The 57671-nt window shown below is 36.3% G+C and carries 53 protein-coding genes and 1 tRNA gene (1 of these 54 cut by a window edge); 25 read left to right on the top strand and 29 right to left on the bottom strand.

Going from position 1 to position 57671, the window contains the following annotated elements:
• The first annotated feature begins 51 nt into the window (after positions 1-51).
• On the top strand, positions 52-1401 hold the full coding sequence (locus M4I44_RS02950; RefSeq protein WP_249966470.1) for a sigma-54 dependent transcriptional regulator: 1350 nt from the start codon (positions 52-54) through the stop codon (positions 1399-1401).
• On the opposite strand, the gene M4I44_RS02945 is transcribed toward M4I44_RS02950, so the two are convergent.
• Both M4I44_RS02945 and M4I44_RS02940 read right to left on the bottom strand, forming a co-directional pair.
• Positions 1398-3839, bottom strand: coding sequence for an ATP-binding protein (locus tag M4I44_RS02945; protein WP_249966469.1), 2442 nt, complete (start codon positions 3837-3839; stop codon positions 1398-1400). The two genes, M4I44_RS02950 and M4I44_RS02945, sit on opposite strands and share 4 nt — an antisense overlap.
• A gap of 178 nt (positions 3840-4017) precedes the next feature.
• Positions 4018-5919 (bottom strand): S9 family peptidase, encoded by a 1902-nt coding sequence (locus M4I44_RS02940; protein WP_249966468.1) that lies wholly within the window; start codon positions 5917-5919, stop codon positions 4018-4020.
• A 278-nt stretch (positions 5920-6197) separates the two neighbouring features.
• Here M4I44_RS02940 and M4I44_RS02935 point away from each other — a divergent pair, with 278 nt between their 5' ends.
• From M4I44_RS02935 to M4I44_RS02925, 3 genes are read left to right on the top strand one after another with little or no spacing between them, the layout of a single operon-like run.
• A complete protein-coding gene (locus M4I44_RS02935; protein WP_249967404.1) occupies positions 6198-7310 on the top strand; it encodes an FAD-binding oxidoreductase in 1113 nt (370 codons plus the stop codon).
• Positions 7310-8080, top strand: coding sequence for a monofunctional biosynthetic peptidoglycan transglycosylase (mtgA, locus tag M4I44_RS02930; RefSeq protein ID WP_017496265.1), 771 nt, complete (start codon positions 7310-7312; stop codon positions 8078-8080). Before M4I44_RS02935 ends, mtgA begins: the two co-directional genes overlap by 1 nt.
• Positions 8070-9026 (top strand): lipid A deacylase LpxR family protein, encoded by a 957-nt coding sequence (locus M4I44_RS02925; protein ID WP_249966467.1) that lies wholly within the window; start codon positions 8070-8072, stop codon positions 9024-9026. Before mtgA ends, M4I44_RS02925 begins: the two co-directional genes overlap by 11 nt.
• Positions 9027-9141: 115 nt before the next feature.
• Here M4I44_RS02925 and M4I44_RS02920 read toward each other — a convergent pair whose 3' ends face one another.
• A complete protein-coding gene (locus M4I44_RS02920; RefSeq protein ID WP_249966466.1) occupies positions 9142-9522 on the bottom strand; it encodes a hypothetical protein in 381 nt (126 codons plus the stop codon).
• 276 nt (positions 9523-9798) lie between these two features.
• On the opposite strand from M4I44_RS02920, the gene M4I44_RS02915 reads away from it, so the two are divergent.
• On the top strand, positions 9799-9975 hold the full coding sequence (locus M4I44_RS02915) for a hypothetical protein (protein WP_249966465.1): 177 nt from the start codon (positions 9799-9801) through the stop codon (positions 9973-9975).
• 108 nt (positions 9976-10083) lie between these two features.
• Here M4I44_RS02915 and M4I44_RS02910 read toward each other — a convergent pair whose 3' ends face one another.
• Complete coding sequence (locus M4I44_RS02910) at positions 10084-10332, bottom strand: GIY-YIG nuclease family protein (RefSeq protein ID WP_017496261.1); 249 nt, start codon at positions 10330-10332, stop codon at positions 10084-10086.
• Positions 10333-10391: 59 nt separating this feature from the next.
• A tRNA-Ala gene (locus M4I44_RS02905) sits at positions 10392-10465 on the bottom strand.
• A gap of 195 nt (positions 10466-10660) precedes the next feature.
• On the opposite strand from M4I44_RS02905, the gene M4I44_RS02900 reads away from it, so the two are divergent.
• The 4 genes from M4I44_RS02900 to M4I44_RS02885 all read left to right on the top strand — a co-directional run bounded on the left by M4I44_RS02900 (position 10661) and on the right by M4I44_RS02885 (position 13076).
• Entirely contained in the window at positions 10661-11425 is a 765-nt protein-coding gene (locus tag M4I44_RS02900; RefSeq protein WP_249966464.1) for an enoyl-CoA hydratase/isomerase family protein, read from the top strand.
• A 127-nt stretch (positions 11426-11552) separates the two neighbouring features.
• A complete protein-coding gene (locus M4I44_RS02895) occupies positions 11553-11729 on the top strand; it encodes a hypothetical protein (protein WP_249966463.1) in 177 nt (58 codons plus the stop codon).
• 31 nt (positions 11730-11760) lie between these two features.
• Positions 11761-12210: a 6-carboxytetrahydropterin synthase gene (locus M4I44_RS02890; RefSeq protein WP_017496258.1), complete on the top strand. Its 450-nt coding sequence runs from the start codon at positions 11761-11763 to the stop codon at positions 12208-12210.
• 122 nt (positions 12211-12332) lie between these two features.
• On the top strand, positions 12333-13076 hold the full coding sequence (locus M4I44_RS02885; RefSeq protein WP_249966462.1) for a UDP-2,3-diacylglucosamine diphosphatase: 744 nt from the start codon (positions 12333-12335) through the stop codon (positions 13074-13076).
• A gap of 41 nt (positions 13077-13117) precedes the next feature.
• Here the strand turns inward: M4I44_RS02885 and M4I44_RS02880 are convergent, their stop codons facing one another.
• From M4I44_RS02880 to M4I44_RS02855, 6 genes are all read right to left on the bottom strand, one after another.
• Positions 13118-13474: a hypothetical protein gene (locus M4I44_RS02880; protein WP_017496256.1), complete on the bottom strand. Its 357-nt coding sequence runs from the start codon at positions 13472-13474 to the stop codon at positions 13118-13120.
• A gap of 203 nt (positions 13475-13677) precedes the next feature.
• Complete coding sequence (locus M4I44_RS02875; protein ID WP_017496255.1) at positions 13678-14961, bottom strand: MFS transporter; 1284 nt, start codon at positions 14959-14961, stop codon at positions 13678-13680.
• Positions 14948-16651: a single-stranded-DNA-specific exonuclease RecJ gene (gene recJ, locus M4I44_RS02870; protein WP_017496254.1), complete on the bottom strand. Its 1704-nt coding sequence runs from the start codon at positions 16649-16651 to the stop codon at positions 14948-14950. Before recJ ends, M4I44_RS02875 begins: the two co-directional genes overlap by 14 nt.
• A gap of 81 nt (positions 16652-16732) precedes the next feature.
• Entirely contained in the window at positions 16733-17077 is a 345-nt protein-coding gene (locus tag M4I44_RS02865; RefSeq protein WP_249966461.1) for a HopJ type III effector protein, read from the bottom strand.
• A 145-nt stretch (positions 17078-17222) separates the two neighbouring features.
• The gene (gene rsmI / locus M4I44_RS02860) at positions 17223-17942 is read right to left on the bottom strand and encodes a 16S rRNA (cytidine(1402)-2'-O)-methyltransferase (protein WP_249966460.1); all 720 of its coding nucleotides are present in this window, start codon (positions 17940-17942) and stop codon (positions 17223-17225) included.
• 126 nt (positions 17943-18068) lie between these two features.
• The gene (locus M4I44_RS02855; protein ID WP_249966459.1) at positions 18069-19211 is read right to left on the bottom strand and encodes a hypothetical protein; all 1143 of its coding nucleotides are present in this window, start codon (positions 19209-19211) and stop codon (positions 18069-18071) included.
• 236 nt (positions 19212-19447) lie between these two features.
• Between M4I44_RS02855 and M4I44_RS02850 the strand changes: the two genes are divergently transcribed.
• Together M4I44_RS02850 and M4I44_RS02845 are read left to right on the top strand one after the other, a co-directional pair.
• Positions 19448-20038 carry a thymidine kinase gene (locus tag M4I44_RS02850; protein WP_017496250.1) on the top strand — a complete coding sequence of 197 codons (591 nt, stop codon included), beginning with the start codon at positions 19448-19450 and terminating at the stop codon, positions 20036-20038.
• A gap of 31 nt (positions 20039-20069) precedes the next feature.
• Positions 20070-20498 (top strand): hypothetical protein, encoded by a 429-nt coding sequence (locus tag M4I44_RS02845; RefSeq protein WP_249966458.1) that lies wholly within the window; start codon positions 20070-20072, stop codon positions 20496-20498.
• Between the two features lie 152 nt (positions 20499-20650).
• Here M4I44_RS02845 and rpoN read toward each other — a convergent pair whose 3' ends face one another.
• The 3 genes from rpoN to M4I44_RS02830 all read right to left on the bottom strand — a co-directional run bounded on the left by rpoN (position 20651) and on the right by M4I44_RS02830 (position 26445).
• Positions 20651-22111: an RNA polymerase factor sigma-54 gene (gene rpoN, locus M4I44_RS02840; protein WP_017496248.1), complete on the bottom strand. Its 1461-nt coding sequence runs from the start codon at positions 22109-22111 to the stop codon at positions 20651-20653.
• A 184-nt stretch (positions 22112-22295) separates the two neighbouring features.
• Positions 22296-23744, bottom strand: coding sequence for an asparagine--tRNA ligase (gene asnS, locus M4I44_RS02835; RefSeq protein WP_249966457.1), 1449 nt, complete (start codon positions 23742-23744; stop codon positions 22296-22298).
• A 334-nt stretch (positions 23745-24078) separates the two neighbouring features.
• A complete protein-coding gene (locus tag M4I44_RS02830; RefSeq protein ID WP_089077220.1) occupies positions 24079-26445 on the bottom strand; it encodes an RND family transporter in 2367 nt (788 codons plus the stop codon).
• Between the two features lie 178 nt (positions 26446-26623).
• On the opposite strand from M4I44_RS02830, the gene M4I44_RS02825 reads away from it, so the two are divergent.
• The 4 genes from M4I44_RS02825 (at position 26624) to M4I44_RS02810 (ending at position 31165) form a co-directional block, all read left to right on the top strand.
• A complete protein-coding gene (locus M4I44_RS02825; RefSeq protein WP_017496243.1) occupies positions 26624-26953 on the top strand; it encodes a multidrug efflux SMR transporter in 330 nt (109 codons plus the stop codon).
• A 158-nt stretch (positions 26954-27111) separates the two neighbouring features.
• Positions 27112-27873: a sensor histidine kinase gene (locus M4I44_RS02820; RefSeq protein WP_017496242.1), complete on the top strand. Its 762-nt coding sequence runs from the start codon at positions 27112-27114 to the stop codon at positions 27871-27873.
• Positions 27836-28555, top strand: coding sequence for a LytTR family DNA-binding domain-containing protein (locus M4I44_RS02815; RefSeq protein ID WP_249966456.1), 720 nt, complete (start codon positions 27836-27838; stop codon positions 28553-28555). The genes M4I44_RS02820 and M4I44_RS02815 overlap by 38 nt, the downstream gene beginning before the upstream one ends.
• Positions 28556-28894: 339 nt before the next feature.
• Positions 28895-31165, top strand: coding sequence for a cation:proton antiporter (locus M4I44_RS02810; RefSeq protein WP_017496240.1), 2271 nt, complete (start codon positions 28895-28897; stop codon positions 31163-31165).
• A 214-nt stretch (positions 31166-31379) separates the two neighbouring features.
• Here the strand turns inward: M4I44_RS02810 and M4I44_RS02805 are convergent, their stop codons facing one another.
• The 3 genes from M4I44_RS02805 to pyrH all read right to left on the bottom strand — a co-directional run bounded on the left by M4I44_RS02805 (position 31380) and on the right by pyrH (position 35504).
• Positions 31380-33875, bottom strand: coding sequence for a DUF5686 family protein (locus M4I44_RS02805; protein ID WP_249966455.1), 2496 nt, complete (start codon positions 33873-33875; stop codon positions 31380-31382).
• A 118-nt stretch (positions 33876-33993) separates the two neighbouring features.
• On the bottom strand, positions 33994-34557 hold the full coding sequence (gene frr / locus M4I44_RS02800) for a ribosome recycling factor (protein WP_249966454.1): 564 nt from the start codon (positions 34555-34557) through the stop codon (positions 33994-33996).
• A gap of 239 nt (positions 34558-34796) precedes the next feature.
• Positions 34797-35504, bottom strand: coding sequence for a UMP kinase (gene pyrH / locus M4I44_RS02795; RefSeq protein ID WP_017496236.1), 708 nt, complete (start codon positions 35502-35504; stop codon positions 34797-34799).
• Between the two features lie 187 nt (positions 35505-35691).
• Here pyrH and M4I44_RS02790 point away from each other — a divergent pair, with 187 nt between their 5' ends.
• Both M4I44_RS02790 and M4I44_RS02785 read left to right on the top strand, forming a co-directional pair.
• Positions 35692-36306: a thioredoxin family protein gene (locus tag M4I44_RS02790; protein ID WP_249966453.1), complete on the top strand. Its 615-nt coding sequence runs from the start codon at positions 35692-35694 to the stop codon at positions 36304-36306.
• A gap of 1 nt (position 36307) precedes the next feature.
• Positions 36308-37045, top strand: coding sequence for a phytanoyl-CoA dioxygenase family protein (locus M4I44_RS02785; RefSeq protein ID WP_249966452.1), 738 nt, complete (start codon positions 36308-36310; stop codon positions 37043-37045).
• 654 nt (positions 37046-37699) lie between these two features.
• Here the strand turns inward: M4I44_RS02785 and M4I44_RS02780 are convergent.
• The 8 genes from M4I44_RS02780 to M4I44_RS02745 form a co-directional block, all read right to left on the bottom strand.
• Positions 37700-38998 (bottom strand): Ig-like domain-containing protein, encoded by a 1299-nt coding sequence (locus M4I44_RS02780; RefSeq protein ID WP_249966451.1) that lies wholly within the window; start codon positions 38996-38998, stop codon positions 37700-37702.
• Between the two features lie 87 nt (positions 38999-39085).
• Positions 39086-39781: a tRNA pseudouridine(55) synthase TruB gene (gene truB, locus M4I44_RS02775; RefSeq protein ID WP_017496232.1), complete on the bottom strand. Its 696-nt coding sequence runs from the start codon at positions 39779-39781 to the stop codon at positions 39086-39088.
• The gene (locus M4I44_RS02770; RefSeq protein ID WP_249966450.1) at positions 39781-40578 is read right to left on the bottom strand and encodes an undecaprenyl-diphosphate phosphatase; all 798 of its coding nucleotides are present in this window, start codon (positions 40576-40578) and stop codon (positions 39781-39783) included. Before M4I44_RS02770 ends, truB begins: the two co-directional genes overlap by 1 nt.
• A 104-nt stretch (positions 40579-40682) precedes the next feature.
• Entirely contained in the window at positions 40683-40934 is a 252-nt protein-coding gene (locus M4I44_RS02765) for a DUF3098 domain-containing protein (RefSeq protein ID WP_017496230.1), read from the bottom strand.
• Between the two features lie 80 nt (positions 40935-41014).
• A complete protein-coding gene (locus M4I44_RS02760) occupies positions 41015-41890 on the bottom strand; it encodes an ABC transporter permease (protein WP_249966449.1) in 876 nt (291 codons plus the stop codon).
• Positions 41891-42062: 172 nt separating this feature from the next.
• Positions 42063-42653 (bottom strand): molybdopterin-dependent oxidoreductase, encoded by a 591-nt coding sequence (locus M4I44_RS02755; protein ID WP_249966448.1) that lies wholly within the window; start codon positions 42651-42653, stop codon positions 42063-42065.
• 27 nt (positions 42654-42680) lie between these two features.
• Complete coding sequence (locus M4I44_RS02750) at positions 42681-44669, bottom strand: TonB-dependent siderophore receptor (protein WP_249966447.1); 1989 nt, start codon at positions 44667-44669, stop codon at positions 42681-42683.
• Positions 44670-44976: 307 nt separating this feature from the next.
• Positions 44977-45324 carry a winged helix-turn-helix domain-containing protein gene (locus M4I44_RS02745; RefSeq protein WP_157495802.1) on the bottom strand — a complete coding sequence of 116 codons (348 nt, stop codon included), beginning with the start codon at positions 45322-45324 and terminating at the stop codon, positions 44977-44979.
• A gap of 272 nt (positions 45325-45596) precedes the next feature.
• Here M4I44_RS02745 and leuS point away from each other — a divergent pair, with 272 nt between their 5' ends.
• From leuS to M4I44_RS02720, 5 genes are all read left to right on the top strand, one after another.
• Entirely contained in the window at positions 45597-48512 is a 2916-nt protein-coding gene (gene leuS / locus M4I44_RS02740; RefSeq protein ID WP_249966446.1) for a leucine--tRNA ligase, read from the top strand.
• A 630-nt stretch (positions 48513-49142) separates the two neighbouring features.
• Positions 49143-49988, top strand: a complete 846-nt coding sequence (locus M4I44_RS02735) for an alpha/beta fold hydrolase (RefSeq protein ID WP_249966445.1) — start codon at positions 49143-49145, stop codon at positions 49986-49988.
• Between the two features lie 5 nt (positions 49989-49993).
• Positions 49994-50467, top strand: a complete 474-nt coding sequence (locus M4I44_RS02730) for an RNA polymerase sigma factor (protein ID WP_249966444.1) — start codon at positions 49994-49996, stop codon at positions 50465-50467.
• Entirely contained in the window at positions 50454-51050 is a 597-nt protein-coding gene (locus M4I44_RS02725) for a hypothetical protein (protein WP_249966443.1), read from the top strand. The genes M4I44_RS02730 and M4I44_RS02725 overlap by 14 nt, the downstream gene beginning before the upstream one ends.
• 134 nt (positions 51051-51184) lie before the next feature.
• Positions 51185-51871: a zinc metallopeptidase gene (locus tag M4I44_RS02720; protein ID WP_017496221.1), complete on the top strand. Its 687-nt coding sequence runs from the start codon at positions 51185-51187 to the stop codon at positions 51869-51871.
• A 164-nt stretch (positions 51872-52035) separates the two neighbouring features.
• Here M4I44_RS02720 and M4I44_RS02715 read toward each other — a convergent pair whose 3' ends face one another.
• From M4I44_RS02715 to M4I44_RS02705, 3 genes are all read right to left on the bottom strand, one after another.
• Entirely contained in the window at positions 52036-52506 is a 471-nt protein-coding gene (locus M4I44_RS02715) for an Lrp/AsnC family transcriptional regulator (RefSeq protein WP_017496220.1), read from the bottom strand.
• 261 nt (positions 52507-52767) lie between these two features.
• Positions 52768-53517 (bottom strand): uroporphyrinogen-III synthase, encoded by a 750-nt coding sequence (locus tag M4I44_RS02710; RefSeq protein ID WP_026109960.1) that lies wholly within the window; start codon positions 53515-53517, stop codon positions 52768-52770.
• A gap of 14 nt (positions 53518-53531) precedes the next feature.
• Complete coding sequence (locus tag M4I44_RS02705; RefSeq protein ID WP_017496218.1) at positions 53532-54200, bottom strand: DUF4271 domain-containing protein; 669 nt, start codon at positions 54198-54200, stop codon at positions 53532-53534.
• Between the two features lie 105 nt (positions 54201-54305).
• Here M4I44_RS02705 and M4I44_RS02700 point away from each other — a divergent pair, with 105 nt between their 5' ends.
• The 3 genes from M4I44_RS02700 to M4I44_RS02690 are packed head-to-tail and all read left to right on the top strand — an operon-like array spanning position 54306 to position 56853.
• Positions 54306-55031 carry a polyprenol monophosphomannose synthase gene (locus M4I44_RS02700; RefSeq protein ID WP_017496217.1) on the top strand — a complete coding sequence of 242 codons (726 nt, stop codon included), beginning with the start codon at positions 54306-54308 and terminating at the stop codon, positions 55029-55031.
• 10 nt (positions 55032-55041) lie between these two features.
• Positions 55042-56382 (top strand): dihydroorotase, encoded by a 1341-nt coding sequence (locus M4I44_RS02695; protein ID WP_026109959.1) that lies wholly within the window; start codon positions 55042-55044, stop codon positions 56380-56382.
• 9 nt (positions 56383-56391) lie between these two features.
• The gene (locus M4I44_RS02690; RefSeq protein ID WP_017496215.1) at positions 56392-56853 is read left to right on the top strand and encodes a DUF4296 domain-containing protein; all 462 of its coding nucleotides are present in this window, start codon (positions 56392-56394) and stop codon (positions 56851-56853) included.
• On the opposite strand, the gene M4I44_RS02685 is transcribed toward M4I44_RS02690, so the two are convergent.
• On the bottom strand, positions 56854-57671 hold the 3' portion of the coding sequence (locus M4I44_RS02685) for an NAD-dependent epimerase/dehydratase family protein (RefSeq protein ID WP_249966442.1). 187 nt of this gene lie beyond the right edge of the window; the window shows 818 of its 1005 coding nt (coding positions 188-1005); its start codon lies off the right edge, out of view — the gene reads right to left on this strand; it ends in the stop codon at positions 56854-56856. It lies immediately after the preceding gene.

The following is a 57671-nucleotide window of genomic DNA, read 5'->3' as shown; positions in this document are numbered from 1 at the left end:
GAAAAGACAATTTTATTAGTATTATTTTAGCAAAAAAGTCCTCAGAAACAAATGCCAAAGATATTACTGATAGAAGATGATATTTCGTTCTGCAAATTATTAGAGAAATTTCTAATCAAAAAAACATACGAAGTAGCCATTGCTTTCTCAGCTGCCGAAGCCAGAGTTGCAATCAAAAAAGAATCTTTCGATTTGATTTTAACAGATCTCCGTTTACCTGATTCTGATGGTATCGGACTTATGGCTGAAATTAAAACGGCATATCCGCAAGTTCCGGTAATTTTGATGACAGGCTACTCTGATGTTAATACCGCAGTTAAAGCCATCAAAAATGGAGCAGCCGATTACATTTCAAAACCGTTCAATCCTGATGAAGTTTTACTGGTCATCACAAATGCGTTAAAAGCTTCAGAAGAGGAGACAGATGAAGTAGTGGTGAAAGAGAAAAAAACCGCAAAAAAACAAACTGCTACCGAAAACGAATTTGTAAAAGGGATTTCTATAGCGTCTAAAAAACTTCTGGATCATATTCAATTGGTAAGCCCGACAGATATGTCGGTTTTAATTATCGGAGAGAGTGGAACCGGAAAAGAAATTATTGCCAAAAGTATTCATCAGCAAAGTTTAAGGAAAAACAATAATTTTATTGCGGTCGATTGCGGAGCTATTCCAAAAGAATTGGCAGCAAGTGAATTCTTCGGACATTTAAAAGGATCTTTCACTGGTGCTATCAGCGACAAAATGGGTTATTTTGAAGCAGCTAATGGCGGAACGCTTTTTCTGGATGAAATAGGGAATCTTTCTTATGAGAATCAAATTCAACTGTTAAGAGCACTTCAGGAACGAAAAATTAAACCTGTTGGAAGTAATAAAGAAATAAACGTCGATATACGCATTATTACCGCTACGAACGAAGATTTGCGTGAGGCAGTAAAAAACGGCGATTTTAGAGAGGATTTATACCATAGAATTAACGAGTTTTCTATATTATCGCCTTCTTTAAAAGAGAGAGAGGAAGATTTGATGGTTTTTGCAGATTATTTTCTGGAAAAAGCGAACCAGCAGCTGAACAAAGAGGTGATTGGATTTTCACCCGAAGTAGTTGCAATTTTTCAAAATTATAATTGGCCGGGAAATTTACGTGAATTGCAAAATTGTGTCAAACGTTCGACATTGTTGTCCAAAGGTGAATTTATCGAAAGTGACGTTCTGCCAGCAGAGTTTTTTCAGATACAAAAGCCAACAAGTTCCAACGATAATTTTTCCTTATCCGAAAATGAAAAAGAAGCCATTATTCAGGCGTTATCGAGAGCACAGAATAACAAATCAGAAGCAGCCAAATTACTTAAAATTACCAGAAAAACACTTTACAACAAATTAAAGCATTACAATATAGATTAAGTCATTTCTTGCTGTAAGGCATCAAAGAGTATAGTTGTTTTAGATCTTAAATTGCGTAAAATATCCTCTGCTTCAGAAATATCAAGATTTGTACTTTCTAAAGTTTTTAAAATTTCACTTATTTCCTGTGTCTGAATTTGTTTAAACATAGGAGCCATTCGATGTGCGATTAAGTTAATTTCGGTTATGTTTTTTGACTGGAGGGCATTTTCTAAAGCGTTAAGATTTTCAGAGCTGTTTTCAATAAACGATTTCAAAATTTCTTTTAGTTCATCATTATCGTCACCTAGAAACTCTTTTAGGGTGTCCAGAGAGTATAATGTTGAGTTTATGGTTTCCTCATCTTGGTGAATGTCAATATTGGGCAATGTATCGTTTTCCAGAATCAGGTGAATCGTCTCCAGCAGTACTTTTGGGGAATAGGGTTTTTGAATTACCGTAGTAAAACCGGCTTTTGTATAAACCGAAGCATCCAGATCAGTCCTTCCGGTTAAAGCAATTACAGGCTGGTTTTTAAAAGTGGAGTAACCGCTGTTTTTGAGTTTTTCCAAGAACATAAAACCATCCATTTCGGGCATTTGTATATCAGTGATAATAAAATCGAAAGGAGTGTTTCCAATAGCTTCAAGAGCTTTTTCGGCACTGTTAAAAGAAAATATCTCGTGCTTTTCCTGTCTCAAAACACCACTCGTTAAATTCAGAAGATTAATATCATCGTCAAGAACGATAAAGGTTTGTTTTGGAGTATTCAGTGTAATGGATTCTTTTTCTTCAACTGCTAAATTCTGACTGTTATCGAACAATAGAGGAAGTTGAATTTGAAAAGTACTTCCTTTTCCAAAAGCACTTTCAAGATTTAAACTTCCGCCTAAAATCGAAATTATTTTTTGACAAATGGATAATCCCAAGCCGGTTCCACCGTATTTTTTTTCAATTCCCTCATTCGCCTGAGCAAACTCTTCGAAAACTAATTTCTGATTCCCTTTTTCGATTCCAATTCCTGAATCCTGAATGGAAACAACAAAAAAATCGTCATTTTCTGTGGTGTAAGCGCTTATTTTTATGAAGCCTTCTTCGGTAAATTTATAGGCATTCCCAATAATGTTACTCAGAATTTGTTTTAGTCTAAAAGGATCTCCAACAATTCGGGCATTCAATTTTTCATCGACGTTAATAATCAGGTCGATGTTCTTTTGTTGGTAAACGGTTTGAATACTCTTGGCGACTCCGTCGATTACTTCCGGCAATAAAAATGGGACCTTTTCAATGGTGATTTTTCCAGCTTCGATTTGAGAAAAGTCCAACAAGTCCTGAACCAGCTGCGTAATATATTCAGAAGAATTTTTAATGTTTTTGATGAAATAAGACTGCTTGGAATTCACCTCAGAATTACCCAGCAATTCTGAATATCCTACAATTGTACTTAAAGGGGTTTTTAAATCGTGACTCACTGTAGAAATGAGTTGTTCGCGGCTTTTCAGTAAGTTTTTGGTTTTAAAATTCGCAATTTCCAGCTTCTTTTTATAAACCTGCGATTTAGAGTAATCACTCACAATTAGTATCGAGAAAAATAAAGTCAGCACCAAACCAATAATAGCCGAAGCTGTAACAATATCATTCACTTTTTTAAGTGATTTTTCTTTTAAAGAATTGTTTTTTATCGAGTTGATGATGATTTCTCTTTCGATAATTCGAAGTACTTTTCGTAGTTGTTCTGAAATTGCGATTTCATTTTTTAATAATTTGTTTTCTTCGAAGTTTAGGGATTCTTTTTTCTTTTCAGCTTTCAGTTTTACATTGCTTAAAAGTTTCTTCGAATTGGCCAAAATTGAATCCGAGGCTTGTTTGCTCAAAGTGTTCGTACTATCATCAGGGATATTCTGATTGAGATAATCCACATATTTTTGAAGTACATTGCGTTGATAACTCCCTAATTGATTCGGATTCTTGTTGAAATCCTGAAGTTCTAATTTACGGAGTTTAAACTCCATTTTGGTAATTTCATCAATTGCCGTATTTACCGAAACTTCATCGTCGGCTTTATTTTTTATGGTTTTTAACTGTTTGATGTTTTTTGTCTTTTCCGACAACAGATACGTAACACTGTCCAGCAGGGTCTTTTGATATTGTGTGGTAACAATTTGTTTTAAAGTATCAATTCTGCACTTCAAAGAATCGGTTTCGATAAGATAGCTTTTGAAATCAGCCTCAGAATTGGTTTGAATGGTTTTTCTGGCTAAACTTTCGGTCTTGTAAACGTTAGAGAATAGCTTGCTTACTTTTAAGATTTTAGTTTTCTCAAAAGCAATTTTACTTTCGAGTTTGTTGTAAACCACATTTTCTGAATATAAAAACCAACCCACGGTAACCACTAATCCCAGTAGAGCAATATAACTGAAGAGTACTTTTATCGGCATGTAACTTTTTTTACTCTCCATGGGGTAATATTATAGGTTTTTGGATGTTTATATTGGAAATCAGTGCAATTTATTTAAAATTTCGGTTTTTGAAATACAAAATAATGCTAATGTTTTACATAATTAAGAGGACCCGGAAAATAAAATAGCCGCAGATTTTCAAAATCTGCGGCTATTTTTTAATTTAATATATTTCGGTTTAAAGTGTCTCGTTCAGCCATTTGAAGAATTCACCTTGCCAAACCTGAGCGTTTTGCGGGTGTAAAACCCAGTGATTTTCATCAGGGAAATACACAAATCTGCTTTTAAGTCCTCTTAATTGTGCCGCCTGAAAAGCTTCTTGTCCTTGTCCGATTGGTACGCGGAAATCTTTTCCTCCCTGGAAAATTAAGATGGGTCTGTTCCAGTTTTGTACCATTGTTGCTGGGTTAAAAACAGTATACGATTTTTGAGCCGCTGCATTGTCTTTCTCCCAGTATGGACCTCCAAAATCCCAGTTGTTAAAGAAAACCTCTTCAGTAGTTCCTAACATACTCACGGTATTGAAAACACCGTCGTGAGCGATAAAAGTTTTGAAACGGTTTTTGTGAATACCTGCTAAATAAAACACAGAATATCCTCCGTAGCTTGCGCCTACACATCCCAAACGAGATTTGTCTACATAGTTTTCTTTAGAAACATCGTCGATTGCTGATAGGTAGTCATCCATAACCTGTCCGCCCCAATCTTTACTAATCTGCTCGTTCCATTCTACACCATGACCCGGCATTCCGCGACGGTTTGGTGCAACCACCACATAACCTTTTGCAGCCATTAAGGAGAAATTCCAACGGAAAGAATACGATTGTGTTAAAGCACTTTGTGGTCCACCTTGACAGAATAATAAAGTTGGATATTTTTTAGAAGCATCAAAATTTGGAGGTAAAATTACCCAAACCAACATTTTTTTACCGTCTGTAGTAGTTACATAACGCTTTTCTGTTTTGCTAAGCGCTAATGTTTTGTAGGTTTCTGTATTTACATTTGAGATTTGTTTCCAGGTGTTTTTCTTCAAATTAAAAGAATAAATTTCCGGAGCGTGATTCATATCATTTCTGGTAACAATAATATCATCACCGGCAAAACCTACTAAATCATTTACATCAAAATCTCCATTAGTCAATTGGCGAACTTGAATAGCGATTCTGGTCAATCCCGGAAAGTTAACTGTAAAAAGCTGTTTTGTACCATCCACCGGAGCTACAAAGTATACATTTTTACCGTCTTTACTCCAGATAAAATTATCTACAGTTCCATCCCAGTTTGCCGTTAAGTTTGTTTTGATGCCTTTAAATTCAACAATAAGATCGTTTTTATCTGCTTCATAACCGTCACGTTTCATTTGCAGCCAGGTTAAGTTTCCTGTTGGAGAAAATTGTGGTGCTGTATCGTAACCTAAATTACCTTCGGTTCTGTTTATCGTTTTCTGAGTTTCTAAATTATACTCGTAAATATCAGTGTTAGTAGAAATCGCATATTGAGTTCCTGCTTTTTTCTTGCATACATATAAGATGCTTTTTCCGTCAGGAGACCAGATGTAATCGTCGTCACCGCCAAAAGGTTTTTGCGGAGAATCAAAATTTTCACCTTTCAGGATATCAATTCCGGCAGCACCTTCTTTGTTTTCTTTGTAAAAAACATGATTGAATTTACCTTCATTCCAGGTATCCCAATGACGATAATCCAATCCGTCATAAATCTGGGCATCTGATTTATCCAGTTTTGGATAAAAATCTTTACCTAGAACTTTTTCCAGTTTCACTTCTTCGTTGTACACTAGAAATTTTCCGTCAGGCGAAACGTTTTTATCTGCCAAAACTTCTTTAGTGTCTTTAATTTCGGTTGCAGTTCCACCACCTACAGGAATGATGTAAAATTTAGAAGACGATTTGTTTTCTTCAACCGAAGGGGTAGAAACTTTAAAAACAACATTTTTTGCATCTTTTGAAAGTCCGAGTGCACTCACTCTTCCTAATTTCCATAACAACTCTGGGGACATTACATTTTGTCCGATAGCGTTTAAACTCATCATTATTAAGGTTGTAAATAATACTTTTTTCATAATAAAATTCTAATTTTTCGTGGGACTAAAAATACAACAATTAAATTCCAAATTAGCTAAATTCCAAATTCCAAAAATTGTTAAAGTTTATGGGCTAAGTTTTTTCAGCCACGAATTCCCGAATTTTTATTCTTAAGGATCAGCAAAAATAATTTGTGAATTCGTGGCTGAAAAAAAATAGTACGCGTTTTGGAATTTTAAAAAATGAAAGTTCTGGCTTAAATTTATTTCCTAAATTGTGATTTGGATTTTAACTAATTGGAATTTATTATTTTATGATGGAACTAAGCTACTGGGAACTCAAGAACTGGTTTACAAATGTTGATTATACTATTGTTGGCAGCGGAATCGTAGGACTGCACGCGGCACTACGCTTACGCGAAAGATTTCCAACCGCAAAAATTCTGGTTCTGGAAAAAGGAATGCTGCCGCAAGGGGCCAGTACTAAAAATGCTGGCTTTGCATGTTTTGGAAGCCTTTCTGAAATTATGGAAGATCTTAAAACACATTCAGAAGAGGAAGTGGTACGGCTTGTAGAAAAAAGATGGAAAGGATTGCAGCTGCTGAGAAAACGATTAGGCGATACCGCAATAGATTTCAAACCGTATGGCGGTTATGAATTGTTTTTAAGAGAAGATGATTTAAATTTTGAGGAGTGTATTGCAAGGCTGCCTTTTGTCAATGAAATTTTAAGACCACTTTTCAAAGCGGATGTTTTTGCTAAAGAATTCGATCGGTTTGGTTTTGGAAACAGTCACGATTATTTAATTTTTAATCCTTTTGAGGCACAAATTGATACCGGAAATATGATGCAGGAATTGCTGAGGCAGGCTGTTGCTGAGAATATTTTGATTCTGAATCAGCAAACTCTTACTACTTATTCTGATTTAGGGAGTGAGGTTGAACTGATGTTAAACCATTTTAGTTTTAAATCCAAAAAAGTACTTTTTGCGACCAATGGTTTTGCAGCTCAGCTGACGAAGGGAGCGGTAAAGCCTGCCAGAGCACAGGTTTTGATTACAGAGCCCATTGCAAATTTAGCCATCAAAGGAACTTTTCATCTGGATCGCGGGTATTATTATTTTAGAAATATAAACGATAGAATTTTACTTGGCGGCGGCAGAAATCTTGATTTTGAAACCGAAACAACAACTGAATTTGGGGAGACGAAAATTGTGCAAAATAAATTGGAGGATTTACTTAAAAATGTAATTTTACCGAATCAGGATTTCCGAATCGCCCATCGTTGGAGCGGTATCATGGGAATAGGAAACAGTAAAAATCCTGTTGTTACTCAATTGTCTGAAAACGTGTTTTGTGGAGTGCGTTTAGGTGGAATGGGAGTAGCAATCGGGAGTTTAATAGGAACAGAATTAGCAGATTTAATATAATGGCAGCACCCAAAAAACCGGCACCAAAAAAAACAACCGCCAGTAAACCAAAACCAGCACCAAAGAAAGGCAATCGCTCTTTTGGCGAAAAAGTAAAGTGGTTTTTCATCAAATTATTTTTATGGTTCTTCGGAATTTCGATTGCGTCTGTCGTGTTTTTTAAATATGTGCCTGTACCTTTTACACCTCTAATGATCATCCGGGCGATCGAAAATAAAATGGCTGGTAAAGAAGTCTATTTTGATCATGACTGGGAGCCGATCGATAAAATCTCAATGAATTTGCAAAAAGCGGTTATTGCCAGTGAAGATGGAACTTTTTTAAAACATAATGGTTTCGATTTTAAAGCACTTCAAAAAGCCTATAAAAGCAACGAACGCGGACGTCGTATTCGTGGAGGAAGTACCATCTCGCAGCAAACAGCTAAAAACGTCTTTTTATGGCAGGGGAAAAGTTATTTCCGTAAAGGTTTAGAAGCTTATTTCACTGTTTTAATAGAACTCATTTGGGGCAAAGAACGTATTATGGAGGTTTACCTGAACAGCATCGAAATGGGAGATGGAGTGTATGGAGCTTATGCGGCAACCGAACATTGGTACCGTCGTGATGCGTCAAGTTTAACACCTATGCAGGCAGCTGGAATTGCAGCCATTTTGCCAAACCCAAGAAAATTTAAAGCAACAGGATCTTCCAGTTATATCAACCGTAGAAAAGAACGAATTGTTCGTGAAATGCGCTCGGTTGGGAAAATAAATTACAATGCAGAATAAAAAAAGCTTTCTCGGATTTCTGTTATTGACGACGGTCTTCAGTTTTGGACAGGCGAAAACGACAGAAATAGGTTTGATTACAGATAACGATTTATATACTTCGTCTAAAAACGATATGTATTATACCAATGGTCTGGAGCTTTTTTATCGTTTTTTGTCGAAGAACAATAACGAAAAAATAAGCAAGGAAATCACCGAATTTCGTATTGGGCAGTATATCTATAATCCGAGATTTATAAACAAAGAAGCTGTTACGATTAACGATCGTCCTTTCACAGGTTATCTTTTTGCCGAAGCAGGACGAAGTTTTTTCTATAAAAGCGAATCCGTTTTAAAGACTGATTTTCAGTTGGGCTTTATGGGACCAAATGCCCTTGGAAGAGAAACTCAGGAAAGTTTCCATCATCTTATTGGGTACAAAACGGTGTATGGTTGGGAAAACCAGCTGCACAACGCATTCGCTATTCAGGCACATGTAATGTATTCGAAGAAATTATTTCCCTTAAAGCATAACGATTTTGTCGATCTTCACTTTCAGTCGGAAGCCAATGTAGGGACAATCTTCACAGGTGTTTCAACAGGCTTACTGACTAGGATTGGTTTCAAAAAACTACTCCCGGTTTATGATTCCAATTTACACGATGCCGCGGTAAGCAATACTCGGCAATACAATATCCGTGAGTTTTACTTTTATGCAATGCCAAGTGTCAATTACCAGTTTTACGACGCTACCATCGAAGGCAGTATGTTTAGCAACACCAGTCCGCTAACGTTTGACTTGGAACCCCTTCGTTTCAATGCCGAGGCCGGATTAAAATACCGTCACAATAACTTCAATATGTCGTACTCGTTTATCTATCGGGGCAGAGAATTAAACGATCCGAATACCAATACCAATGCGGGTTACTTTTACGGGTCGATTCGATTTGGGTATTTGTTGAATTAGTGTTTTGGGGTTGCGGAGGTTTTTGGCTCGCAAAGTCGCTAAGGCGCAAAGTTTTGTCTTTGTACGATTGTTATTAGGTGGGATATTTTGTGGTGCTTACTTGCCGCATCTGGATTTAAAGCCTGGTATAATTTCCGGGTAAATGTCCTTTTGACTCAATTGTGTTGTCACTCTTTTTGAAAAAGTTAAATCGGATTAATGACCCTTCAAGTGCCTGACCAAAGTCTACAATATACAGATTATCAGTTTTAGCTATTTGCTGTGGAATGATTTGGTTGGAGGAAGTCCTAATTTGATTTTTACTGAAAGAATAGGTGTTTCCGTCAGAATTGTATTTGATATCATTTTTGGTAAAAGTAAGGATCGCTCCGGTGGTATTATCTTTCCAGCTTCCTTGTATCCAGGAAGGAGAATAGAAAACACCTTGGGTATCTTCGTCGCTTGACGAACAAGAGGTAATTAAAACTAAGCTTAGGAGTAAAATTAAATTCTTCATTTTTTTGGCGTTTAAAAGTTGTATTCGATAAGTTTCACAAAAACAATTCCGAACTCTCTTCTTTTGATATATTTAACTTTTATTTATAGGTCTGGTCTCTATATTTCATGAAAGTACCAGAATGCAATCTTTTTGATAAAGAATATAATATTAGGCAAGAGAGATTGTTCTTTGTTAGCAAATTTCTCCTCTCCGCATTTTTATAAGGCTAAGGCTTAACTTTTTGGTAATGTCGCAAAACTTCTAATTTTTTATTTTTAACTCAAAATTAAAGTTATGGAAATCAATTGGGTAGTGATTGGAATTGTAGCGGCCGTTGTAATCATTGTGATCGTATTTACAATCAAAAAAAATCAGAAAGAGAAAAAGAAACTGACGGATTTATTAAATAATGATTTTAAGAAAGCCGAGAAAGAAAGAGTAGACGCTGAAGATTCTGCGAATGAACGCTAAGAGATTTTCTCCTTAAATTAGAAAAACCGTATTCCAATAAAGAAATACGGTTTTTTTGTGGAGAATACCGGATTCGAACCGGTCACCTTCCCGATGCATCGGGACGCTCTAGCCTTTTGTTTTGATTAGGGTTTCGATATATTTTCGGCTTTTCATCTTCTTGATTTGTGATTCTCTTTTGCAGGCTTCACTTCTGGTTGGAAAAGTTTCATAATATTTTAGTTCCCAATCTTTGGCAACTTTTGTGTAATTGCTTCTACTGTTTAAATGATCCTGAAGTCGTTTTTCAACATCCTGACAGGAACCGATATAATATTTGTCAAGCGCTTTTGAGTATATGATGTAAGAGTAGAACATAATGGCTATAAACAAAAATACCCAAACGTACGTTTGGGTATTTTTTATAAAAACTTTAGTGGAGAATATCGGATTCGAACCGATCACCTCTACGCTGCCAGCGTAGCGCTCTAGCCAAATGAGCTAATCCCCCGTGTGTTTTGTTTGTTGGACAACATTAGATTTGAACTGTCACCTTCCCGATTTTTCATCGGGATACTCTAGCCAAATGAGCTAATCCCCCAAAGCGATAGCAAATAAAGTCAATTAATTTTCAAAAAGCAAATTTCAAATCACTTCCGATGAAAATATTTTTCAAAACCGTAACTTTACGATCAAATTTATTTTTATGAGTGCAGAAAAACTTGAAGGTTCTTTACAGACTACTTACCATAATGCTGTTGCAACAGTTGAATTTGGGCATCCGGCCAGCAATTCTTTTCCGAGACAATTATTAGATCGTTTAACTTCCGAAATTAATACTCTAAGTCAGAATAAAGCCGTTTCGGTTATTGTTTTACAAAGCTTAGGGGCGAAAGTTTTTTGTTCAGGTGCTTCTTTTGACGAGTTGTTAGCTGTGAAAAATGAACAACAGGGAGCACACTTTTTCTCCGGTTTTGCTCATTTGCTGAATGCGATGCGAAATTGCTCTAAAATTATTGTGGCTCGTGTTCAGGGAAAAGCAGTTGGTGGCGGTGTCGGAATTATTTCGGCTTGTGATTATGTTTTTGCGACTCCTGAAAGTGCTGTGAAATTGTCGGAACTGGCCATCGGAATTGGTCCGTTTGTGATTGAACCCGCGGTCTCACGTAAGATTGGAAAAGCTGCAATGGCCGAAATGACCTTGGCGGCACATGCATGGAAATCGGCAGCATGGGCATTAGAAAATAAACTGTTCACCGAAATCCATAATGCTGAAAATTTAGATGTTGCGGTAGCAGATTTTGCTCAACAATTAAGTTTGTATAATCCTGAAGCTTTGTACGAAATGAAGAAAATTATTTGGGAAGGAACCGAACACTGGGAATCTTTACTTGTCGAGCGTGCCTCTATAACGGGAAAATTAGTTTTGTCGGACTTTAGCAGAAATGCTTTAGAGCAGTTTAAGAAATAGCGGAATCCTAAAATTTTTATCTGGTTCCTTTCAGAGATTTTGGATTATGATATTTGTCATTGGATGAAGCGTCAGACAGGCATAAATTTGAAATGTTTTTGAAGTGAAACATAAAAAATAAATCAAGATGAGGATTATTTCGTTGTTACAGCAAGTTGATGTTGCAGAGAAAATTAAGGCTGCTCCGGACAGCAGTTATCAGATAGGAGTGGTGATCGGATCCTTTATTCCTTTCGTTGTTTTAATCGGAATTGCATATTGGATGTATAACAGAGCCAAAAAAAGAGACGAGAACGGTTATTAATTTGTAAATTTGCAACCTAAAATTCAAATCGATGAGTAATATCAGAATTACAAAACAATTTAGTTTCGAAACCGGACATGCTTTATACGGTTACGACGGGAAATGCAAGAACGTTCACGGACACAGTTATAAATTATCGGTAACGGTTATTGGTTCGCCAATTACAGACCGATCGAATGTGAAATTCGGGATGGTAATTGATTTTTCGGATCTAAAGAAAATTGTAAAGGAAGAAATCGTCGATCAGTTTGATCATGCGACGGTTTTTAATCAAACAACACCACATATCGAATTGGCAAATGAATTGAAGAATCGCGGTCACCATGTAATTCTGGTAGATTATCAGCCCACAAGCGAAAACATGGTAGTTGATTTTGCAGATAGAATTATAGCACGTTTACCTAAGGAGATTTCCCTTTTCTCCCTTAAACTACAGGAAACCGAATCTTCGTTTGCCGAATGGTACGCTTCAGATAATTAATTTAGTCAAAAGTCGAAAGTCAAGCGATCTCACAATTTAAAACATCTAAGAAGTCCAACATCTAAGAAGTCCAACATCTAAGAAGTCCAGCATCTAAGAAGTCCAACAATCTAATAATCTAAATGAAAAAAGTATATTTTGCTTCAGATCAGCACTTCGGAGCACCAACGTCAGAGTTGAGTTTGCCACGCGAAAAGAAATTTGTGGCCTGGCTGGATGAGGTGAAAGAAGATGCAGAAGCTATTTTTTTACTGGGGGATTTGTTTGATTTTTGGTTCGAATATAAAACCGTTGTACCAAAAGGATTTGTTCGTATTTTAGGTAAGCTGGCTGAAATTCGTGATAGTGGTATTCCTGTTTATTTTTTCGTGGGAAATCATGATTTATGGATGGATGATTATTTTGAAACCGAATTAAATATTCCGGTTTATCATGATAACAAGGAGTTTACTTTTAACGGAAAGACCTTTTTAATTGGTCACGGTGACGGGAAAGGACCGGGGGACAAAGGCTATAAACGTATGAAAAAGGTCTTTACTAACCCGTTTTCAAAATGGCTCTTTCGTTGGCTTCATCCCGATGTTGGTGTAAGTCTGGCACAGTATTTATCCGTTAAAAACAAATTGATTTCAGGGGATGAAGATGTAAAATTCCTGGGAGAAGAAAACGAATGGCTGGTTTTATACGCCAAACGTAAACTGGAGACCAAACACTACAATTATTTTATTTTTGGTCATCGCCATTTACCGATGGTTCTTCCGGTTGGAGAAGATTCTAATTATGTGAATTTAGGCGACTGGATTGGCTATTTTACTTACGGAGTATTTGACGGAGAAAACTTTGAACTTAAAAAATTCGAGAAATAACCACTTTGTTTTTGTTATAAACGAATGATTTTGAGCGTTTTTTAGTTTAAACCAACTCCGTAAACATATTCATCCAGTTCGATTCTGAATAAAGAACCTTCAACTAAGTCTTTGATTGATTTTAATTCTTTGATAGAAACCGCCAAATCTATTGCAGCGCAAGGAGTTTTGAGCAGGAATTTATGACAGGAGTTTTTTAGTTCGCAAGCTTCACAACAAGCATTTTCAATCATACTGTCTTCAATTAAATCACAAAAATAATTCAGTTCCTGAACCGTGAAATAAAATCCGGTTTCTTTAAAAACCAATTGTACTTTATCGGTGATGGTTTCGTTTTCCTTTTTCCAGTAAAAGGCAATTCCAAAATTATTATGATATAATTGTTCTATTTCTCTCATTACAGATTCTTTTATTTCAACAAATATAGATATTATTTATATTTGTTCTAAATAAAAAAGTCTTAAAAAAATGTTTTTTTTAATCGTATAAGTTATATAGCCTAATTTGGTTTTCTGTCTAAGTCAAAAAACATATAATGTTTATGAGGTTTAAACCTCTTTTACTGAAATTTTGGAATTTGAAAAATTAGAATTTGAATGTTTTACTCCATATTATGATGGTCGTCCATGTCTTTTTGAAGATCCAGATTCCTAAAAGTAGGAGAGATCAGTCCAAAGCCTAAAACAGTTAGAAGTGTGACACTACCTCCAAAAATTACTGAAGTAACAGTTCCCATTAATTTGGCAGTTGCACCACTCTCAAAGGCTCCCAGCTCGTTAGAAGATCCAACAAAAATAGAGTTTACTGCACCCACGCGTCCGCGCATGTGATCTGGAGTTTTAAGCTGTAAAATAGTTTGACGGATTACAACTGAAATTCCATCGGCAAGTCCGCTTAAAAATAAAGCAAAAACAGAAAGCCAAAAATAGGTAGAAAAGCCAAATAAGATGATCGATAATCCGAAAACGAATATGGCAATCAAAAGTTTTTTTCCTGCGTTTTTATAGAGAGGTACGTAAGCCGAAACCAGCATTGTTATAAAAGAACCCACTGCCGGGGCGGCTCTTAAGATACCAAATCCTTCTGAGCCGACTTTTAGAATATCCTGAGCAAAAATAGGCAATAAAGCTACGGCACCTCCAAAAAGTACTGCAATCATATCCAGTGATAAAGCTCCTAATACAATTTGGTTTCTGAATACAAACGTTAAACCTTCGGTAAGACTGTCTTTTATTGATTCTCCAATCTTCGGATTTATAATAGGCTTTTTGCTGATTTGTGATAAGGCAATTAAGGAAAGCACAGAGAATCCGAAAACAAGACACATCGACCAGTGAACCCCAATCCAATTGATTGAAAAACCGGCAACGGCAGGGCCTAATACGGCACCAATTTGCCAAACTGTACTACTCCAGGTTGCGGCATTGGGATATGCTTTTTTAGGAATTATCAAGGATAAAAGAGAAAAAATAGTCGGTCCAAGGAAAGCTCTGACTAATCCGCCTAAAAAGACTAAGATATAAATGGAGTATAAAATTACATTTGAAGATAGACCCCCAACAACTCTTGGCCAGGTTACCAGAAATAATCCGAAACTGATTACCGAAAAGCCCAGAATACATTTTACCAATAATCCTTTCTTTTCTCTTTGATCGACAATGTGTCCGGCAAATAGTGCCATTGAAACAGCCGGAATAACTTCCATTAAACCAATAATTCCAAGCGATAGCGGATTTTTAGTGATGCTGTAAACTTCCCACTCGATTACGATAAACTGCATTGCCCAGGCAAAAACCATTGCAAAACGCAATATTAAAAATACGTTGAATTCTCTGTAACGTAATGCCTGATACGGATCAGGTTTAGTTGAATTATTTTTTTCCATTTGTTCTGATGTCTTTAAGCATAAGTTGGTTCGAAACGGTTCCGTTCCATTCGTTTTCAGCCAGAGAATAAGCCAGCTGAAATGGGTTTTGATTTTTTGCGAGGTCTAATTTTTTTCCAAGACCAAATCCTATTGCAGCAATTCCATCTGAATTATTTTGCTTTACAAAAAGCCTCAAATGTTCCTCTTCAGCACCTAAAGTTTTGGCATAGCCCGTATCTTTTATATCCGAAGTCATAAAAACGGGTGTCATGTTCTGTGGGCCAAAAGGTTCGAATTGTTTTAGGATACGGATTAGTTTTGGAGTGATGTCGCTGAAATTTATCTCAGCGTCAATTTCTATTTCCGGTGTTCGCATTTCCGGAAGTATGGTTGCAGAAACTTGTGTTTCAAAGGCTTCTTTAAAGGTTTTATAATTTTCGGCTTTCAGGGTCATTCCTGCGGCGTACATGTGCCCTCCAAATTGTTCCAGATGTTCAGAGCAGGCATCAAGCGCGTTATAAACGTCAAATCCTTTTACGGATCTTGCTGACGCAGCATACTTGTCTCCGCTTTTGGTAAAAACCAAAGTAGGGCGATAGTAAGTTTCGATTAATCTGGAAGCCACAATTCCGATGACACCTTTGTGCCAGTCTTCCTGAAAAACAACCGTCGAAAATCGATCTTGTTCGTTGTTTGCTGCAATTTGCTGAAAAGCTTCTTTTGTAATTTTTTTGTCCAGATCTTTTCGGTCTGCATTGTATTGCTCAATTTCTGAAGCAAATTGCTGTGCTTGTTCAAAATTAAACTCTGTGAGCAGTTCCACAGCATGATTGCCATGTTTGATTCTTCCTGCTGCATTTATTCGCGGAGAGATGATAAAAACAACATCGGTTATGTCTAATGTTTTCTTTTTTACCTGATGTACCAAAGCCTTGATTCCGGGTCTTGGGTCAGAATTGATAACCTGTAGGCCATAAAAAGCCAGGATTCTGTTTTCACCCGTTATAGGTACGATATCTGCAGCAATTGCCGTGGCAACTAAATCTAGATAGGGAACGAGATCATGTATGGTTTCGTTTCTGTTTGTTCCTAAAGCCTGAATGAGTTTAAAACCGACACCGCAGCCGCACAGCTCATCATAAGGATAAGAGCAGTCGTCTCTTTTTGGGTCTAAAATGGCGACAGCGTCCGGAAGAGAATCCCCGGGTCTGTGGTGATCGCAGATGATAAAATCAATGTTCCTTTCTTTTGCATAAGCGATATGATCAATCGATTTTATGCCACAGTCGAGAGCAATAATTAATGAAAATCCGTTATCATCGGCAAAGTCAATTCCCTTAAAAGAAATTCCGTAACCCTCATCGTAACGATCCGGTATGTAAGTTGCAATATTGGGATAATGTGATTTCAAATAGGAAGAAACCAAAGAAACGGCCGTTGTTCCGTCGACATCATAATCACCAAAAACCAAAATGTTTTCCTGATTTTTAATCGCCAGTTCTATTCTTGAAACCGCTTTATCCATGTCTTTCATCAAAAATGGATCGTGAAGCTGTTCTAATTGAGGGCGAAAGAAATCCTTTGCCTGATCAAAAGTCTCTATGCCACGCTGAATCAAAAGTGTTGCGACAAAATCTTCTACATTTAAAGCTTGTGCTAAATGCTTGATTTTTTCTTCAGAAGGTTTTGGTTTTATGGTCCAACGCATGGTTGATTTTAGATTTTAAATTGTTGATTTTAGATTGCTGATTTCTGAAATCAAAAATCGTTAATCAAAAATCTTAGATAATTATTTTTGTTCTAAAGCATTTCCTTCAAACTGAATTCCGTCCCAGCCTAAATTGATGAAGTTTCTAATGTTTTGATGATTAGTCCCGTTGGGATCGCCCAAAACTTCCTCAAAATAGAAAGCTCCAAAACAGGCCAAAGTTTCGTCTTTAGTTAAGTTTTGTAGTTTTGCGAAAGAGAATAATTTGCAGGAACCGGAATTTTCTCCGGCAGCATTATGTTGTGTTCCGTTTTGGAAAGCAGTTGGAGTGAAGTTGTAGTTTTCTTCAATTACTGTAATAGTTTCCGGGAATGTTATTTCGTTTGGAGTTTGTTTTACTTTTTCTAAAAAGGCTTGTATGCTCATGATGTTTATGCTTTGCTATTTTATATATAATCTTGTTGTCCGTTCGATCGAAGTCGAGTGTCAGTTCGAGCGAAGTCGAGAACCGTTTGTGACATCTCGACTTCGCTCGATGTGACAAACCGGGGCTTAAAAACCAATGAAGTTTTTATTCTTCTTCGTTTTTCGAATATTTACTTTTCTTCGTTTCTTTTTCTATTGTTTTTCCGGCAACCACCACGACAATTTCGCCGCGTGGTGCTGTTTTTTCAAAATGTGCTAAAACTTCCTTAGCCGTTCCGCGTACATTTTCTTCATGCAGTTTCGATAATTCCCTAGAGACGCAAACTTGTCTGTCTTCTCCGAAATATTGAATGAATTCGGCTAAAGTTTTGACCAGTTTATGTGGCGAAACATATAAAATCATGGTTCGGGTCTCCTCGGCTAAAGTTAGAAAACGAGTTTGACGCCCTTTTTTGTCAGGTAAAAAACCTTCAAAGACAAATTTGTCATTGGGTAATCCGCTATTGACTAAGGCCGGAACAAAAGCGGTAGCTCCGGGAAGGCATTCCACTTCGATTTTATTCTCGACACAGGCACGCGTGAGTAAAAAACCGGGATCTGAAATAGCAGGAGTTCCTGCGTCTGAAATCAGGGCGATATTTTCACCCGCCTTCAGACGTGCAATTAAATTTTCGGTTGTTTTATGCTCGTTGTGCATGTGATGACTGTGCATGTGCGTACCAATCTCAAAATGCTTCAACAGTTTGCCACTGGTTCGGGTGTCTTCCGCCAAAATCAAATCGACTTCTTTCAGAATCCGAATGGCACGAAAAGTCATGTCTTCAAGATTGCCAATTGGCGTGGGAACGATATATAGTTTAGACATAATTTTTCTGAATTCTAAATGGATTTATTGGACACGAATTTCACTAATTGACACAAATTTTAAGTGTCTTTAGGAATTTTACAAACAAAAGGTTCGTGCTAATTCGTGTAATTTGTGTTTTAGTTTTTATGAAAATTTCTTTTCTACAATTCCTAAGAAACGTTCTGCATAATCATCTTTTCCATCCCAGTTGTTGTAATCCGGTTTTACCATATCCTCAATAAATTCTTTTGCTTCACCGTAAGTGTCAAAAGTCAGTAACTGATTTAAAACGCGGCTGTAATCTTCTGAACTGTTTCCAAAAAGATTTTTAGTGAAGGCAATTCGGTCGTTTAGATCAATGTGAAAACCTTTTGCCAGTTTTTCATTTAGAGTGGCAGCTTTCGGTTCAGCTGGAGTTTCTAATACAGTTGTTTCAACTGTTTTTTGCTCTTTGAATTCATTGATTGACGGTGTTGGTGTTGGAGTAGGAGAAACTGCTTCGAAACTGTCTACTTTCACAAAATGCGCATCGGCATAGTTTACACCTAATATCTCTTCAAAAGAAATGTGAACAGGTTCCGGTTTTGATGGGTTTTCTGCTTTTGGCTCCTCTTTTTTCGGTTTCTTTTCTTCTTGTACTTCTTCTGATTTGTCCAGTTCGAAAGCAGGAATAAAAGCAGGAATCGGTTTAGAATTACTAATAGTTGTAAACGAAAGTTCTGCCATAGTTTCCGGTTCTTTTGTTGTTTCTGAAATTGGTTCTTCCATTTTTTCAACAATTGGTTCGGCTGCGATTTCGGCTATCGGTTCGGCAATGGTTTCTACAATTGGTTCGGCTGCTGTTTCTTCAGGAATTTCTGTTGCTACCTCTTCGAAAATCTCAGGCTCCGGATTTATATCTTCCGAGGGTTCACCAATTGCTTCTTCAGGAGTTTCAGGATCCGGATCTGATTCTTTTGGCGACTCAGCAGTAATTTCTTCAGCAATTACGGGCTGTAAAGGTTCTTCAGCTGCTATTTCTTCAACGATTATCGGAGTTTCGGTCTGAACTTCTGTTGGAATTATTTCTTCTTCTTTTTCAAAGATGGCTTCAATTTCAGAATGGATTTCGCTATGGCCAATGGTTGGCTTCAGAGTGTCGAAATTTTCATCTACAAATTTTAAAACCGCTAGTTTTTCATATAATTTCTGCGTTTCAAGATACAATTGATTGATATCGGATTTGTTTTTAAGCTTTAAAATTCGATGAGCAATGCTGATTAAATCGGCTTCCAATTTTTTTTTCATAACTGTTGAAATTATAGTGAATAGGGTATTTTAGTATATTTTGTATTTGAATGTCTTCATTCGTCGCCGAAATCTGAAAGATATTTTTTTATTTCTGTTAATACGCGTTTGCGAATCTTCGATTTGATAAAAATTTTCTACTTTTGAAAAAGTGAAAAATTGCGATTTTTTACGTCGATTTATTACCAGTACAAAGTAATAAAAACTATTCATTTTTAAAGGTAGAAAAATACAAAATGTTTCTCGAAAATACAGTAAATCACAAAGAACAATTTGGTTGGATTGAAGTTATTTGTGGATCAATGTTTTCGGGTAAAACCGAGGAATTAATCCGCAGATTAAAGCGCGCCCAATTTGCCAAACAAAGAGTCGAAATTTTTAAACCCGCTATTGATACCCGCTATCATGACGAAATGGTGGTGTCTCACGATGCCAATGAAATTCGTTCTACTCCGGTTCCGGCGGCTGCCAATATCTCTATTTTAGCGCAAGGTTGCGATGTGATCGGTATTGATGAAGCACAATTTTTTGATGATGAGATAGTGACGGTATGTAACGATCTCGCCAATCAGGGAATTCGTGTGATAGTTGCAGGACTTGATATGGATTTTAAAGGAAATCCTTTTGGACCGATGCCGGGACTTATGGCAACCGCCGAATATGTTACCAAAGTTCATGCGGTTTGCACCCGAACAGGAAATCTTGCCAATTACAGTTTTCGTAAAACCGATAATGATAAGTTAGTGATGCTTGGCGAAACGGAAGAGTACGAGCCACTGAGCCGTGCAGCCTATTTTAATGCCATGAAAAAGATTCAGGATAAATAAAGTTTTCTTTCTTAACCAAACAAACGAACAGATGCAGCAACCAACTAAAAAAAAGAATTCAACCATTTTAATAGTGTGTGCAATTGCGGCATTATTGCTGGCTTTGATTGCATATTGTTCTTTTAAAGAGCCTGTAACAGATAAGGGAATGATTGAGTTGGTTGCAAAATACAACGAAAATTGCCCTTTAACCATTCAGGAAGGAATTCGTCTGGATAATGTTACACTGCCTAAAGATAAAGTGGTTCAGTACAATTTGACTTTGTTAAATGTTGAAAAAGAAACTGCCGAAATTGAAGTGATTAAGCGAAATATAGAAGAAAGTCTCCTAAGTACGGTTAAAGCAAATCCGGGGCTTAAAGCTTTTAGGGATAATGATTTTACCCTGATCTATAATTACGATGACAAAAAAGAAAATTATCTGTTTCAGATTATGATAACGCCGGATCAGTACAAATAATTTAACGACTTTAATAAGTAAATAAACCCGACAGGTTTCAAAAACCTGTCGGGTTTGTTGTTTTTGAGGTAAAAAAAAACCTAACAGTGTTTAAAAAGCTGTTAGGTTTGTTTAATAGAATATTTTTTTCTTCTTGTAAGAAGATTAAAAACTTAAATTTTCTTCCTCATTCTTGCTACCGGAATGTCTAATTGTTCACGGTATTTTGCAATAGTTCTTCGGGCAATTGGGTATCCTTTTTCTTTCAGGATTTCGGCCAGTTGATCGTCTGGTAAAGGTTTCTTTTTATCTTCCTCTTCAATGGTATTTTGAAGAATTTTTTTAATTTCTAAAGTAGAGACATCTTCTCCCTGATCATTTTTCATGGCTTCAGAGAAAAACTCTTTGATCAGTTTTGTACCGTATGGCGTTTCCACATACTTACTGTTGGCTACACGTGAGATCGTCGAAATATCAAGACCAACCATATCCGCAATGTCTTTTAGGATCATTGGTTTTAGTTTGGTTTCGTCACCGTCCAGAAAGTATTCTTCCTGATAATGCATGATAGCGTTCATAGTAACAAAAAGAGTTTCCTGACGCTGTCTGATAGCATCGATAAACCATTTGGCCGAATCCAGTTTCTGTTTGATGAACTGAACAGCATCTTTTTGTGCCGATGATTTATCACGGGAATCTTTATATGTCTGCATCATTTCCTGATAATCTTTAGAAACGTGCAGGGAAGGAGCATTTCGTCCGTTTAAGGTAAGTTCCAGTTCTCCGTCAACAATTCTAATGGCAAAATCGGGAACAACGTTCTCTGTTACTTTATTGTTTCCGGTGTAAGAACCTCCGGGCTTTGGATTCAGTCTTTCGATTTCGTGAATGGCTTTTTTAAGCTGTTCGTTCGAAACACCATATTTCTGTAAAAGCTTGTCGTAATGTTTCTTGGTAAAAGCATCAAACTGATTCTCGATAATATCAATCGCTAAATCAATATATTCGGTTGGAGTTTTGTGTTTTAACTGCAGTAGCAGGCATTCTTGTAAATCACGTGCTCCGACTCCCGAAGGTTCGAGCTCATGAATGACATGAAGCATTTTGTCGACCATTTTCTCATCGGTGTAAATTCCCTGAGTAAAAGCCATATCGTCTACAATATCCGGAACAGTTCTGCGGATGTAACCCATATCGTCAATACTTCCAACAAGGAATTCAGCGATTTCGCGTTCTTCATCATTTAAAATAAAAGTATTCAGCTGATTGATTAAATCCTGATGGAAACTAATTGGCGAAGCAAAAGGAGTTTCGCGCTCCTCGTCTTCACTGTAATTGTTCACCTGAGTTTTGTAATCAGGTGTGTCGTCGTCGCTTAGGTATTCGTCAATGTTAATGTCGTCTGCTTCGATTCTGTCTGATTCAGCATCATCGTAATCGTCGTAGTCTTCATTGGCAAATTCATCGGCTTCGTATTCGTCTTCTTTACCGGCTTCGAGGGCCGGATTTTCGTTCATTTCTTCCAGTAAACGTTGCTCAAAAGCTTGCGTAGGCAATTGAATTAACTTCATCAGCTGAATTTGCTGTGGAGATAATTTTTGGGATAATTTTAGATTTAAAAATTGCTTTAGCATTTGATTTTGTTAAAAGTTTCAAGTTTCAGGTTTCAGGTTGTAGAACGTGCCACAATTTGAAACTTGAAACTTGAAACAAATATTATTATTTTAGTTCAAACTCCAATAACTTGAAACCTGAAACTAATTTTATTATATTTAAAAAACTTAGAACCTCAGTATCTCAGTACCTTAGAGCCTTTTTTTAAAACTCTGCATTCCCGGGAGTTCTCGGGAAAGGAATTACATCACGGATGTTTGTCATTCCGGTTACAAACAATACCAAACGTTCAAATCCAAGTCCGAAACCTGCGTGAGTTGCCGATCCGAATCTTCTGGTGTCTAAATACCATGATAATTCTTCTTCGTCAATTTCTAAGGCTTTCATTTTTTCAACCAAAACGTCGTAACGCTCTTCTCTTTCTGAACCACCAACGATTTCTCCAATTCCAGGGAAAAGGATATCCATGGCACGAACTGTTTCTCTTCCAGGTTCAGTATTGTCGTTCAGACGCATGTAAAACGCTTTAATATTTGCTGGGTAATCAAATAAAATTACCGGACATTTAAAGTGTTTCTCCACTAAATAACGCTCGTGTTCCGACTGTAAATCAGCTCCCCATTCGTTGATGATATATTGGAATTTCTTCTTTTTATTTGGAGTTGAATCTCTTAAAATGTCAATTGCTTCAGCATAAGAAACACGTTTGAAGTTGTTCTCTAAAACAAAGTTTAGTTTCTCTAATAAAGCCATTTCGCTTCTTTCTGCCTGAGGTTTTGATTTCTCTTCGTCTAAAAGTCTGCCTTCTAAAAATTTCAAATCATCCTGACAGTGGTCTAAAGCATATTTAATTACATACTGAATAAAATCTTCAGCTAAATCCATGTTGTCATCCAGATTGTTGAAAGCAACTTCCGGCTCGATCATCCAAAACTCGGCAAGGTGACGGGAAGTATTTGAATTTTCGGCTCTAAAAGTTGGTCCAAACGTATAAATCTGACCCAAAGCCATTGCATAGGTTTCACCTTCTAATTGTCCGGAAACCGTTAAGTTGGTTTCTTTTTCGAAGAAATCTTCTTTATAATTTACTTTTCCGTCTTCAGTTCTTGGGGTGTTGTCAAAAGGTAAAGCTGTAACTTTAAACATTTCTCCTGCACCTTCAGCATCAGAACCTGTAATAATTGGAGTATTTACGTAAACAAAACCTTTGTCCTGAAAATACTTATGAACAGCATAAGACAATACCGAACGCACACGCATAATAGCACCAAACATATTAGTACGTACACGTAAATGTGCATTTTCGCGCAAGAAATCTAAACTAGGTTTGTTTTTTGGTTGTATTGGGAATTTCTCTGCATCCGAATCTCCTAAGATTTCCAGTTTGTTTACCTGAATTTCGTATTTCTGACCCGCACCTTTACTTTCGATCAAAGTACCAATTACAGAAATAGCAGCACCGGTAGTGATTCTTTTTAAAGTTTCATCAGGTGTATTTTCAAAATCAACAACACATTGTATATTATTAATGGTAGAACCGTCATTAAGCGCGATGAACTGATTATTTCTAAAAGCTCTCACCCATCCTTTTGCATTCACTTCCTGTAACGTCGTCGTACTGTTTAATAAGTCTCTAACTTTTGTGTGTTTCATTTTTATATATAATTGATATTAAGTAATATTCATTTTGAACAACTGCAAATATAATCGATAATAATTAATTTTTGAAGCTGATTCCCGCTCTTCGCTGTATCTTTCTGTTTTTGGCGGAAAAAACAGAAAGGATGCCGCTTCGATCGGGGCTAGTGCTCTCGTTTTCAGGAGAAGCATTTTTTTATTTTACGTTTTGTCATTCCGAGGAACGAGGAATCGTACTAGAGATTCCGCAAAGAAATTTGTCAATCTTTGTCGAGTTTCGACTGCGATTCCTCTTTCCTCGGAATGACAACATTGTGTTTTAATCTGTGTTAATTCGTGCAATTCGTGTTTACTTCTCCAGATTCTCCAAATCCTCTTTCTTAGCTTTCTTTTTCTCAAAAGTCAGTACCAAAGCAGGTAAAACCAATAGATTCGCAAACATTGCAAACGCTAATGTACAGGAAATTAATCCTCCCAATGCGATGGTTCCGCTAAAGCTGGAAAGCGTGAAAGTGGCAAATCCTAAAATTAAAACCACCGAAGTGTAAAAAGTACTGATTCCGGTTTCTCTTAAAGCACTGAAAACTGATTTTTTTACCTTTCCGTTATTCTGCAACAAGTCATGGTGGTACTTCGCCATAAACTGAATTGCATTATCAACTGAGATTCCGAAAGCGATACTGAATACTAGTATTGTCGAAGGTTTTAACGGAATGCCAAAATAACCCATCAATCCCGAGGTGATACAAAGCGGTAAAATATTGGTGATTACCGATGCAAAAACCATTTTAAACGATCGGAACAAGTAAAGCATCAATACGGCAATTACTAGTATTGCAAAAATCAAAGACTCAATTAAATTGTCAACTAAATAAGACGTTCCTTTTTGAAATACTAATGCTTTTCCGGTTACAGTAACTTCATAACGGTCTTTCGGGAAGATTTCATCAATCTTGCTGTGAAGTTTTTTCTCCACTTTTGCCATTTCATCCGTACCAATATCTTTCATGAAAGTAGTGATTCGGGCATATTGTCCGGTTGAATCTACGTAAGCTTTCATCAGATTTTCTTTGCTGTTTTTGGTAGCATTTTTAGCATATGACAAAATAAAAGTCTGTTCCTGCGATGTCGGCAATTGATAATATTCCGGATTTCCGTTATAGAAAGCCTGTTTCGAATACTTCACCAGATTTACAATAGAAACCGGTTTCGCTAATTCAGGCATTTCTGTGATGGTATTCTGCAATTCATCCATTTTGCGAATGGTAGAGGCTTTCATGACACCCTTTTTCTTTTTGGTATCAATCATAATCTCAAGCGGCATTACGCCGTTAAATTCTTTTTCGTAGAAGATGATATCCTTAAAGAAAGAGGCACTTTTTGGCATTTCGCCAATCAAACTTCCCGAAACTTTCATTTGAGTAACTCCAATAACACTGAAGGCTAACAATAAACCGTAAATGATATAGATTACTTTTCGTTTATTTTTTACCACATTTTCAACAAAATCCAATAGGGTTGAAATGTATGTTTTGGTGAGATGGTACAAATGTTTTTCGCCCGGAACCGACATGAAACTGTAAATGATCGGTACAATTAAAAGTGTCAGGAGGTATACAGAAATGACATTGATAGAGGTAACCAAACCAAATTCAAAAAGCAAATCGTTTCCGGTAATCATAAACGTTGCAAAACCTATTGCTGTCGTTAAATTGGTCATTAGAGTAGAAACTCCAATTTTCGAAATGATACGCTGTAAAGCCTTTGCCTGATTATTATGAAGTTTGATTTCCTGTTGGTATTTATTGATCAGGAAAATACAATTCGTAATTCCGATTACAATAATTAATGGCGGAATGATCGCCGTTAGAATCGTGATTTTATAATGAAATAATCCTAAAGTTCCGAAAGACCAGATTACTCCAACAATCAAAATACAGATGGAGATAAAGGTAGCTCTGTACGAACGGAAGAAGAAAAAGAAAATCAAAGAAACCGTTAATAATGCCGCGCCAATAAAAAGACCGATTTCACCTTTCATATTGTCAGCATTGATCGTTCTGATGTAAGGCATTCCCGAAACACGCAAATCGATTCCGGTGGTTTTCTCGAATTTATCAATTTTCGGAACCAGATTTTCCAGAATAAATGTTTTTCTTTCAGCGGTGTTTACAAGTGCTTTGTTGATGTAAATGGCCGAACGGATACTGCCGCTTTCTTTGTTATAAAGCAATCCTTCGTAAAAAGGTAAATTATGAAACAAGTCATATTGTATCTTTTTTAAATATTCCGGATCTGTTGCTTTGCTTTGATCGATGAACGGAGCGAGAACAAATTTTTCGTTAACGGTATCTTTTTCCAGTTTTTTTAAATCGTTTAAGGAAACTACTAGATCTACTTCTTTTGATTTTTTAAGACCCGTCATTAATTCATTCCAGGCAGCATAATTTTTTGGTGTGAAGAATTTTTTATCCTGAAAACCAATTACAACCAGGTTTCCTTCTTCGCCAAATTTATCCAGAAATTTTTGATAGTCTTTGTTTGCAATATGATTTTTCGGAAGCAAGTTTGCTTCGGTATAAGTCATGGAAAGGTTTTTCCATTGGTAACCAAGGAAAATGGTCAGGGCAGCGACCCCAACGAGTATAGAAATTCTATTTTTAAGTATGATTCGGGCTAATTTTTCCCAAAATCCAACTTGTACGGCGTTTTTCATAAAAATTGTAAAATGGATGCAAATGTAGTGAAAAGTGCTCGAAATCATAAATATTCGGCTTGGTTTTTACGGTTTGTTAACACAATTGGAATGTTCCCGCAATCTAAAAATGGGATATTTTGTAGCATTCTATGCTAGGTTTTCTCATCTTTGTATCTCATTTAAAAAGGCGTAGAAAATGAATTGGATTTTATTAGTAATCGCAGGACTTTTTGAAGTTGCATTTGCCTCTTGTCTGGGCAAAGCCAAAGAAACGACAGGAATGGTTTCGACTTATTGGATGATTGGTTTCTTCGTTTGTCTTTCTATCAGCATGTTTTTGCTGTATAAGGCGACACAGGTACTGCCTATTGGTACTGCCTATGCAGTTTGGACAGGAATTGGAGCCGTTGGAACTGTTCTGGTTGGAATCTTAATTTTTAAAGAACCCGCTACTTTCTGGCGAATATTTTTTCTTTCGACTTTAATCGCTTCGATCATTGGGCTGAAATTTGTTTCCAGTCATTAATGAATGTTGGCACGCGGATTTTACAGATTAAACGGATTTACACGGATTGGTTTATTTTATGCGATTTAAAATTTAATCCAATCTTACAAAATCTGTGAGAACCAAATTTAATCCGTAAAACCCGTGGGCAAAAAAAACTTTTAAACTTTACATAAACAATGCAAGAAAACAATACAATCACTTTTATTTTTCTGGCGATTCTTTTATTGCTTATCGTTATCATCTGTTTTTTGATGTATCAATTGATGCAGTTCAAAAAGGCAAAGGACGATGCTGAGAAAAGTTTCTATGCACTCGAAATGAAGGTTAATGACTTGCAGTTGGAAACTTTAGAGTCTAAACTGAATCCGCATTTGTTTAAGAATATTTTAAATTCGATACAATCTCATGCGTATCAAACCTATTTTGCTTTAGATAAACTGGCCAATGTATTGGACTATATTCTGTATGAGAGCAAAAAGAAATTTGTTACTGCCCGGGAGGAGATTGACTTTGCACTCAATTTAATCGAAATCAATAAAATTAAAGTCAGTCCACTTTTTGAATTGAAAATCAAAACCAATATCAATAAAGAAGACAAATTGTACGAACAGCCTTTATTGGCACCGTTAATTTCGATTGATTTAATTGAAAACGCGTTTAAACATGCCGATCTTCAGAGTGCCGATGCCTTTATCTCGGTAGTTTTTGAGTTTAGAGACAATGCTTTTTTTATGACAGTTTCGAATAAGATATCAAATAAAAAAGTCTTAAAAAAAGAACGAAGCGGTTTTGGTCATGCTACTTTAGAACACCGATTAAGAATTATTTATAAAAACAACTTCAAACTCGAAAGGTTTGTCGAAAATGACGTTTATATTGCTCATCTAAAAATAGATTTACTTGAATACAAAACTGAAATGCTTGCTGCTGGACGATGAGCTGCCGGGCTTAACGTATCTGAAAATGCTTTGTGAACAGATTCCTGAATTGGAAATTGTAAAAACATTTAACAATCCCGAAAAACTCCTTGCCGAAATACCGAATCTCGATTTTGATTTGTTAATATCGGATATCGAAATGCCAGGGATCGACGGTTTGCATCTGGCAGAAATGCTGGACAATAAACTGGTTGTCTTTTGCACCGCTTACAAAGAGTATGCTGCCGAAGCGTTTAATATTGACGCGGTAGATTACATTACCAAACCGGTAAAACTCGAACGTTTGCAGAAAGCGATTTCGAAAGCCCTGGAGCGTTTCGATAAACCTGATGCAGCAAAGAAGTTCATTCAGTTAAATACAGATAAAGGCAAAACATTGCTTTACTTCAATCAGATTCTATACATCAAAACGGCAGTTAGTGACAGTCGTGATAAAACCGTACTTCTTACTGACGGTAGTTTTCTGAACTTAAAAAATGTGAAATTCGACACCCTTTTACAGGAACTTCCCGAAGCCGATTTTTGCCGTGTCAACAAAAAGGAAATCGTAGCAGTAAAGGCGATAAAGTTTTTTAATCACAATGAAATCGTTTTGCATCATCAGGAAAAAGACGGTAAAAACAGTGCATTGATTCTAAGTGAAACCTATCGTGCCGATTTCCTGAAAAGAGTCAAACTATAAGATGATCCGCTAAGGCCGAAGTCCGAAGCCCTGTCTGGCTGAGTGAAGTCATGTCCGGCTGATCGAAATCGTGTCCGGCTGATCGAAGTCGTGTCCGGCTGAGCGAAGTCATGTCAGGCTGATCGAAGTCATGTCCGGCTGAGCGAAGTCGAAGCCCCCCTTTTTTTTAGTTAGAAAAGCTTTCGACTTCGCTCAGAATCACAATCGTTTTAGCTGTCGTTATTAACTTATTACAAAGTTTTTCGGACTTGTTACATGGATTGAAAATTAGCTGTAAATTTACTTTTGCACTACAGTTGGAGTGTTGATATTTGCAGCAATAAATCTAAAAAACGAGTTATGAATAATCTTAAAAACTCCTTGTTTTACATTACGGTTATTGGCGGTTTTACAGGCCTGATCTATTGGGTAATTTCAAAAGGGGTTTCACTTGAGGCCGGACGCGGAGTCGTTCATAAAAAAATAGAAAGCAACCACTGGAATGATTTTCTTCATTCGATGATAGAAAACCTACAGCATCCTTTGGCTATTTTATTAGCACAGATCGTGACTATTATTTTAGTAGCCCGTTTGTTCGGATGGTTTTTTAGAAAAATAGGACAGCCTTCCGTAATTGGAGAAATGATTGCCGGAATTGTTTTAGGACCTTCTTTGGTCGGAATGTATTTTCCTGAATTTTCTGCCGCTTTATTTCCAAAAGAATCTTTAGGGAATCTGCAATTTTTAAGTCAGATTGGTTTGATTCTTTTCATGTTTGTGATTGGAATGGAATTGGATTTGAAAGTTTTGAAAAACAAAGCACATGATGCTGTAGTTATAAGTCACGCAAGTATTGTAATCCCTTTTGCCCTGGGTCTTTCATTAGCTTATTTTATCTACCATACTTTTGCTCCGGTTGGGGTGGAGTTTGCCTCTTTCGGACTGTTTATGGGAATTGCGATGAGTATTACGGCATTTCCGGTTCTTGCGCGTATAGTGCAGGAGCGCGGAATGCAAAAAACAAAACTCGGAACTATCGCCATTACATGTGCCGCTGCCGATGATATCACGGCATGGTGTATTTTGGCAGTAGTAATTGCTATTGTAAAAGCAGGTTCGTTTACAAGTGCTTTGTATGTAATTGGTCTGGCAATATTGTATGTAATTGTCATGCTGAAAATAGTTCGTCCGTTTTTAAAACGTGTAGGTGATTTAAATTCAACACGTGAGAGCTTGAATAAACCTGTGGTTGCCATCTTTTTTCTAACCTTGTTGTTCTCTGCATACGCTGCTGAACTTATCGGAATTCACGCTTTGTTTGGCGCTTTTTTAGCCGGAGCAATTATGCCTGAAAACAATACCTTCAGAAATATTTTTATTGAGAAAGTAGAAGATGTTGCGATCATCGTTTTATTGCCATTGTTCTTTGTGTTTACCGGTTTACGCACACAGATTGGTTTATTGAACGATCCGTATTTGTGGAAAGTAACTGCCGTAATTATCGGAGTAGCCGTAGCTGGAAAGTTCTTCGGAAGTGCCTTTGCAGCGAAATTTGTCGGACAAAGCTGGAAAGACAGTTTGGCGATCGGAGCTTTAATGAATACGCGTGGTTTGATGGAGCTTGTGGTTCTAAACATTGGTTACGACTTAGGGGTTCTGTCAACAGAAATTTTTACCATGATGGTTATTATGGCTTTGGTAACTACGTTTATGACTGGTCCGGCACTGGATTTAATAGATTTTATATTTAAAGATAAGGTAACCGCCATTCCTCAGGAAATAGGAAATAAAAGCAAGTATAAAATTCTGCTTTCTTTCGCAACACCTGAAAAAGGAAAAAAATTGCTTAAACTGGCCAACAGTCTGGTTAAAAAACAAGCCGATAATTCGATTGTGACCGCCATGCATTTGTCGTTAAGTACCGAAATACATTCGTTTGATATAAAAGACCATGAGCGCAAAATGTTGTTGCCGGTCGTCGAAGAATCAGAACGTCTGAATCAGAGTATGGTTAGCGTTTTTAAAGTAACAAACGATATTGATACTGATATTATTGATACAGCAAATCAGGGAGAATATGATTTATTATTAGTCGGATTAGGGCAGTCTATTTTTGAAGGAACCTTGTTGGGGAAAATTCTTGGATTTACGACCAGAATCGTAAACCCGGACCGTCTAATCGATAAGTTTACCGGAAAAGAAGGGTTGTTTGAAAATTCTCCTTTTGATGAAAGAACACGTCATATTATTGCAAAAAGCAAAATGCCGGTAGGAATCTTTATCGATAAAAATCTGGAAGAAATCAATCAGGTTTTCATGCCGGTTTTTAGTAAGGAAGATGCTTTCTTAATTGATTATGCCAAAAAATTAATCAACAATAACGGGTCTCAGATTACCGTTCTGGATGCCAGCGGGGAAGTAAAAAATACCAGAGATATTCAGGAAACGATTCGTTCGATCGAACAGATTGCGCCGAATCACATCATGATCATGCACGACCGAACGATTAAAAAAGAATTCTTGGAGAATCAGAACTTAATGATTATCAGTTTAGACAGCTGGAAAAAATTAATAGAATCTCAGAGTACCTGGTTGAACAATACACCTTCGGTATTGATTTTGAAACCATAGAGAAATTTAATTTTAATTTTATAAATCCCAAATTCCAATTTTGCTGGAGTTTGGGATTTTTTGTTTGACACGCGGATGACACAGATTCGCTTTGCGAAAACGCTGATTTGCACGGATTTTTTGTTTCCTTATTTCTTTGAGGTTTCTCTTTCTGTTGAAACGAAACTAAACCTTCAATTGGGATTTGGGATTTAAAAAAATGGGAATTTTAGACTTAAAGACCTAAATCCAGCACATAAGAAATTTTAACGGCAATGTTATCCTCAAATTTCATTAACTGGTTCGGGCCATATCGATAAAAGCCGCCGAAACCAATGCCTTTGTAAATTTTGTTTAGTTCGATTCCGGATTCAAAAAAGCCTCTGTCTAAAGTTTTATAGATTGGACCTACATGTTGTTGCGGATTTTCCATATTTCCCCATGCCATTCTCGTTACCAGTACTAAGGAAGGACGTACTTTTTTGAGGATTCTGATTCGGTCAAAGCCATGTTTAAGTTGAAAGAAGACATATTGACTGGAGAAAAACTCATTAAAAAACATCGTTTCAAAACTGTTTCGTCCGGCAAAGGTAATACGCTGGATAATGGTTTCCTTGGTTAAGTTGTTGGGCATGGTATTGTAAAGATGGGTAATGGGAACATCACCCGTAGCATAACCTCCCTGCAGAAGCAAACTCGTTTTTTGACCGTTTAGGTATTTCTTCTCGTATTCAGCTTTGAAATCTATTTTCCCAAAAGTGAAATCGTTTTCCATTACATTAGGTAATGATTGTGTGTACTGAAAAGTAAACCTTGGAAATCTTTTATCGGTTTCAGTTCTCCCGGTTGGAGTTTGCATAAAAGCACTAAAAGGAGCCCATACGATCGAAACCATTGCTGTAGTCATAATATAATCCGAATACAGCTTTCCATTGTAATTAAAAAGATAATCAAATTTAGGCTCGACATAAGTTCTCGAAAATTCCAGTACGGCTTCCGTTTTAGGAATAATTTTGGTCTGTATATTAGCTTTCCAGCCCACATATTGATAAAAAGTACTAATGTTAATCGGACGCGGATCGTAAATTTTGAAAACACGTTTGTCAACGGCAAAAACGGTACTCGCAATTTCCCGAACATCATCGGTATAATATCCGTTTACCCAAGTATTGGTGTTTTTGTCCAATAAAAATCCTGCTCCCAGACTGTATTTGTGCTGACCGTCTTTTGTACCGTAAGCAGAGTATCCCTCAATTCTGAAGTTTTTAGAAAAACGGTCATTGGTAATACCGCCAAGCCCCAGTCTGAAACCTTCGTAATTGTTGTAACTGATAATCTTTTTTAAATCCAGATCAACAGGTCCGATCGGGAAATAACCGTTGATGATTTTTCGTCCAAGCCCCAAACGATTTTCGATTCTTTTCTTTATCGAAAGGCTGTCAATTAACTGATAGGTTCTCTGGCTTTTTAAGTCCAGATCTTCTTTTCTGTATTCTTCCCAGAAGGCTTCCGGTTTTTTGTTGGCATCGTCTTTAATTTCAATGTAAAGTGCCGGATCTTTTATAGGGGCAGTAGTGTTGTAGTGAATGTCAAAATTGTTACTCTCAGATAGCAGATAAGTAAAATCGGAAGCCGATTTTTTTCGGGGTTCAAAATTATCCTCAACATCTCCATCAAACTGGATGGTTCCGCCTAAAATTTTAATATCATCATCGTTTTTCCCTTTAACAATTTTAAAAGTAGTGTTGCTTTGGAACCATATTTTTTCACTCGGTACATATTCAAATTCATGAATCCCGCTAATGTCCAGAACCCCTTTGATACGCATTACCGCTTTAGCTATGGCAAAATTCTCCTGATCGATATACAAAACGCCTTCTAAACCGGATGCCTTTCTTCTTTGTTTGTTTTTGAAGTAAATCATGTACGTTTCACGTCCTTTTATAGTTACCGTGTCCAGAATTTTGTAATTGTAACTTTGAGGAGCACTATTCGAAATTGGATTTTCGTATTTCGTTTCAAACAGTTCGTATTTCAGGTCGTAAATCGAAATCGATTGCAGATTAAAAGCAATAACCTCATAAATAGGTTGTTTAAACCCGGACATTTTGGTTCCCAGTATCGTTTCTTTCAGTTTGTTGTTGCCAAACTGGTATTGTGAAACTTTCTCGGTTTGAAACAAGTGCTGCTTGCTAATTATTTCTTTGAATTTATAATCCGAAGAATCAATGTTAATGCGCTTTTTGTCGAAATTTTTGTACGTGGCTGTTGAGTCAATTCTGCCGTCAATAGAATCAGGATTTGCTGTTACAATAAGTTTGTTGTAGCTTTTGTATTCGAAACTGTTTAGTTTTTTTTGTGGATTGTTTTTGTTTTTATTCGCAATGACCTTCTTAATTATCGTAAGGGCCGGATTTTCATTTGAAACCACGACCTCCTTCAAATCGTCGGTTTTTTGAAAAAGAAAAACGGGGTAAAAAGTTTTATGATCCGTAATTACAATTGTCTTCGTTTGAAAACCAATGTAGGAAACGGTAAAAGTCTCCGGTTTTGAAAGAGCTTTTAGAATAAACTTTCCGTCAACATCCGTAATTGTATTAGTACTGCCGGAAGTTGTAATGGTAGCAAAAGGAAGCGGTTTGTTATTAGAGTCCGTTACAATTCCGTTTATTTGAAATTGTGCCTGAATGGTAAGCGTGAAAAACAAAGTCAACAAACAGAATAGCTTCATAGAGAATGTTATAGTTTCAAAAACGGACAACTTGTACTTTTGGTATGCAAAAATAACAATAAAAAAAATCCGTTCAGTATAATTTAACTAAACGGATTTTATTTTGTGTTGAATAGAATTACACCTTCATGATTTCGGCTTCTTTAGCAGCCAGTAATTCATCGATTTTTTTGATGTAAGTATTGGTTAAATTCTGAACCTGCTCCTCAGCTGATTTGCAAATGTCTTCAGAAGTTCCTTCTTTTTCTAATTTTTTGATATCCGTATTGGCATCTTTACGTACGTTACGAACCCCAATTTTAGCATCTTCTGCTTCAGCTTTCGCTTGTTTAGCCAGTTCTTTACGACGTTCCTCTGTCAAAGGCGGAACACTAATGATAATAACGTCTCCGTTGTTCATCGGATTGAAACCAATGTTGGCAACCATGATCGCTTTTTCAATTACAGTCAACATGTTTTTTTCAAAAGGTTGTAATGTAATTGTTCTGGCATCAGGAACACTGATTTTTGACACTTGAGAAAGTGGTGTTGCAGCTCCGTAGTAATCTACAAAAACACTTCCCAACATTGCCGGAGAAGCTTTTCCTGCACGAATGTTAAGAAATTCTTTCTCTAAGTGCGCAATCGAACCGTTCATAGATTCCTCCGTACTGTCTAATATAAATTCTATTTCTTCCGTCATTTTTTTAGATTTTTAGATTTTAGAGGATTGGTTTTTCAAGTTTTAACGAAAATACTCCTCTAATTTACTAACTAATATATTTCTTTTTTTTGATTTTAAGATGGCTGGATTTTTAGATTATTGGAAATTCTCCAAAAAAACGGCATTCAAAACTTTAATCAATCTGTGTTTTTTGACAAATTAGAACTATTACAATTTCTAAAAATCGAATAATCCAACGATCGAACAATCTAAGAAGTCTAAATGTTAACTACTGTCCCGACGTTTTCACCTTCACAGATTTTCAAAAGATTACCAATTTTGTTCATATCAAAAACAACGATTGGCAATTTGTTCTCCTGGCTTAAAGTAAAAGCGGTAGTATCCATAACGTTTAGTCCTTTTTTAAGAACATCATCAAACGAAATAAAATCAAATTTCACAGCCGATGCATTTTTTTCCGGATCAGAATCATAAACACCGTCTACACGAGTTCCTTTTAAGATCACATCTGCATTGATTTCAATTCCTCTTAAAACGGCCGCTGTATCAGTTGTAAAATAAGGATTTCCGGTTCCGGCACCAAAAATTACAATTCTTCCTTTCTCAAGATGACGGTCTGCTCTTCTTTTAATGTAAGGTTCTGCAATAGACTCCATTTTCAAAGCAGTCTGCAAACGCGTTTTCATTCCTTTGTCTTCAAGTGCTCCCTGCAAAGCCATTCCGTTAATTACGGTAGCAAGCATTCCCATATAATCGCCTTGTACTCTATCCATACCGGCACTTGCACCTGCAACGCCTCTAAAAATATTTCCTCCTCCAATTACAATAGCAATTTCTACTCCTTTACTGTGAATTTGCTTAATCTCTTCAGCATATTCGGCTAATCTTTTAGGGTCAATACCGTATTGTAAATCACCCATTAAGGCTTCGCCGCTAAGTTTTAGAAGAATTCTTTTATATTTCATTTCTGTGTTGCGTTAATTTGTGCAAATATAGACATATTCTGATTTTTAGAAATAATGTTTTAAAAAAAATAATAGTTCTTTTCGTTTTGAATTTATAACGTTTTTTCGGATTTCTCCGAATGTGACAAAAGTCATTCTTTAAGTCCTCTTAAAAGTTGTAATTTTATAGAATTCAAAAAAACTAAATATGAAAAGTACTATAGCGAAATCATTATTCAACAGTCATTCGTATACCGAATATCGAAAAATAGTTACCGATTTATTACTGGAAGGGAAATCAACAGGCAATGAACAATCCGAAAGCTTAACCAATTACAGTAAGCTGAATGAGGCCAGGATGAACCGACTGGAGAAAACCATGAAAGTTTCCGATGAGGTACTTTTAGAATTGGAAAATTTAAAACATAACTATATCTGGCTGGTGATTTCTGAAGGCTGGTGTGGTGACGCGGCACAAATACTTCCTATTATTAATAAGATGGCTTTAGCTTCACATAAAAAAATAGATCTCCGAATCGTTTTTCGTGATGAAAATGACGCATTAATGAATCAATACCTGACAAATGGCGGGAGGGCCATTCCAAAAGTAATTGTGATTTGTAAAGAAACCGGAATAGCCCGAGGGGACTGGGGACCCAGACCCAAAGGTGCTAGTGAATTAATGGCAAACTATAAAAAAGAGTTTGGCGTAATTGATGAAAAAATCAAAACTGATTTGCAATTGTGGTATTTGGCTGACAAAGGATTAAGTACTCAAAACGAACTTATGGATATCATGCGTGCACTCGAAATTAGGGAGTAATATGAATAATTTTGAGCAAAACGGATATGTGTTTCTGAAGGATTTCTTTTCGGAAAATGAACTGGCAGCAATTGAAAAAGTACTCGTTAAATTTCACGAAATCTGGTTGCATGATAATGAAATAAGTTATGAAAAAGGGGCTATAAACAGTCACAGCCTGACCAAGGGAGATTGTTTAAAGGAGGAAGAAAAAACACGTCTTTTTGAATTTATAACTCAAACCAAATTTGAAGAAATACGAAGCGTTATCTTTCCTAAACCGCCTGTTTTTTTGAATACCCAGCTTTTTTTTGATCCAAAAGAGGGAACCCGGAAGAATTATTGGCATCGTGACATACAATATACAGGAATGTCTGTTGAAGATCAAAAGAAGGCCATCAAAACTCAAAATGTAGTTCACTTCAGGATTCCCCTGAAAAGTGAACGAGGAATTGAATTGATTCCGAAAACACATCGCGAATGGGATTTACCGGAAGAGTTTGAGGTTAGAAATTCTTTGAACGGCCGTCTTCAAAGTGACGATTTAAAACGTGGAGAAATTGTAAGATTGAATCGGGGAGATTTATTGGTTTTTTCTGCCAATATGATTCATCGTGGTATTTATGGAAAGGATAGATTTTCTCTGGATATCATTTTTTGCGATAATATTCCTTTAATGAAAAGTTTTATTGATAAGGATAATTTACCATCAACAAAAATATTGGAGAAGCTAATAAACAAACAGCTTTTTGATATTTAGTAAGTCGATAATGACGAGTAAGACTGTTGAGATAGATTCCTTGGGTTTTTAAGAAATAAATCGTTGAACAGCCTTATTTTTCAGGTATTCTACTGTAAATAAGAATTTTAGTAATAAAAAATATGCTAAAAATATTTGTATTGCTTCAATTTTTTGTAACTTGCGGGAGTCATCCCACTTCTATTATTCATTTTCTTATTTACTCTTTTTATTGGTGTTTATTTAATGTTTAACAACTAAAAATTACACTATCATGAAAAAGTTATTCGAAAGATTTTACGATTTTGTTTCGGGCTTGTTGTTTGGAGGAAAGAGTATATCTCATTACTAACTTCAAAAAACAGAGCTTATGAAATAGAACTACTTTGTAAGAAGTTGGCACATTGCTATGGGGATTCCTGAAGTAATGTGCTTTTTGTTTTTAAAACAGGATTTTTAGTGGTCAAAAAGGGCTGTTTCAAAAGGGAATTGTACTTAAAACTCCATATCAATTAAAATTGGTGTCAAAAGGAGTTCCTTTTATTTTTTTCTGAAATTGCTTCGGCGGAGAAAAATGCTTATTGCAAATGTCATTTTTCAATAGTATATGCTTTAGCGGAGCGGAATATAAATCTTTTGACACAACCTCTTTTTTTATAAAATGGTTTTGAAATTTTACTCCGCAGTTTTAAAATCGATTAAAAAAGGTTTTAGCCTCACTCCGTTTTGTTTTCTGAAATTATCCGAAATTAAAATTTGGTAATGTTGGCCGGGTTTTAAATCCGCCTTGATAGTCCAGGATTTCATATCCGATGACCAGATTCTTTCTGTACTTATTCTTGGAAAAAAGTTTTCACCAAGCGGGCCAAAATCTACGCCTGTACTGCGCCCGTTTAGCGGTTCCGAAAAAGTAATCGTGATTTCAGTTTCTCCCGATTTTACTTTTTGACTTCCGTTTTTAAATGCAGAGACAGATACAACGTGAGGCCTTTGTTTTTCGTAATTCTGACGTAATTTTTTTAGATTTTGCGGAAACAACTTGGTGCCATCTACTATGCGTGCCACTTCTTTTTCATTGTGGTAATCTAGTTCAATTAAGGTCTTTATTGCTTTCGCTTTGTCTTTGGATGAATTGTAATAACGTTCGCAGATTTCATAGCCTATATAATATCCCAGATCTCTAACTTTTAAAAGATTTCTGTTTTCTCCCCAGATCCAGTTGTAATTGTTGCTTTTGATGTACAAATCTGCGATGAACTGATCAATTACTTTTTGCTGATTGCTTTTCCCGAATTCAATTGCAGGAGAGCTTGATTTTTTATGGGTTACTTTACAGGAAACAAATTCGGCAACACCTTCGTAAAGGCACATCAAAAGCAAATCTTCGACCAGCTCTTTTTGCTGAGTATGCACATATTCGTGCGTGCAGAGCAGTGCAATGTTTTTTCGAGGCTCGTATTCTTTGTAAAAGGGTTGTCTCCAGGCTGGGAGTTCATCAATAACAGTAGTTTCATCTGCCAGACTTAGTTCGCTTCCAATTAAAACACGATCTTCCTGAATGGTTCCGTTTGTTCGAAATGCACCAATAGAAAAATAAATAGTGGATGGTTTTAAATCGGGATAGGCTTGTTTTAGTTTACTGATGTCGGCATCAATTTCTGGATAAAGTCCGGCGGAATTTAAAGTGTTTGGTTTTAATGAATTCCAGAATTTAGGATATTTATTTATGGCATTGATGTAGTCTTTGGCGGTATAATTTCGAACCTCGAGCAAGCTTTTTAAGCCTGGAGTAGCTTTGTCCAGATAGAGTTCTTTTAAAAAAGAGTATTGTTTGATGCTGTCTTTTTCGGCGACAATTTTATCGTAAGCCTTCCAGAAATTATCAATATCAGTGGAAACCATTTTTTGATTAACGGTTTGACTGCTTGATGAGATTGTGAAGACAAACAAGAGTAGTAAAAAGTGGTTTTTCATGTTTTGGTTTTTAATCTTGCGACTAAAGTACAAAAAAAGGAAAATACACAACCTTGCTTAAAGGGGCTTGGAAAAAAAAATTATGCTTTATTCCTGCTGAAGACTTTCTTCAAAAAGTGTAATGTCAATAGCATTTTTCACATCGTAATCGCCAATTTTAGTTCGGCGTAAAACCGTTAAATGCGATCCGGAATTCATAGCTTTTCCAAAATCAAAAGCCAGAGAGCGAATATAAGTACCTTTACTACAAACCACTCTAAAATCTACTTCAGGTAAAGCGATTCGGGTAATTTCGAATTCATGAATGGTCGTTTTTCTGCTGGCAATTTCTACCGTTTCTCCGGCACGCGCATGCTCGTACAAACGAACACCGTCTTTTTTTATCGCAGAAAAAATAGGTGGTTTTTGGTCAATTTCACCTAAAAATTGTTTCACCGTTTCATGAATCAGTGTTTCGTCAATATGATCGGTTGGAAAAGTCTGATCGATTTCGGTCTCTAAATCGTAAGATGGAGTAGTAGCTCCGATATAAAAAGTTCCGGTATATTCTTTTGCCTGACCCTGTAGTTCAGAAATTCTTTTGGTAAACTTTCCTGTACAGATTAGCAATAGACCAGTTGCCAAAGGATCTAAAGTTCCGGCATGACCAATTTTGAACTTTTTAGGAAGTCCGACTTTATTGATTAAAAGGTATTTTAATTTATTGACAGCTTGAAACGAACTCCATTTTAAAGGTTTGTCAATCAATAAAACCTGTCCGTTTAGATATTCTTCAGGAGTCATTATATAATCGTAAGAGGATGAATGAAAAAGTGAATCAGCAACAGAACGATTCCTGCAATGATTCGGTAATAACCAAAAACTTTAAAACCGTTTTTAGTCAAAAATCCAATAAAGGATTTGATTGCCAGAAGCGCTACAATAAAAGCAACGACATTTCCAATTACCAGTATGTTAATCTGATCGTGAGACAGTTCGAATCCGGCTTTGTAATAATCATAACATTTTTTTACTGTCGCACCCAACATGGTTGGAACAGCCAAAAAGAAAGAGAATTCTGCCGCTGTGGTACGGGATAATTTTTGAGACATTCCGCCTACAATACTGGCCCCGCTTCTTGAAACTCCCGGAATCATAGCAATACACTGGAATAAACCAATTTTAAAAGCTTGTAAATAGGTAATTTCAGAAGAACTTTCAGTTGCATTTGGATGGTTGAACCACTCGTCAACTTTTAGTAAAATTAAACCTCCTATTAAAAGAGAAATAGCAACTGTAACAGGATTTTCTAATAAGCCATCGATAAAATCACTTAGCAATAAACCTAATACGACAGCCGGAATAAAGGCAACCAAAAGTTTAAAATAAAAATCAAGTGTTTGAAAGAATCGTTTGAAATACAAAACGACTACCGAAAGTATCGCACCAAGCTGAATGACAATGGTGAAAAGTTTAGTGAAATCTTCATGAGCAATTCCGAAAAAGGAAGAGGCAATAATCATGTGACCCGTTGAAGAAACAGGCAAAAATTCAGTGATGCCTTCAATAATAGCAAGAACGATAGCTTGTAATGTATTCATTTAATAAGATTGTTAGATTTTAGATTCTTTAGACTTCTTAGATTTTATAAAAGATTATCTGAATAATCTAAAGATCTAAGAAGTCTAAGGAGTCTAAATAAAGTCTATTTGGATTTTTTGAAAATAGAATAAATCGTGATTCCAAAACCGATTAAAACCGTGGTTGGAGCCAAACGAATACGTCTGAAATTAAAAACATCTTCATTAAAAACATTCGGATCGTTGCTTCCTCCGCCAGACATTAAGATAAAGCCTAAGGCAATAACTCCTATTCCAATTAATAGAATTTTATAGTTAATTCCGTCAAAAAGGAATTCTTGTTTTGGTGCGTGTTCTTCTTTATTGTTGTTTTTCATTTTATTTCTTTTGTGCCGCTGAGCGTAGCCAAGGCTTTTTAAAAATTTGCAAACTAAAATCTATAATCTGCGATCTAAAGTTAATACAGATCGTCAGTTCTTAAATTTAGGAAACGTTGTGTGGCAAAGTGAGTACTTACCCAGGTAATCAAGACTCCTAATCCGAATACGGCTAATAATACCAGTCCAATTAAGGCTTTATCTTCTAAAATACCCAAGCCCGGGAAATTAGTTTCTACATAGAACAAAAGTCCGATAAGGGCAATAATAGCCAGACCGGCACCTAACATTCCTAATTTTACACTGCGCATTACAAATGGCTTACGGATAAACGATTTTGTTGCACCAACCATTTGCATCGTTTTGATGATAAAACGATTCGAATGAATAGATAAACGTAACGAACTGTTGATTAGCAGAACAGCAATAACCGCAAGGAAACCACTGATAATTAAAATCCACATACTTACTTTTTTGATATTGTCATTTACCAGATTAACCAATTGTTTATCATAAACAATATCTTCAATCATGGCGTTTTGACGTAGTTTGCTTTCTATTTTAAGGATACTGTCTCTTTCAACATAATCCGCTTTTAAGTGAATGTCGTAAGAATTTAATAAAGGGTTTTCACCTAAGAAAGTCAGGAAATCTTCTCCGATAATGTCAGTGTGTTCTTTTGCCGCTTTTTCTTTTGTTACGTAAACGAATGATCTTGCAAAAGGCGCTCTTTTTAGTTCCGTATTGAAAGCTTTTATCACGCTGTCATTAGCCTCGTTTTTAAAGAAAACCGTCATGGCAATTTTTTCTTTAAAATCATTAGCCAGTTTTTTAGAATTGATAATGAATAATCCCAGTACTCCTAGTAGGAATAAAACCAGAAATACACTTAATACAACCGAAAAATAAGAGGAAATTAACCTGCGCTTTTGAAATTTATCAAAGTTAGAACTCATAGTTTGCTTAAATTATGGGGTAAAAATAATAAAGAATTTCTTTATATGAAGTTAATAACGGCCAAAGTTTTAACTTTCGTACAATAAATGTACTAAATACAAACCAGAATAAAAAAAAGTGACAAAGACCTTGAAGTTTTGCCACTTTAGCGAATTGATATTCGAAGAATGATTATTTCACTTTGTAAACTTCGATGCTTTTTAGCCAGTAAACATGTCTTGGACCTGTTTTAATATCATTTTTACAGATCAAAATCATTTCTCCGCTCTTTACGGGTTTTCCGTTTTCTTCAAACAATACATAAGTGTTTTCTCCGGTAGGATTATTGAAAATCTCGGCCCATGAAAAAGTGGCTTTGTAATCGTCAGAAGCTCTGGCAACAATATAAAAATTGCGGTCTTTATGTCCGTTTTGTTTGATTTTTGCCTTTTCTAAAATGTCTTTTAATAAAACGCCTTTGGCAACTTTGTTGTCTTTTTTTACTTCTCCACTTTGGCAGACGACTTTAAAGTTGTCGATAGTGGTCACTTTCATTTTTCGTAAAGAGTCTACAGTTAATTGCAGTGGAAATTCAACATCGCCTTTTACCTCGATTTGATGATTGACCAATTTTAAACTGTCGGCAGGACTTAATGCTTTGTGCTCGTCTTTTTTGTCAGAGGTTGTGGTTTCAGGGATAACTTTGGCTTCTTTTTTTGGAGAGTTGCACATGATGCACCCAAAGGCAACGGATAAAACCAGAAGGTAAATTTTTGTTTTCATAAGGATTTTGATTTACTGTTTTTTGAATTAATTGTTGAAAAAGCGAAGTGTCACAAAGAAATTTCTGCCTTCTTCAGGATAACCTTCTGTAAGACTATAGTTTTTGTCGAACAGATTGTTTATTCCCGCATCGATGCTGAAATTTTTAAGGACCCTGACCGAACCGTAAAAATTAAATAAGGTATAATCCGGCACTCTTGTGCCGTAACTGGTGCTGAATCGGGATGAGTTAAATTCAGAATTGGCGATGAAACGGAGTGTTTTAATCGGTGAATATTCGATTGTTCCCATCGCTTTCGTATTGGGAACATCAGTGAAATGAATGGTTGGGGCTGTCAGATTGTTTCTTTCAAGATAGGTGTAATTAAAATTGAGCAGCAAATTCTCCAGTATCGGATAATTGATCTGTGCCTCGATTCCGAAATATTCTGCCTTACCAAAATTTTGCATTTGCGATTTTCCGGGTTGAACGTTGCTAACATTTAAAATAGCATCAGAAAGGGCACTGTAGAACACGGCCGTCTGAAAGGTTACTTTGTGAAATGCGTTTGCGGTATAATTGATTTCGTAGTTTGTTGCTTTTTCAGGTTTTAAATCCGGATTAGGAATGGCGGTTCCCATTCGATAAGAATACCGGTCTTTTATAGTCGCAAATCGGGTTTTTTGTGAAACGGTTGCGCCAAGTTTTTGATCGTCGTTTAATTTATAGAACAGTCCAATTTGTGTATTAAAAGCATCGCTTGCAGCTGCGGCCGGATAATCTGAAATTACTTTTGTAGTGGTGTTGTAGTCCTCAGCTTTTTTGTTTTTTCGGATGTTGTAACTAACACCTGGAATTATGGTGAAATGATTGGAAATCTTGTAAACATCTTCGATTCCAATTAAAATAGTATTGTCTACAAAACGGCGTACCGGTTCACCAAGATTGTTTTCGCGATGAACGTCTTCTTTAAAGTGAAAGGCAATTTTCAGATCATTTTTCGGGATGAACTGTGTATGGTATTCTAGGTTTCCTCCGTAAGTATAATCGTTGTAGTTGCTTTGAAAGGCTGAAGCTTTGGTTTGAGTTGAATAATTGGCGTCGTCATAACTGTCTAAGGTGTTTTTAAAACGATCGTAATATATTCTTGTTTTAAAACTGTTTTTAGTGTCAAAGTTAGAATTAGAAATGAAGTAATAACTTTCTTTGTCCCAATTTGGCCACTGCCAGTAGCGAGGTTTGGTTAAAAGAGGATTTTGGGTATCGTAACCCGTATAAACAGGATTTCCTTTTTCTCCCTGCTGGTTGATATAGCCTATAGCATATTCGTTTTTTTCGGTTGGTGTCCACCCAACTTTAAAACTTATTTTTTGATCGGTTCGATATGAGTTGTCTCGTTGTCCGCCGTCTTCATTTTTGGTCGGGACAAAATTGGAAGACATTCTAAAGGAATTTCGGTCTAGGTAGGAATAGCCTCCCTGAACATAAAATTGGCCCAGTTTAGAACCAATGTTTAGATTTCCTTTATAGCTGTTCGTATTAATCATTCCTAATGAGCCATTGTATTCCAGTTTTTCTGATGGTTTTCTGGAAATTAAGTTAATGGCCCCACCAAGGGAGTTTGGGCCATAAAGGACAGATGAAAAACCTTTAGAAACATCAATTGCTGCAAGATCAAAAGTGGTAAATCGGGCCAGATCGACATAGCCGTCGTAAGGAACATAAACAGGGATACCGTCCATATAAACTGGAACTTGTCTCAAATCAAATCCGCGAATAGAAACCATAGATTCATTTCGGGGTCCGGAAGCCGTCAAACTTACACCCGGCAGCATATTTAATGCTTTTGAGACTTCCATTTTATTTTGAGTTTCCATTGTTTTAGAAGTGACTCTGTTTAAAGTGTCTTTGTTTTGATGGTTGGTTATGATCACTTCTCCCAGCATGAAAATATTGGAAGTTTTTACCGAATCGACAGACATTGGGCTGTTTTGCTGGCTTAATCCGATAAGCGGAAAGAGTAAAAAAGGTATCATTTTTAGTTTCATAATATTTAAATGAATTTTCAGTATGTTTTAAAATGAATACTGATGATTAAAAAAGAGTTCAATTTTTAATTTTCTGTTGTTAACACTCAATGTGTTTTTTAAGGAATAGTGCGATCAACTTTTTTTATTCCTCTATTTCATAGGGTGTTAAATGTGTATTCTTTTTTATTTACCAAAAATAAGCCTTTTAAGTGCTTGTAAAATATGATTAAAATCATGCTTTAAACGGGTGGATTTTAAACGACATTTTTTAGTATAAGAGAAACTTCGTTAAGATTTGTATGAAGCGACTCTTTTAAAATTTTAAATGTTGGGTTTCTTTTTGAGCAAAGTCTTTAATGCGCTTTTCGATTTCGTAAAACAGTGTGATGGCTTTTTCTCCCGCTTCTGTTAGTTTTGCACCACCGCCGCCTTTTCCTCCCAGTAATTTTTCAACTAAGGGATTTTCGGCACGTCGATTCATTTCTTCAACCAATTGCCAGGCTTGTCTGTAGGCCATCTTCATTTCTTTTGCGGCATTGGTAATTGAACCTGTTTTGCGAATGTTTTCTAAAAGCCAGATTTTTCCAATTCCCAAAAAAGGACCGTCTGCCTCCTCAATCCAAAGTCGAACTTCAATTGAATATTTTTTAGGGGTACTCATTAACATCTAGATTAGTGACTATGTAAAAATAACTGTTTTGTTCTGATAATGTTTTTCTTATGATTGATTTTTTTAAAACAAAAGAACGGCAACTGTTCATTTAGAAAGTAAGTAAGGGTGGTTTTATTTTGTTACAAATAAGTATTTTGTTTTTTTATTTGTTTGTCAGTGAAATAGCTTTGGTACAATCTACAATAAATGTAAATTTGCGGCTTAATTAATTTAGTGAAAAGCTTAGAACCTTAGTAACTTAGAATCTTAGTCACTTAGAAATGAAATACAATCCAAACGAAATCGAAGAAAAATGGCAAAAATATTGGGCTGAGAACCAAACTTTTGCAGCAAAAAATAATTCTGAAAAACCCAAACATTATGTGTTGGATATGTTTCCTTATCCTTCAGGAGCAGGATTACACGTAGGACATCCTCTGGGTTATATTGCTTCAGATGTTTATTCTCGTTTCAAAAGGCATCAGGGTTTCAATGTTTTGCATCCAATGGGGTACGACAGTTTTGGATTGCCGGCAGAGCAATATGCGATTCAAACCGGGCAGCGTCCGGAAGATACCACACGTGTTAATATTGATGGTGGAGTAGATAAAGAAGGAAAACAAATCGCAGGATACAGAAAACAGTTGGATAAAATTGGATTTTCATTTGACTGGGGGCGTGAAGTACGAACTTCAAATCCGGACTATTATAAACATACACAATGGATTTTTATCCAGTTGTTTAATTCCTGGTATAACAAGAATGTTGACCAAGCAGAAGATATAACAACTTTAATTGCTCTTTTTGAAAAAGAAGGAAATGCAAATGTAAATGCAGTTTCTGATGATAACATTGGAACTTTCTCAGCTGAGGAGTGGAATGCTTTATCGGCTGACCAACAGGAGAAAATCCTTTTACAATACAGATTGACTTATTTGGCAGAAACAGAAGTAAACTGGTGTCCTGGTTTAGGAACAGTTTTAGCTAATGATGAAATCGTAAACGGTGTTTCAGAACGTGGTGGATTTCCGGTAATTCGTAAAAAAATGACGCAATGGAGTATGCGAATTTCAGCTTATGCAGAGCGCTTGCTTCAAGGTTTAAATGAAATTGATTGGAGCGAGTCTATCAAAGAATCACAAAGAAACTGGATAGGGAAATCTGTTGGTGCGTTAGTTAAGTTTCAAGTTTTAGGTTTCAAGTTTCAGGTTGATGCGCAAAGTGATGAGACTTTAAACGTGAAACCTGAAACCAATTTTATTGAAGTATTTACAACCCGCCCTGATACTATCTTTGGAGTGACTTTTATGACTTTGGCACCGGAACATGATTTGGTGGCTAAAATTACAACACCGGAACAAAAAGAGGCAGTTGAGGCGTATATCGAGAAAACAGCAAAACGTTCCGAGCGCGAGCGTATGGCTGATGTAAAAACCATTTCGGGAGTATTTACAGGAGCTTATGCAGAGCATCCATTTACGAAAGAACCAATTCCGGTTTGGATTGGGGATTATGTTTTGGCCGGATACGGAACAGGTGCTGTAATGGCAGTTCCTTGCGGAGATGAGAGAGATTATGCTTTTGCGAATTTCTTTAAAGGTCAGAACGGAATGCAGGAAATCAAAAATATTTTTGCCAACGTTGATATTTCTGAAGCTGCTTATGGTTCGAAAGACAATGTGGAGATCGCAAATTCTGATTTCCTAAACGGATTAAATTATAAAGAAGCTACTCAGGCTGCTATTACGGCGTTAGAAAAATTAGGACAGGGAATTGGAAAAACCAATTACCGTTTGCGTGATGCAGTTTTCTCCCGTCAGCGTTATTGGGGTGAGCCATTCCCGGTTTATTATGTGAATGGTCTTCCAAAAATGATTGATACGGAGCATTTACCAATTATTTTACCTGAAGTAGAGAAATATTTACCAACCGAAGATGGTTTGCCTCCATTAGGAAATGCAGCAGTTTGGGCTTGGGACACCACAAATAATAAAGTTGTCAATACCGATTTAGTAGATCATGCAACGATTTTTCCTTTAGAATTGAATACCATGCCGGGTTGGGCAGGAAGTTCATGGTACTGGATGCGTTATATGGATGCGCACAACGAAACCGAGTTTGCAGGCAAAGAAGCATTAGCGTACTGGGAAAGTGTTGATTTGTATATTGGAGGAAGTGAGCATGCAACCGGACACTTATTATATTCCCGTTTCTGGAACAAATTCTTAAAAGACAAAGGTTTTGCTCCAACCGAAGAACCATTCAAAAAACTGATCAATCAGGGAATGATTTTGGGAACGACTGCCTATGTTTATAGATTAGAAGGAACGAACACTTTTGTGTCTAAGAATAAAATTGGAGATCAGAATGTGCAACCGCTGCGTGTGGATGTTAATTTTGTAAACTCTTCAGATGAATTGGATGTAGAAAGATTTAAAAACTGGAGAGAAGATTTTAATACGGCAGAATTTGTTTTTGACGAAAACGGAAAATATATCGTCGGACGTGAAGTCGAGAAAATGTCAAAATCGTATTACAATGTAGTGACTCCGGATGATATTTGTAATGAGTACGGAGCCGATACCCTGCGTTTGTATGAAATGTTTTTAGGGCCGTTAGAGCAGGCAAAACCTTGGAATACGGCTGGAATCTCTGGAGTATTTGGTTTTCTTAAAAAGTTATGGAGATTATACTTTGATGATAATGGTCTAATCGTAAACAACGACGAACCAACAAAAGACAATTTAAAATCATTGCACAAAACCATTAAAAAAGCGGCAGATGACATCGAGAGTTTTTCTTTCAATACCTCTGTTTCTCAGTTTATGATTTGTGTGAATGAATTGTCTGCGCAAAACTGTCATTCGAGAGCTATTTTGGAGCCGTTAGCGATTTTAGTTTCGCCTTATGCACCGCATATTGCAGAGGAATTATGGCAGCAATTAGGAAATACAACTTCGATTTCAGAAGTTTCTTTCCCGGTTTTTGAAGCGAAACATCTGGTAGAAACAAGCAAAGAATATCCGGTTTCTTTCAACGGAAAAATGCGTTTCACCATCGAATTGTCTTTGGACTTAACCAAAGAGCAGATCGAGGAAATTGTCATGAAAGACGAAAGAACTTTACGTCAATTAGATGGGAAAACACCAAATAAAGTGATTATTGTTCCCGGTAAAATTATTAACCTTGTAGGGTAATAATTTTAAATATTTTTAAAATTCCAAATTCCAACTTTTGTTGGGGTTTGGAATTTTTTTTGCATTTATTTTTCAGCGACGAATTGCACAAATTTGCACAATTGTTTTTTGCGTTTAGTTTGTCATTTCGACCGAAGGGAGAAATCACACCAGTTAATCGACAAAGATTGTCGGCTTAGTTTGCGGAGTTTCTTGTGTGATTTACTTCGTCAATCGCTATCGCTCGAGTATCCTTTGTCGAAAGGATGAAAAAATCAGGTGTGAATGTTTTTTTAAAACAGCTCCAGCGGAGCAAAATATTTATAGCAAATGTAATTTTCCGGTATCAAGAAGCTCCGGCGGAGCGGAATATAAATATTTGAGACAGCCTCGTTTTATAGTTTTTTTGTATGGACCGGAATTGATATTGACGTGTGAGAAGATATTTTTTTATCCAAAAACAATAATTGTTTGTGGAGTATCTGAGCCCTTGTAAAGATTGGGGTTTAGGCCTATAGATGAAGGTTGAAATTTGGAATTTGGAACTTAAATTTTATTTTTTTTTAAAACGATTTGTAACATTTTGAAACATCTCGTATCCAAAAGGCGAATTTAACTAATAAACCATTTAACAACTTAAATCTATTAAAAATGAAAAAGTATATCATCTTAGTTATCGCCTTATTATTTTCAGCAGTATGTTTAAATGTATTTGCACAAACAAAATCATATCCGTTCGAAGTTCTTAAAACCGGAAAAGGAAAACAAGCCGTAGTATTTATTCCAGGATTTGCATCTTCCGGAGATGTGTGGAAGGAAACCAGAGCCAATTTAGAAAAAGATCATACCTGTTATACACTTACCATGGCAGGTTTTGCCGGAGTGAAACCACAGCCAAATGCAAGCTTCAAAAATTGGGAAACTGAAATTGCAGACTTCATCAAAACAAATAAAATCGAAAAGCCAATTGTAATTGGTCACAGTATGGGCGGAGGATTTGCATTGGCTTTGGCAGCAGATTATCCGGAATTGGTTGGTAAAATTGTTGTAGTAGACGCGCTTCCGTGTATGGCTGCTCTGATGGATCCTAATTTTAAATCAAAAGAAAATAACGACTGTTCGTCAATGGTGAATCAGATGACGGCTATGACGGAGACTCAGTTTTTAGACATGCAGAAAAAAACAATGCCAAGACTGGTTCAGGATGCTTCAAAAATTGATATGATAGTAGACTGGAGTGTAAAATCAGACCGAAAAACATTTGCCGAAATGTATTGCGATTTTTCTAATACTGATTTAAGAGAAAAAATCTCACAAGTAAAATGCCCATCATTGATTTTACTGGAATCATATTTTGTAAATTTAAAACCTGCTATTGAAGGACAGTATCAAAATTTAAAAACTGCTAATTTTCAATATGCCGGTAAAGGGTTACACTTTATTATGTATGATGATGCAGCGTGGTATTTAAATCAGGTGAATAATTTCGTAAAATAATACTAATGGAATTTGAAGTTATCTATAAAACGTATTGGGATAGGATTTTCAGGCTTTGCATGGGTTTTGTTAATGATTATGATATTGCTCAGGATTTGGCTCAGGAGACTTTTGTTATTGTCTGGCAAAAACTGGACACTTTTAGAAGCGAGTCGGGCATTGGAACCTGGATTTTTAGGATAGCTTCTAATAACTGTTTGCGGCAAATAGAAAAAGAAAAGCGTTTTCTTAAATCAGATCTTCCAGTGAATTTGCAGGAAGAGAAACAACAATCGTTAGAACCGCAAATCCAGTTTTTGTACCAGTGTATTGCTGAATTGCCAGAAACGGAACGTATTATTATTTCGCTCGAACTTGAGGAAGTAAAACAAGCTGAAATTGCCAAAATTGTGGGGCTTTCGGAAGCAAATACAAGAGTGAAAATTCGCAGGATAAAGGAAAAACTGACTCAAAAATTTAAGGAAAATGGACCAAAATAACAATATAGATTTCAAAGATTTGTGGAAAAAACAATCCGTAAGTCAGCCCGATATGAAAGATTTATTGGGGAGATTGAAAGAATTTAAAGCAGCCGGCCTTCGCCATCTGTGGATTACTAATATTTTGCTTTTGGCAACTACTGCATTTATTCTTTTTGTCTGGTACTACTATCAGCCGGAATTTATTTCTACCAAAATAGGAATTGTACTGGTGATTGTGGCTATGGTAATGTATGTTGGTGTTTATAATGGATTACTGGTCGGTTATAAAAATATTGATACCACGCAATCCAATCAGGAGTACCTGCAGCGATTGATTCTAATCCGAAAAAAACAGCAGTTTATGCAGTCGACGATTCTAAGTTTGTACTTCATTTTATTGGGTGTCGGGATTGGTTTGTATATGTATGAGTATACTTTGAGAATGCCCCTTGTTTATGCGTTGCTAACGTATGGAGTGGTATTGCTTTGGATAGGAGTGAACTGGTTTTACATTCGTCCGAAACAAATTAAAAAACAACAAGCAAAAATCAACGATCTGATTGGGAAATTTGAAGAAATCAATAAGCAATTGGAGTTGTAGAGAAAATTTTTAGCTTTTGTAAAGTCACTTGAGGAATACCCTGACGCCAAAATGTCAAAATGACATTTTTTGAATTTGGTTCAGAATTTGCGGTTTGTACTGTAAATCTAGTAATCAATCAAAAAAACAAAGATATGGGAAGTGGATATTTAATTCTTGCCGGAGCAATTATGTTGTTCAGCTGGATAGTGAGTTCAAGACTCAAGAGTAAATTTGAGCAGTATTCTAAACTGCAATTAAGAAATGGAATGAGTGGTGCTGAAATCGCCGAAAAGATGCTGGCTGATCATGGTATTAGAGATGTTCGAGTTATTTCGACACCTGGTCAGTTAACCGATCACTACAATCCTGCGGATAAAACCGTAAATTTAAGCGAGGTGGTTTACAACGAACGCAATGCGGCTGCGGCTGCGGTGGCTGCACACGAATGTGGTCATGCGGTGCAGCACGCTGTTGGTTATGAGTGGTTGACAATGCGTTCCAGATTGGTACCGATTGTAAGTGTCGCATCTAATTATGTACAATGGATTTTGTTAGCCGGAATTTTAATGATCAGAACCTTTCCGGGGCTATTGCTGATCGGAATTATCATTTTTGCTGCAACAACTTTATTTACAATTATTACGCTGCCGGTAGAGTATGATGCAAGTAACAGAGCATTGGCTTGGTTGGAAAATAAAAATATGCTTACGCAGCAAGAGCAAGCCGGAGCTAAGGATGCGTTGAAATGGGCAGCAAGAACCTATGTTGTTGCCGCTATCGGATCAATCGCAACCTTGTTGTACTATATCTCGGTCTATTCCGGAAGCAGAAGGAACTAAAGATACAAAATTCAAATTTTTAAAAATCCAAATTCCAACTTTGTTGGGTTTGGATTTTTTTTGCGCCGAATTCACAAGGGATTTAAATATTTAGTGAATTCGAGGCGGAAACTTTGAGTAAATCACTTTGGGATTTGGAATTTCAAAGATTGGAATTTTGTTTTTTAAAGCTGAATTTGCCTGTCGATTTGCTGATCCAGGGAAATAAAGGTTTCTGTTCTGGAAACGCCTTCTATTGCCTGAATTTTAGTGTTTAAAAGTTGCATTAAGTGTTCGTTATCGCGACAGATGATTTTAATCAATACCGACCAGTTTCCTGTGGTGTAGTGGCATTCTAAAACTTCAGGGATTTTTTTTAAATCTTTCACAGCTTCGGAGTTTCTGGAGGCTTTGTCCAGATAAACACCAACAAAGGCCATGGTGTTGTATCCCAATACTTTTGGATTAACGGTGAATTTAGAGCCTGAAATAACACCGGATTGTTCCAGTTTTTTCAATCGCTGATGAATGGCAGCTCCGGAAATACCTATTTTATTAGCAATTTGCAAAATGGGTTTTCGCGCATCGTCCATCAGGTAACGCAGGATTTCTTTGTCGATACCGTCAATTTCAATAATAAGGGAGTTGATCTTCATTGGAGTTTTGATTTGAAACTAAATTTAGTTATTTGGTTGTAGTTGTAAATCAAATGTACTCAAAATGATTTGAAAAATAAAATTCCAATCTTTGAAATTCCAAATTCCAAATGGAAACTGAAAATGCTGCTTGTTTCTCTTTGTTAGAGTTTTAGTGATTTAACAAAGATTGGGGAGAGCAATATTTTTAAAAATAAAAATTCCAAATTTCAACCCTAAAGTTGGAATTTGGAATTTAAATGTTGTTATTTTCTAAAAGGATTATTTTCCTTTGTTTGCTTCTGCAATATATTTCTCTAAAGCCATCGTCATTGAAGGTGTTTCAGGAGTTGGGGCAAGAATATCAATTCTTAAACCATGATCAAGCGCTTCTTTTTGAGTTGTGCTTCCAAAAACAGCAATTCTGGTATCGTTTTGTTTAAAGTCAGGAAAGTTTTTAAACAATGATTTGATTCCGGTTGGACTGAAGAAAGCCAAAACATCATAGTAAACATCAGCCAGATCAGACAGATCGCTCATTACTGTTTTGTAAAAAACAGCTTGTGCCCAATCTACTTTCAGATTGTTTAATGTTACAGGTGCATCAGCGTTTAACTGATCAGACGCCGGTAAAAGGAATTTTTCGTCTTTGTATTTTTTGATAAGCGGCGATAAATCTGCAAAGTCTTTTGCTCCCACGTAAATTTTACGCTTTCTATACACAACATACTTTTGCAGGTAGAATGCAACAGCTTCAGATTGGCAGAAATATTTTAATCCTTCAGGAACTTTATAACGCATCTCATCTGCTACTCTAAAAAAATGATCCACCGCATTACGGCTCGTCAAAATGATTGCAGTATAATGATTAAGATCGATTTTCTGTAATCGGATCTCTTTTGCATTAACCCCTTCCACATGAATAAATGGTCTGAAATCAATTTTTATTTTGTGTTTTTGTTGGAGCTCAAAGTAAGGAGAATTTTCCACTTTAGGTTCAGGCTGTGACACCAAAATTGTTTTCACTTTCATATTATAAACATTTACTAAGCCGCCTGTTTTGTAATCCAATAATACAGGAAATAATAAGGGGCTATTTCAAGAGCGCAAAGATATAAAATAAAATAAAATAACTTGCTGATTATTGCATTTTGATACGTTTTTATTGAAATAAAATAAGAGTACAGGCTAATACACAGCGAAATGGCGATTATTGCCAGGGGTACAATCTTAGGAATATTGTCATAATAAAACAAAACAGCATTAATAGGAAGGATTAAAACGCCTATATAGGTCCTGTAAGTTACTTTTTGTAAGTTAAAAAGTTCTGCAAATTCGTCAATGTTGAATGAAGTGGCTACAATTTTTTCAATTAAAAATTTTCCCAGAATAAAGTAAAGTAAAAAGGTAGCCAGCTGAATGAATAAAATCCAGTCTGTTTTCGATGCATATCCAAAAATGTGCATGGTAAGCTGGATGAAAAAAGCATACGAAACAACTTGTACAAAAAACAAACCAACCGTAAAACTGCTTCTTAAATGATTGTTGTCGCGATAGATTTTAGCATACTTGTCAGAAAAAATAAGCTTACTGAATTCGCTAAATCGGGTTTCGTAAGCTGATTTAGTCATGGCAACAACAGCAAAGGTCAACACGAATAAAAGTGTTGCCCAGTCTTTGTTTTCCAGAATTCGGGGGTGAAGTTGTTCAATCATAGCGATGCAAAATTAGTAATTTTTTGTATCAATAGTTTTATTATATATTTATTATGAATCAAATGCTATAAAAAGTTTACTTTTGCGGTGAAATTACTCAGAAAAATGAATGATTGTATTGTCATAATCCCCACTTACAACGAAATCGAAAATATTGAAAGCATAGTTAGAGCTGTACTTTCGCAACACAAACCTTTTCATCTTTTAATTATTGATGATAATTCGCCTGATCACACTGCCAATAAAGTAGTCGCATTACAGGAAGAATTTCCGGAACGGTTATTTTTAGAAAAAAGAGCTAAAAAATCCGGTTTAGGAACTGCCTATGTCCATGGTTTTAAATGGGCGTTAGAACGTCAGTACAATTTCATTTTTGAAATGGATGCTGATTTCTCGCATAATCCAAATGATCTTGAGAAATTGTTCGATGCCTGCCATTTTGGTGGAGCAGATTTAGCGATTGGTTCCCGATATGTAACAGGTGTAAATGTGGTGAACTGGCCCTTAAGCCGCGTTCTGATGTCGTATTTCGCTTCGGTGTATGTGAAGTTTATTACGGGAATGAAAATTCACGACGCAACGGCAGGTTTCGTTTGTTATAAACGAGAAGTGCTGGAAAAAATCAATCTCAATAAAATTAAATTCGTGGGTTATGCGTTTCAGATTGAAATGAAGTACAGAACCTATTGTGCTAAATTTGAAATTAAAGAGGTTCCGATTATCTTTACTGACAGAACAAAAGGAGTTTCTAAAATGAGCAATGCCATTATCAAAGAAGCTATACTGGGAGTGATTTCACTTCGATTGAAAAAACTAGTCAATACTTTATAAAGCTATGAAAATAAATAGGGTTCTAATAAAAAATGCCAAAATTGTAAACGAAGGATCTATTTTTGAAGGAGATGTTTTAATCGAAAACGATCTGATTGTTGAAGTGGCAGACAGCATCAGTTTAAAAACATCCGATTGTAAAGTAATCGATGCTGAAGGGAATTATTTAATTCCGGGAGCTATTGATGATCAGGTTCATTTTAGAGAACCGGGACTAACGCACAAAGGAGATATCGAGTCAGAGTCAAGAGCTGCGGTGGCTGGAGGAATTACATCTTTCATAGAGCAACCTAACACAGTTCCGAATGCTGTAACTCAGGAAATATTAGAAGATAAATATCAGGTTGCAGCAGTGAAATCATTTGCGAATTATTCGTTTATGATGGGGGCAACTAATGATAATCTGGAGGAAGTTCTAAAAACTAATCCAAAGAATGTTGCCGGAATAAAGATCTTTTTAGGATCTTCAACAGGAAATATGCTGGTAGATAATGAGGCAGTTTTAGAAAAGATTTTTTCAAGTACTCCGCTTTTAATCGCGGTACACTGTGAGGACGAAACGACGATTAAAAATAATTTACAGCTGTACAAAGAACAATATGGTGATGATATTCCGGTAACGGCACATCACTTAATTCGCAGTGAAGAGGCCTGTTATATTTCTTCTTCAAAAGCGGTAGCACTAGCGAAGAAAACAGGAGCTCGTTTGCATATTTTTCATCTTTCGACTGCGAAAGAAATGGAATTGTTTACCAATAAAATTCCACTTGAAGAAAAGAAAATTACTGCTGAAGTTTGTGTGCATCACTTGTGGTTTACAGACGAAGATTATAAAACCAAAGGGAATTTTATTAAATGGAATCCTGCGGTAAAAACAGCAGACGATAGAAAAGCATTATGGGAAGCTTTAAATGACGGACGTATTGATGTAATTGCAACCGATCATGCGCCGCATACTAAAGAAGAAAAAATGCAGCCTTATGTGAATGCTCCATCTGGGGGGCCGCTTGTGCAGCATGCGGTTGTAGCGATGTTTGAAGCGCACCATCAAGGGAAAATCAGCGTGGAGAAAATTGTGGAGAAAATGTGCCACAATCCGGCTAAACTTTTCAAAATAGAAAAAAGAGGTTTTATCAAAGAAGGTTATTTTGCCGACTTAGTGATTGTAAACCCAAGTTTGCCATGGAGTGTGAAACCTGAAAATATTCTGGCAAAATGCGGATGGTCGCCTTTTGAGAATTTTACTTTTAAGTCGAGAATTACACATACTTTTGTAAACGGTGAAATGGTTTACAATAACTTTAAAGTAAAAGACATTCGCGCAGGAAAACGTCTATTGTTTGACAGATAAAAAGCTGAAATGAAAAATTTTATAGTAATAATATTGGTGTTGTTTCTTTCTGTAAGTTGTAAAAAAGAGCTGGTAAAGCAGCCTGCAAAACTTATTGAGAAAGATAAAATGATTGATATTATGTATGATTTGTCTATCCTTGAAGCTATGAAATACCAGCATCCGGTTTCGGCAGATTCAGTTGAAACCAGCCCTACTGCTTTTATTTTGAAAAAATATAAAGTGGATAGTGTGCAATTTTCACAAAACAACCGTTACTACGCTGCCGATTATGAGAATTATAAAAGCATATTCGATGAAGTAGGAAAGCGTTTGGCTGTCAACCAGAGAGCTACAGATTCAATTGTGAAAATTGAAGAAAAGAAAGCAGCAAAAGAAAAGAAGAAACCTATAGTTAAAGATACGATCAAGAACAAGCTGAGCAAGACGAGCTTGGATTCTATCCGAAAAACAACACGATTAAAGAGATAGTTAAAGTCTCGAAACATCTTTTATGTACGCATGTACGTCCTGAAAAACCGTTCCTCCCAGAGCGGTTTTTATTTTTTCATTAGAATATAAATTACTGGAATAAGAAGCCTTTGCAGTTGCTTTTGTCAGGCGTCTTTTTTGAAAAAACAGAGTCGAAAAAAATCCGTCGGCAATCCAAAGGAAATTCATGAATAAGGGCGTGGCATGAATGGTTGGTCTTTTTACTTTTAAAGCATCGGCAATAGTATTCAGGATGTCCTTAAAAACAATATTGTCTGCAATTAAGGTAAAGCGTTCGTTTTTAATGTCACTTTTCATTAATACGTCAGCTATTTTTATGACATCCGTTATGGTGACAAATCCGGTACTTCCAAGAGTGTAAAAAGAAAGACCGTTTGCAACTTTTGCATAAAGCTCTGCGCTTCCTTGTATGTGAGTTTTGTTTTTTGGAATTGGCCCTAAAATAACACCCGGGTTTAAGATGATTACATCTAAACCTTCCTGTAAACCGCGCCAGACTTCCATTTCGGCTCCGTATTTAGAAATCGCGTAATCACTATGAGGCTTTTCGGGATTCCAGTCTGTTTCTTCAGTAATGTAAGTTTCGTGAGCTGCTAAATCACCTAAAGCAGCGATAGAGCTTATAAAGCAGAATTTTTTTACGTCTTTGGCAATAGAAAAATTAACCATATTGGCGGTTCCTTCGATATTGGTTTTTCGAAGCAGCTCTTCGTCTTTTGGATCAAATGAAATTAAAGCAGCACAATGGTAAACGTAATCAATACCTGAGAACGCAGTTTCCAAAGAGGGAACATCCA

Origin of the sequence: Flavobacterium sp. B183, from assembly GCF_023539155.1 — a bacterium.
Lineage (GTDB): Bacteria > Bacteroidota > Bacteroidia > Flavobacteriales > Flavobacteriaceae > Flavobacterium > Flavobacterium tructae.
Note: the sequence above shows the minus strand (reverse complement) of the source record. Positions and strands in the feature narration are given on the sequence as shown.

Coding starts and splice junctions, on each gene's coding strand:
- M4I44_RS02950 (WP_249966470.1), top strand. CDS start 52: ATGCCAAAGATATTACTGATAGAAGATGATATTTCGTTCTGCAAATTA.
- M4I44_RS02945 (WP_249966469.1), bottom strand. CDS start 3,839: ATGGAGAGTAAAAAAAGTTACATGCCGATAAAAGTACTCTTCAGTTAT.
- M4I44_RS02940 (WP_249966468.1), bottom strand. CDS start 5,919: ATGAAAAAAGTATTATTTACAACCTTAATAATGATGAGTTTAAACGCT.
- M4I44_RS02935 (WP_249967404.1), top strand. CDS start 6,198: ATGGAACTAAGCTACTGGGAACTCAAGAACTGGTTTACAAATGTTGAT.
- mtgA (WP_017496265.1), top strand. CDS start 7,310: ATGGCAGCACCCAAAAAACCGGCACCAAAAAAAACAACCGCCAGTAAA.
- M4I44_RS02925 (WP_249966467.1), top strand. CDS start 8,070: ATGCAGAATAAAAAAAGCTTTCTCGGATTTCTGTTATTGACGACGGTC.
- M4I44_RS02920 (WP_249966466.1), bottom strand. CDS start 9,522: ATGAAGAATTTAATTTTACTCCTAAGCTTAGTTTTAATTACCTCTTGT.
- M4I44_RS02915 (WP_249966465.1), top strand. CDS start 9,799: ATGGAAATCAATTGGGTAGTGATTGGAATTGTAGCGGCCGTTGTAATC.
- M4I44_RS02910 (WP_017496261.1), bottom strand. CDS start 10,332: ATGTTCTACTCTTACATCATATACTCAAAAGCGCTTGACAAATATTAT.
- M4I44_RS02900 (WP_249966464.1), top strand. CDS start 10,661: ATGAGTGCAGAAAAACTTGAAGGTTCTTTACAGACTACTTACCATAAT.
- M4I44_RS02895 (WP_249966463.1), top strand. CDS start 11,553: ATGAGGATTATTTCGTTGTTACAGCAAGTTGATGTTGCAGAGAAAATT.
- M4I44_RS02890 (WP_017496258.1), top strand. CDS start 11,761: ATGAGTAATATCAGAATTACAAAACAATTTAGTTTCGAAACCGGACAT.
- M4I44_RS02885 (WP_249966462.1), top strand. CDS start 12,333: ATGAAAAAAGTATATTTTGCTTCAGATCAGCACTTCGGAGCACCAACG.
- M4I44_RS02880 (WP_017496256.1), bottom strand. CDS start 13,474: ATGAGAGAAATAGAACAATTATATCATAATAATTTTGGAATTGCCTTT.
- M4I44_RS02875 (WP_017496255.1), bottom strand. CDS start 14,961: ATGGAAAAAAATAATTCAACTAAACCTGATCCGTATCAGGCATTACGT.
- recJ (WP_017496254.1), bottom strand. CDS start 16,651: ATGCGTTGGACCATAAAACCAAAACCTTCTGAAGAAAAAATCAAGCAT.
- M4I44_RS02865 (WP_249966461.1), bottom strand. CDS start 17,077: ATGAGCATACAAGCCTTTTTAGAAAAAGTAAAACAAACTCCAAACGAA.
- rsmI (WP_249966460.1), bottom strand. CDS start 17,942: ATGTCTAAACTATATATCGTTCCCACGCCAATTGGCAATCTTGAAGAC.
- M4I44_RS02855 (WP_249966459.1), bottom strand. CDS start 19,211: ATGAAAAAAAAATTGGAAGCCGATTTAATCAGCATTGCTCATCGAATT.
- M4I44_RS02850 (WP_017496250.1), top strand. CDS start 19,448: ATGTTTCTCGAAAATACAGTAAATCACAAAGAACAATTTGGTTGGATT.
- M4I44_RS02845 (WP_249966458.1), top strand. CDS start 20,070: ATGCAGCAACCAACTAAAAAAAAGAATTCAACCATTTTAATAGTGTGT.
- rpoN (WP_017496248.1), bottom strand. CDS start 22,111: ATGCTAAAGCAATTTTTAAATCTAAAATTATCCCAAAAATTATCTCCA.
- asnS (WP_249966457.1), bottom strand. CDS start 23,744: ATGAAACACACAAAAGTTAGAGACTTATTAAACAGTACGACGACGTTA.
- M4I44_RS02830 (WP_089077220.1), bottom strand. CDS start 26,445: ATGAAAAACGCCGTACAAGTTGGATTTTGGGAAAAATTAGCCCGAATC.
- M4I44_RS02825 (WP_017496243.1), top strand. CDS start 26,624: ATGAATTGGATTTTATTAGTAATCGCAGGACTTTTTGAAGTTGCATTT.
- M4I44_RS02820 (WP_017496242.1), top strand. CDS start 27,112: ATGCAAGAAAACAATACAATCACTTTTATTTTTCTGGCGATTCTTTTA.
- M4I44_RS02810 (WP_017496240.1), top strand. CDS start 28,895: ATGAATAATCTTAAAAACTCCTTGTTTTACATTACGGTTATTGGCGGT.
- M4I44_RS02805 (WP_249966455.1), bottom strand. CDS start 33,875: ATGAAGCTATTCTGTTTGTTGACTTTGTTTTTCACGCTTACCATTCAG.
- frr (WP_249966454.1), bottom strand. CDS start 34,557: ATGACGGAAGAAATAGAATTTATATTAGACAGTACGGAGGAATCTATG.
- pyrH (WP_017496236.1), bottom strand. CDS start 35,504: ATGAAATATAAAAGAATTCTTCTAAAACTTAGCGGCGAAGCCTTAATG.
- M4I44_RS02790 (WP_249966453.1), top strand. CDS start 35,692: ATGAAAAGTACTATAGCGAAATCATTATTCAACAGTCATTCGTATACC.
- M4I44_RS02785 (WP_249966452.1), top strand. CDS start 36,308: ATGAATAATTTTGAGCAAAACGGATATGTGTTTCTGAAGGATTTCTTT.
- M4I44_RS02780 (WP_249966451.1), bottom strand. CDS start 38,998: ATGAAAAACCACTTTTTACTACTCTTGTTTGTCTTCACAATCTCATCA.
- truB (WP_017496232.1), bottom strand. CDS start 39,781: ATGACTCCTGAAGAATATCTAAACGGACAGGTTTTATTGATTGACAAA.
- M4I44_RS02770 (WP_249966450.1), bottom strand. CDS start 40,578: ATGAATACATTACAAGCTATCGTTCTTGCTATTATTGAAGGCATCACT.
- M4I44_RS02765 (WP_017496230.1), bottom strand. CDS start 40,934: ATGAAAAACAACAATAAAGAAGAACACGCACCAAAACAAGAATTCCTT.
- M4I44_RS02760 (WP_249966449.1), bottom strand. CDS start 41,890: ATGAGTTCTAACTTTGATAAATTTCAAAAGCGCAGGTTAATTTCCTCT.
- M4I44_RS02755 (WP_249966448.1), bottom strand. CDS start 42,653: ATGAAAACAAAAATTTACCTTCTGGTTTTATCCGTTGCCTTTGGGTGC.
- M4I44_RS02750 (WP_249966447.1), bottom strand. CDS start 44,669: ATGATACCTTTTTTACTCTTTCCGCTTATCGGATTAAGCCAGCAAAAC.
- M4I44_RS02745 (WP_157495802.1), bottom strand. CDS start 45,324: ATGAGTACCCCTAAAAAATATTCAATTGAAGTTCGACTTTGGATTGAG.
- leuS (WP_249966446.1), top strand. CDS start 45,597: ATGAAATACAATCCAAACGAAATCGAAGAAAAATGGCAAAAATATTGG.
- M4I44_RS02735 (WP_249966445.1), top strand. CDS start 49,143: ATGAAAAAGTATATCATCTTAGTTATCGCCTTATTATTTTCAGCAGTA.
- M4I44_RS02730 (WP_249966444.1), top strand. CDS start 49,994: ATGGAATTTGAAGTTATCTATAAAACGTATTGGGATAGGATTTTCAGG.
- M4I44_RS02725 (WP_249966443.1), top strand. CDS start 50,454: ATGGACCAAAATAACAATATAGATTTCAAAGATTTGTGGAAAAAACAA.
- M4I44_RS02720 (WP_017496221.1), top strand. CDS start 51,185: ATGGGAAGTGGATATTTAATTCTTGCCGGAGCAATTATGTTGTTCAGC.
- M4I44_RS02715 (WP_017496220.1), bottom strand. CDS start 52,506: ATGAAGATCAACTCCCTTATTATTGAAATTGACGGTATCGACAAAGAA.
- M4I44_RS02710 (WP_026109960.1), bottom strand. CDS start 53,517: ATGAAAGTGAAAACAATTTTGGTGTCACAGCCTGAACCTAAAGTGGAA.
- M4I44_RS02705 (WP_017496218.1), bottom strand. CDS start 54,200: ATGATTGAACAACTTCACCCCCGAATTCTGGAAAACAAAGACTGGGCA.
- M4I44_RS02700 (WP_017496217.1), top strand. CDS start 54,306: ATGAATGATTGTATTGTCATAATCCCCACTTACAACGAAATCGAAAAT.
- M4I44_RS02690 (WP_017496215.1), top strand. CDS start 56,392: ATGAAAAATTTTATAGTAATAATATTGGTGTTGTTTCTTTCTGTAAGT.